44 protein-coding genes (1 of these 44 running past the window's edge) are annotated in these 57671 nt (G+C 52.5%); 18 read left to right on the forward strand and 26 right to left on the reverse strand.

The genetic code is table 11. The features are described from left to right. Nucleotides 1-243: 243 nt before the first annotated feature. Both GJJ30_RS18480 and GJJ30_RS18485 read left to right on the forward strand, forming a co-directional pair. Nucleotides 244-1869, forward strand: coding sequence for a sensor histidine kinase (locus GJJ30_RS18480; RefSeq protein ID WP_154176670.1), 1626 nt, complete (start codon nucleotides 244-246; stop codon nucleotides 1867-1869). Next, nucleotides 1860-2615, forward strand: coding sequence for a LytR/AlgR family response regulator transcription factor (locus tag GJJ30_RS18485; protein WP_229313236.1), 756 nt, complete (start codon nucleotides 1860-1862; stop codon nucleotides 2613-2615). Before GJJ30_RS18480 ends, GJJ30_RS18485 begins: the two co-directional genes overlap by 10 nt. Nucleotides 2616-2698: 83 nt before the next feature. On the opposite strand, the gene GJJ30_RS18490 is transcribed toward GJJ30_RS18485, so the two are convergent. The 3 genes from GJJ30_RS18490 to GJJ30_RS18500 all read right to left on the reverse strand — a co-directional run bounded on the left by GJJ30_RS18490 (nucleotide 2699) and on the right by GJJ30_RS18500 (nucleotide 8466). Continuing rightward, on the reverse strand, nucleotides 2699-4036 hold the full coding sequence (locus tag GJJ30_RS18490; RefSeq protein ID WP_154176671.1) for a TolC family protein: 1338 nt from the start codon (nucleotides 4034-4036) through the stop codon (nucleotides 2699-2701). A 114-nt stretch (nucleotides 4037-4150) separates the two neighbouring features. Further along, on the reverse strand, nucleotides 4151-7219 hold the full coding sequence (locus GJJ30_RS18495) for an efflux RND transporter permease subunit (RefSeq protein ID WP_154176672.1): 3069 nt from the start codon (nucleotides 7217-7219) through the stop codon (nucleotides 4151-4153). Between the two features lie 155 nt (nucleotides 7220-7374). After that, the gene (locus tag GJJ30_RS18500) at nucleotides 7375-8466 is read right to left on the reverse strand and encodes an efflux RND transporter periplasmic adaptor subunit (protein WP_154176673.1); all 1092 of its coding nucleotides are present in this window, start codon (nucleotides 8464-8466) and stop codon (nucleotides 7375-7377) included. A 201-nt stretch (nucleotides 8467-8667) separates the two neighbouring features. Here GJJ30_RS18500 and GJJ30_RS18505 point away from each other — a divergent pair, with 201 nt between their 5' ends. After that, complete coding sequence (locus GJJ30_RS18505) at nucleotides 8668-8997, forward strand: ArsR/SmtB family transcription factor (RefSeq protein ID WP_154176674.1); 330 nt, start codon at nucleotides 8668-8670, stop codon at nucleotides 8995-8997. 48 nt (nucleotides 8998-9045) lie between these two features. On the opposite strand, the gene GJJ30_RS18510 is transcribed toward GJJ30_RS18505, so the two are convergent. From GJJ30_RS18510 to GJJ30_RS18555, 10 genes are all read right to left on the reverse strand, one after another. Continuing rightward, the gene (locus GJJ30_RS18510) at nucleotides 9046-9555 is read right to left on the reverse strand and encodes a hypothetical protein (RefSeq protein WP_154176675.1); all 510 of its coding nucleotides are present in this window, start codon (nucleotides 9553-9555) and stop codon (nucleotides 9046-9048) included. Between the two features lie 107 nt (nucleotides 9556-9662). After that, on the reverse strand, nucleotides 9663-10526 hold the full coding sequence (locus GJJ30_RS18515) for a chromate resistance protein ChrB domain-containing protein (protein WP_154176676.1): 864 nt from the start codon (nucleotides 10524-10526) through the stop codon (nucleotides 9663-9665). Nucleotides 10527-10553: 27 nt separating this feature from the next. Continuing rightward, on the reverse strand, nucleotides 10554-10823 hold the full coding sequence (locus GJJ30_RS18520; RefSeq protein WP_154176677.1) for a hypothetical protein: 270 nt from the start codon (nucleotides 10821-10823) through the stop codon (nucleotides 10554-10556). Nucleotides 10824-10854: 31 nt separating this feature from the next. Further along, on the reverse strand, nucleotides 10855-12093 hold the full coding sequence (locus GJJ30_RS18525) for a peroxiredoxin family protein (RefSeq protein ID WP_154176678.1): 1239 nt from the start codon (nucleotides 12091-12093) through the stop codon (nucleotides 10855-10857). A 43-nt stretch (nucleotides 12094-12136) separates the two neighbouring features. After that, nucleotides 12137-13018 carry a sulfite exporter TauE/SafE family protein gene (locus GJJ30_RS18530; protein ID WP_154176679.1) on the reverse strand — a complete coding sequence of 294 codons (882 nt, stop codon included), beginning with the start codon at nucleotides 13016-13018 and terminating at the stop codon, nucleotides 12137-12139. Nucleotides 13019-13219: 201 nt separating this feature from the next. Beyond that, a complete protein-coding gene (locus GJJ30_RS18535; protein ID WP_438821606.1) occupies nucleotides 13220-14392 on the reverse strand; it encodes a formylglycine-generating enzyme family protein in 1173 nt (390 codons plus the stop codon). Next, entirely contained in the window at nucleotides 14358-15920 is a 1563-nt protein-coding gene (locus tag GJJ30_RS18540; RefSeq protein ID WP_154176680.1) for a sulfatase family protein, read from the reverse strand. The genes GJJ30_RS18535 and GJJ30_RS18540 overlap by 35 nt, the downstream gene beginning before the upstream one ends. A gap of 146 nt (nucleotides 15921-16066) precedes the next feature. After that, complete coding sequence (locus GJJ30_RS18545) at nucleotides 16067-17614, reverse strand: sulfatase (protein ID WP_154176681.1); 1548 nt, start codon at nucleotides 17612-17614, stop codon at nucleotides 16067-16069. A 436-nt stretch (nucleotides 17615-18050) separates the two neighbouring features. Then, nucleotides 18051-19472 carry a RagB/SusD family nutrient uptake outer membrane protein gene (locus GJJ30_RS18550; RefSeq protein WP_154176682.1) on the reverse strand — a complete coding sequence of 474 codons (1422 nt, stop codon included), beginning with the start codon at nucleotides 19470-19472 and terminating at the stop codon, nucleotides 18051-18053. A gap of 141 nt (nucleotides 19473-19613) precedes the next feature. Then, nucleotides 19614-22697 carry a SusC/RagA family TonB-linked outer membrane protein gene (locus tag GJJ30_RS18555; RefSeq protein ID WP_154176683.1) on the reverse strand — a complete coding sequence of 1028 codons (3084 nt, stop codon included), beginning with the start codon at nucleotides 22695-22697 and terminating at the stop codon, nucleotides 19614-19616. A gap of 478 nt (nucleotides 22698-23175) precedes the next feature. Here GJJ30_RS18555 and GJJ30_RS18560 point away from each other — a divergent pair, with 478 nt between their 5' ends. Next, on the forward strand, nucleotides 23176-24603 hold the full coding sequence (locus tag GJJ30_RS18560) for a phytoene desaturase family protein (protein ID WP_310588330.1): 1428 nt from the start codon (nucleotides 23176-23178) through the stop codon (nucleotides 24601-24603). Between the two features lie 17 nt (nucleotides 24604-24620). On the opposite strand, the gene GJJ30_RS18565 is transcribed toward GJJ30_RS18560, so the two are convergent. Next, complete coding sequence (locus tag GJJ30_RS18565) at nucleotides 24621-26198, reverse strand: M81 family metallopeptidase (RefSeq protein ID WP_154176684.1); 1578 nt, start codon at nucleotides 26196-26198, stop codon at nucleotides 24621-24623. A 169-nt stretch (nucleotides 26199-26367) separates the two neighbouring features. Here GJJ30_RS18565 and GJJ30_RS18570 point away from each other — a divergent pair, with 169 nt between their 5' ends. Then, a complete protein-coding gene (locus tag GJJ30_RS18570) occupies nucleotides 26368-28035 on the forward strand; it encodes a M28 family metallopeptidase (RefSeq protein ID WP_154176685.1) in 1668 nt (555 codons plus the stop codon). A gap of 168 nt (nucleotides 28036-28203) precedes the next feature. Here the strand turns inward: GJJ30_RS18570 and GJJ30_RS18575 are convergent, their stop codons facing one another. The 4 genes from GJJ30_RS18575 to GJJ30_RS18590 all read right to left on the reverse strand — a co-directional run bounded on the left by GJJ30_RS18575 (nucleotide 28204) and on the right by GJJ30_RS18590 (nucleotide 32140). After that, nucleotides 28204-28743, reverse strand: a complete 540-nt coding sequence (locus GJJ30_RS18575) for an AAA family ATPase (RefSeq protein ID WP_154176686.1) — start codon at nucleotides 28741-28743, stop codon at nucleotides 28204-28206. Nucleotides 28744-28746: 3 nt separating this feature from the next. Then, on the reverse strand, nucleotides 28747-30306 hold the full coding sequence (locus GJJ30_RS18580) for an ABC transporter permease/substrate-binding protein (RefSeq protein ID WP_310588331.1): 1560 nt from the start codon (nucleotides 30304-30306) through the stop codon (nucleotides 28747-28749). Nucleotides 30307-30318: 12 nt separating this feature from the next. After that, a complete protein-coding gene (locus tag GJJ30_RS18585) occupies nucleotides 30319-31272 on the reverse strand; it encodes an ABC transporter ATP-binding protein (protein ID WP_154176687.1) in 954 nt (317 codons plus the stop codon). A gap of 307 nt (nucleotides 31273-31579) precedes the next feature. Beyond that, nucleotides 31580-32140, reverse strand: a complete 561-nt coding sequence (locus GJJ30_RS18590) for a sugar O-acetyltransferase (protein ID WP_154176688.1) — start codon at nucleotides 32138-32140, stop codon at nucleotides 31580-31582. A gap of 227 nt (nucleotides 32141-32367) precedes the next feature. Here GJJ30_RS18590 and GJJ30_RS18595 point away from each other — a divergent pair, with 227 nt between their 5' ends. The 7 genes from GJJ30_RS18595 to GJJ30_RS18625 all read left to right on the forward strand — a co-directional run bounded on the left by GJJ30_RS18595 (nucleotide 32368) and on the right by GJJ30_RS18625 (nucleotide 43740). Beyond that, nucleotides 32368-34266, forward strand: a complete 1899-nt coding sequence (locus GJJ30_RS18595) for a sensor histidine kinase (protein WP_170299228.1) — start codon at nucleotides 32368-32370, stop codon at nucleotides 34264-34266. Nucleotides 34267-34556: 290 nt separating this feature from the next. Next, nucleotides 34557-35462, forward strand: coding sequence for a ThuA domain-containing protein (locus tag GJJ30_RS18600; RefSeq protein ID WP_154176690.1), 906 nt, complete (start codon nucleotides 34557-34559; stop codon nucleotides 35460-35462). Between the two features lie 55 nt (nucleotides 35463-35517). Further along, nucleotides 35518-38688 (forward strand): PVC-type heme-binding CxxCH protein, encoded by a 3171-nt coding sequence (locus GJJ30_RS18605; RefSeq protein ID WP_154176691.1) that lies wholly within the window; start codon nucleotides 35518-35520, stop codon nucleotides 38686-38688. Nucleotides 38689-38989: 301 nt separating this feature from the next. Further along, on the forward strand, nucleotides 38990-39649 hold the full coding sequence (plsY, locus tag GJJ30_RS18610; RefSeq protein ID WP_154176692.1) for a glycerol-3-phosphate 1-O-acyltransferase PlsY: 660 nt from the start codon (nucleotides 38990-38992) through the stop codon (nucleotides 39647-39649). Between the two features lie 103 nt (nucleotides 39650-39752). Continuing rightward, nucleotides 39753-41132, forward strand: coding sequence for a dipeptidase (locus GJJ30_RS18615; protein ID WP_154176693.1), 1380 nt, complete (start codon nucleotides 39753-39755; stop codon nucleotides 41130-41132). Between the two features lie 57 nt (nucleotides 41133-41189). Next, the gene (locus tag GJJ30_RS18620; RefSeq protein ID WP_154176694.1) at nucleotides 41190-42086 is read left to right on the forward strand and encodes a DUF1207 domain-containing protein; all 897 of its coding nucleotides are present in this window, start codon (nucleotides 41190-41192) and stop codon (nucleotides 42084-42086) included. 94 nt (nucleotides 42087-42180) lie between these two features. After that, nucleotides 42181-43740, forward strand: coding sequence for an ABC transporter permease/substrate-binding protein (locus tag GJJ30_RS18625; protein ID WP_154176695.1), 1560 nt, complete (start codon nucleotides 42181-42183; stop codon nucleotides 43738-43740). Between the two features lie 22 nt (nucleotides 43741-43762). Here the strand turns inward: GJJ30_RS18625 and GJJ30_RS18630 are convergent, their stop codons facing one another. After that, complete coding sequence (locus GJJ30_RS18630; protein ID WP_154176696.1) at nucleotides 43763-44866, reverse strand: hypothetical protein; 1104 nt, start codon at nucleotides 44864-44866, stop codon at nucleotides 43763-43765. 327 nt (nucleotides 44867-45193) lie between these two features. Between GJJ30_RS18630 and GJJ30_RS18635 the strand changes: the two genes are divergently transcribed. The 5 genes from GJJ30_RS18635 (at nucleotide 45194) to GJJ30_RS18655 (ending at nucleotide 50436) form a co-directional block, all read left to right on the forward strand. Further along, nucleotides 45194-47917 (forward strand): hypothetical protein, encoded by a 2724-nt coding sequence (locus tag GJJ30_RS18635; protein WP_154176697.1) that lies wholly within the window; start codon nucleotides 45194-45196, stop codon nucleotides 47915-47917. 91 nt (nucleotides 47918-48008) lie between these two features. Next, nucleotides 48009-49292 (forward strand): hypothetical protein, encoded by a 1284-nt coding sequence (locus GJJ30_RS18640; protein ID WP_154176698.1) that lies wholly within the window; start codon nucleotides 48009-48011, stop codon nucleotides 49290-49292. 183 nt (nucleotides 49293-49475) lie between these two features. After that, on the forward strand, nucleotides 49476-49907 hold the full coding sequence (locus GJJ30_RS18645; RefSeq protein WP_154176699.1) for a beta-eliminating lyase-related protein: 432 nt from the start codon (nucleotides 49476-49478) through the stop codon (nucleotides 49905-49907). Nucleotides 49908-49935: 28 nt separating this feature from the next. Continuing rightward, the gene (locus tag GJJ30_RS32530) at nucleotides 49936-50061 is read left to right on the forward strand and encodes a hypothetical protein (RefSeq protein WP_154176700.1); all 126 of its coding nucleotides are present in this window, start codon (nucleotides 49936-49938) and stop codon (nucleotides 50059-50061) included. Nucleotides 50062-50289: 228 nt separating this feature from the next. Beyond that, the gene (locus GJJ30_RS18655) at nucleotides 50290-50436 is read left to right on the forward strand and encodes a hypothetical protein (protein ID WP_154176701.1); all 147 of its coding nucleotides are present in this window, start codon (nucleotides 50290-50292) and stop codon (nucleotides 50434-50436) included. On the opposite strand, the gene GJJ30_RS18660 is transcribed toward GJJ30_RS18655, so the two are convergent. Continuing rightward, nucleotides 50433-51323 (reverse strand): DMT family transporter, encoded by an 891-nt coding sequence (locus GJJ30_RS18660; protein ID WP_154176702.1) that lies wholly within the window; start codon nucleotides 51321-51323, stop codon nucleotides 50433-50435. The two genes, GJJ30_RS18655 and GJJ30_RS18660, sit on opposite strands and share 4 nt — an antisense overlap. 123 nt (nucleotides 51324-51446) lie before the next feature. Between GJJ30_RS18660 and GJJ30_RS18665 the strand changes: the two genes are divergently transcribed. Further along, complete coding sequence (locus GJJ30_RS18665; RefSeq protein ID WP_154176703.1) at nucleotides 51447-51863, forward strand: DUF4345 domain-containing protein; 417 nt, start codon at nucleotides 51447-51449, stop codon at nucleotides 51861-51863. Between the two features lie 82 nt (nucleotides 51864-51945). On the opposite strand, the gene GJJ30_RS18670 is transcribed toward GJJ30_RS18665, so the two are convergent. From GJJ30_RS18670 to GJJ30_RS18695, 6 genes are all read right to left on the reverse strand, one after another. Then, on the reverse strand, nucleotides 51946-53016 hold the full coding sequence (locus GJJ30_RS18670) for a fatty acid desaturase family protein (RefSeq protein ID WP_154176704.1): 1071 nt from the start codon (nucleotides 53014-53016) through the stop codon (nucleotides 51946-51948). Nucleotides 53017-53099: 83 nt separating this feature from the next. Then, nucleotides 53100-55571, reverse strand: a complete 2472-nt coding sequence (locus GJJ30_RS18675; RefSeq protein ID WP_154176705.1) for a TonB-dependent receptor — start codon at nucleotides 55569-55571, stop codon at nucleotides 53100-53102. A gap of 187 nt (nucleotides 55572-55758) precedes the next feature. Beyond that, on the reverse strand, nucleotides 55759-56661 hold the full coding sequence (locus tag GJJ30_RS18680) for an alpha/beta hydrolase (RefSeq protein WP_154176706.1): 903 nt from the start codon (nucleotides 56659-56661) through the stop codon (nucleotides 55759-55761). 45 nt (nucleotides 56662-56706) lie between these two features. After that, on the reverse strand, nucleotides 56707-57102 hold the full coding sequence (locus GJJ30_RS18685) for a type II toxin-antitoxin system VapC family toxin (RefSeq protein ID WP_154176707.1): 396 nt from the start codon (nucleotides 57100-57102) through the stop codon (nucleotides 56707-56709). Next, entirely contained in the window at nucleotides 57102-57320 is a 219-nt protein-coding gene (locus tag GJJ30_RS18690; RefSeq protein ID WP_154176708.1) for a DUF2281 domain-containing protein, read from the reverse strand. Before GJJ30_RS18690 ends, GJJ30_RS18685 begins: the two co-directional genes overlap by 1 nt. Nucleotides 57321-57392: 72 nt before the next feature. Continuing rightward, on the reverse strand, nucleotides 57393-57671 hold the end of the coding sequence (locus tag GJJ30_RS18695; protein ID WP_154176709.1) for a S9 family peptidase. 1779 nt of this gene lie beyond the right edge of the window; 279 of the gene's 2058 nt are visible here — the last part of the coding sequence; its start codon lies beyond the right edge, outside the window; its stop codon occupies nucleotides 57393-57395.

Below are 57671 nucleotides of genomic sequence, written 5' to 3' on the forward strand. Positions count from 1 at the left end.
GGTGCCGGGCTGTAATCGTTGTGCCAAAGCCCGGCACCGGCCGCCCGGCCTTTAGGGGGTTGGGGGCGATCCGAGAACAGTTGTAATTTCATTTTTAGACAGGCTTCAAGAGATGAGACAAAAGAGCAAAGACAAGCCTGTATAATGCTGTTGGGCTGAATTCACACCCGGACGGGCCAAATTCACATTGCGCCGGATTCCCATTCAAAAAGGGCTGTTATTTGTTGCCATAATTCCGACAACATGAAAAAGACAGTCTTAATAAGTCTGGCGGGGTTGCTAACCCTCGCTTCGGCGCAGGCGCAAATCAACTGGGGCGACTATTCGCAGAGCTTTCCGAGTGAGGTCGGCGACAATCCTGCAGCAGTGGGGTTAATTCTGGCCATCCGGAAAGAGAATAATTCGTTTTGGGACATTCGGAAAAATAGCGCCCATTTTGATTCACTTGACAAGGACCCGGCTTTTCGGCAGATCCGGCCCCGGGAAATCCTGGCCCGCACTACGTTTGATACCGCCCGCGCCCAGTTTTTTCTGCACGGTGTGAACCCGCAAAATGCGCAGCGGTTTCAGTTTCGGGTTACCGAATACCCCGGCAACCGGGTTTTGGTGCCCTGGCACGCTGTCGACCGATTTTCCGATTCAAGCCTGGTCCACGACTCCGGCATGCCGAAGATGGCTTACCTGGGCGGCTACCGAACCGGTCTGGGAAAGCTGCTGATTATGGACGTACGGACCACCGAAAGTAATCAGATTGTGGCCACTTCGCTGATTGCCTGGGAGTCGGTCAAACCGGTCATAACCAACATCTATACATCCGAAACGATTGATGAATTCTTTCAAAAGCTGCAATTTCCCTGGTTGCCCAGCCAACAATCCCCCGGTCGATTTTCGCCCGTGTTCACCGTCCCTTCTACGAATACCAACCTGATCTTTTTACTGGAAAACGGGCGGTTTATTAAAAACCAGATTCAGTACGAACTGGTCCGGGACGGCAGCGTTTACACGCCCTGGCGTAACAATGAGTATGACAATAACTTTGTCTGGATCAAAGATTCTCCACCCGGCCAGTATACAGTCAGAATCCGGTATTCTGCTCAGCCAGGGCACGTTACTGAGTACCGTTTTGACATCGAACCCGCCTGGTACCAAACAAACCGGTTCCGCTTCCTGGCCGGTCTGCTTGCCGCTGCTTTACTGGGATTCTGCCTTTTTCTGTTCCTGTTTGTTCGCCAAAGACGGAAAACCCGCCAGGAACAAGCGGGCCGGGCCAAATTACAGCTCGAATTAAAGGCGATTTACGCCCAGCTAAATCCGCATTTTGTCTTCAATGCCCTCAGCTCGATTCAGAGTCTCATCAACACCGACGATAGCAAAGGCGCCAACACCTATCTGTCCGACTTCGCCCGGCTCGTGCGGGAGTCGCTCCATCACAGTCAGAAGGACGAATTGTCACTCCACGAGGAAATTCAGACCTTAGACACCTATCTGAAGCTGGAGCAACTGCGGTTCGGCTTTCAGTATGCCATCCGGGTCGATTCGTCGATCAATGTCTACGAAACGAACATTCCGGTGCTGCTTTTACAGCCTCTGGTTGAAAATGCGGTCAAACACGGAGTTGCTTCGTTGCAGAACAAGGGAGATATTGCCGTTGAATTCAAGCGGTCGAACCAGGCTCTGATCGTTACCATAACCGATAACGGCAGCGGTTTTACGGAGGATCCATCAGCCAGCGGTTTGGGATTGCGGCTCACCCGCGACCGGATCGACCTTTTGAATAAACTTCATTCCGATTGGCGACTTACGTTGGCAATTCGGAATGCCAGCCCGGCGGGGACGCACGTTTCGCTCACTTTCGAGTCATGGTTTTGATGAAAGCACTGCTGATTGACGATGAGCAACCGAATCTGGAGAACCTGCAGGCGCTCCTGAAAGCGTACTGTCCGCAGGTGAACATTTGTGGTACGGCCCTGAACGCCGGGACGGCTAAAAACCTGTTGCAGGCTCATCAACCCGATCTGGTTTTTCTGGACATTCAAATGCCCCAGCAAAATGGGTTCGATCTGTTGCGCAGTCTCCCCGCCTACAATTTTGAAGTCATTTTTGTAACGGCGTATGACCAATATGCCATCCAGGCCCTGCGCTTTGCTGCGGTTGATTATTTGCTGAAGCCCATTGCAATCGATGAATTACAGGCGGCCGTAGAAAGAGCCCACCAACAGCGTCAGTTAAAAGAACAGAATCAGCTTTTGCAAAACCTGCTGCACCTGCTGAAAGCCGGTCCGCAGCAGGAAGAACCCCGCATTGCCCTGGCAACGGCGAAGGAAACCCGTTTTGTAAAAACCAGCGAAATCATCCGCTGCGAATCGTCAAACAACTATACAACTTTTCACCTGTCCGGTGGCGAAACCCTGCTGGTTTGCAAACCCATTTTTGGGTACGACGATTTATTAAAGGGCTACGGTTTTATTCGCTGCCATCAATCCCATCTGGTCAATAAAAACTTCATCAAGAGCTGGAAAAAGGAATTCGGCGACTTTCTGGTCTTGACAGATGGCTCTGAAGTTCCCATTTCCCGGGCCAAGAAGGAAGAGCTTAAAAAGGCGTTGCGTTTGTAAAAACTCCCACGTCCCCCGCAATGAAGATAGACAAGAGAACTGAGACTGAATTAAATAAAAGTCTCAGTTCTCTTGTCTAAATTTCAAATTCGCCCCAGCACTTTGTCCAGTTCGACCGAAGCGGTCAGGAAGTCATAAATGGCCTGCAAATAATTGGATTTGGCCTGCGTTAGCGAAAGCTCGGCGTCGGAAAGGTCCAGCCGCGACGCGATGCCCTGCTTCCAGCGGTCGCGGGTGATGCGGTAACCGAGTTCGGCGACCGAGACGGTTTGCTGCTGGGTGGCAATGCGCTGCCGGGCTTCGTCCCGCCTGGAAAGGCTGATTTTCACCTGCGCACGCACCACTTCTTTCAGGTTCGTCAGTTGCGTTTCACTTTGCTGTCGCGTAATAACCGCCTGCTGAATTCGGGAAGTCGTACGAAACCCATTGAAAATCGGCACGTTCAGTTGCAAGCCAATGTACGAACTGAGCGGCCAACTGTAGTTGTCAAGCCGCAAATTATTGGCCTGCGCCTGCGATTGCAGCAAACCAATGGCCGATAGCTTGGGCGCCCGTTCGGCGGTTTGCAGCGTAATTTGCTCCCGGTTCAGCTTTTCCGTCAACTCCAGCCGATGGACCTCGGGGCGGTTCTGAACGGCTTCGAAAAATGCGTCGGTTTCCGGGGCAGGAACGGCGTTCTGGTCATACCGCAACGAGTCCTGCAAATCGATCGCTTCCTGCTCGTCCAGCCCCATCGTCCGTTTCAAAACCGTCCTGGTGATTTCCACCTGGTTGTTCAGTTGGTTGATCGTCGGACGCAGGTTTTCGACCGACACAAACGCCCGCAAGGTATCGACCCGCGACGCCCGGCCCTGCGCCAGCAGCGATCGCGCATCTTTCAGCGCCTGCACGTTCCGCGCCAGACTCTGCTCCTGCAACCGGAGTTGCTCCTGCGTAATCAGCACATCCAGATACGCTTTTTTGACGTCGGTGACCACGTTGGCCCGCACTTCGTTCCGTTCTTCCACCGACGCTTTTTCGTAAAGCTGCGCGGCCCGAATACCCGAACCAATACCGGCCTGAAACAGCGGCTGCGAAACCGCTACCCCACCCAGAAACGCGTTGGAACCACCCACGCGGAAAGTCGCCAGGTCGTTTTCACCCAAACCAACAAAACTACCCGGCAGGAAGGAGACTTGTTTCAGCGGGAAATATAAATATTGTGCCGAAGCCGAAACCGTCGGCAAGGCATAACTCCGGGCTTCCCGGACTTTCTGGACCGATTTAGCGGTTTCCAGCGTCGCGACCTGCAAGTCCCGGTTTTTCTCCAGCGCCAGTTTCACGGCGTTCTCCATCGTCAGCGGCTGAACCTGCGCAAAAGCCGGTTTTCCGGAGATCAGGAGAAAGAGAAGAAGGATTATTTTATAAATGAGCGGTTTCATGAGAATTGTTTTGTTTACCCCTAAATCCCCTAAAGGGGACTTTATTAATTCGAATTAGGCGCGTCCAAGTCCCCTTCAGGGGATTTAGGGACAAATGAGAATAATAAATGAGGTTCAAACCAGTTCCAGCACCTCTTCTTGTTTCGGTTTTGGAACGCGGGAGAAATACGAATACACGGCCGGAATGACGTAGAGCGTCAGCAAACCGGCGAAGAGCAAACCGCCGACGATCACCGTTCCGAGGGAGTTACGGCTGTTTTCGGTGAGCGCAATCGGAATAGCGCCGAAAATCATGGCCAAACTCGTCATCAGAATCGGGCGGAAACGCGAGGCTGCGGCTGCTTTGGCGGCTTCCAGCGGACTCAGGCCCTGCTCCTTGCCGTGGTTGGCAAACTCGACAATCAGAATCCCGTTTTTGGTGATCAACCCGATCAGCGTAATAATCCCGATCTGGCTGAAAATATTCAGCGTTTGCCCGAACAGCCAGAGACTAAGCAGTGCGCCGGTCATCGCCATTGGCACCGTCAGCAGAATGATGAACGGATCGACCAGACTTTCGAACTGAGCCGCCAGAATGAGGTAAATCAGCACCAGCGCGAAAATAAAGGCAAACAACAAACTCGACGAGCTTTCCGAAAAATCGCGCGATTCACCGGCCAATGACGTTTTGATGCTGGGCGGCAGCACTTTCCGGGCAATCCGGTTCATCTCGGCTACGCCGTCGCCGATGGTTTTGCCGGGTGCCAAACCGCCCGAAACCGTGGCCGAAATCGATTGGTCGTAGCGGTAAATAGCTGCCGGACTGATGCTTTCCTTGAACGAAACCAGGTTATCGAGCGACACCATCTCGCCGGTTCGGGTCCGAACATAAAGGGCTTTCAGGTCATACGGCGTGTCACGTTCCTGCCGTTGCAGTTGCCCGATCACTTCATATTGCCGGTCGTTGTAAATGAAATAACCGTAGCGTTGCCCGCTGAGCGCCAGTTGCAGACTCCGGGCGATTTCGACGGTGGAAATCCCCAGTTCGGCGGCTTTATCGCGGTCGATTTTCAGGACGAGTTCCGGTTTATTCACTTTCAAATCCGAATCGACAAACCGCAGGACTTCACTTTTTCGGGCCTCGGCCATGAATTTGGGCAGAACATCCGTCAGCGTCGCCAGATTCTGGGCCTGCAACACATACTGAACGGGTTGCGCCTGTCCAAACCGGCTCCCAATCGTCGGTGGCTGCACCGGAAAAACCAACACGCCCCGGAATTGCTGCGCGTTGCGGGCGTAAATCTGGAAAACGTCGGCCTGTGTGGTGGTCCGCTCCTCGGCTTTTTTCAAGAATGTGTTCTGAATCGCGATATTGACCGGCGCGGGTGGTCCGAACGTCAGCGCCAGAATCGAATACGTCTGGAACAAACCGGGCGTCGAATCGACCGAAAATTTGGCAATCTCGTTCATGTATTTCTCGGTGTATTCGTACGACGAGCCTTCGGGCGCAATAACCGCCAGACTGATCTGCGAGCGGTCTTCCAGCGGGGCCAGTTCCGACGGGAGTTGTTTGCCAATGACGTAAATCAGGCCAAAGGTGCCCGCCAGCGCGATGAAAGCCGTCCAGCGATACCGCAGAAACCAGCCGAGCGATTTTTCGTACGCCTGGTTCAGGCCGATAAAATACGGTTCGGTTTTCCGGTACAGCCAGTTCGGTTTTTCCTGGCGTTTCAGCAGGTAGGCGCTCATCATCGGTGACAACGTCAGGGCGACGAAGGCCGACACCAGCACCGAACCCGCGACGACGATGGCAAATTCCTGAAAGAGTTTTCCGGTAATGCCGGGCAAAAACAGGATCGGGAGAAAAACCGCAGCCAGCGTAATCGTGGTTGAAATAACGGCGAAATAGATTTCCGACGAGCCTCTGAAAGCCGCCTGCAACGTGCTCATACCTTCCTCGACTTTGGCGTAAATATTTTCCAGCACCACAATGGCGTCATCGACCACCAGCCCTATCGCCAGTACTAACGCTAACAACGTCAGGATGTTAATCGAATATCCGGCCGCGTACATAATGAAAAAAGCCGAAATAATGGAAACCGGGATGGCAACAACCGGGATGATGGTGGAACGCCAGTCGCGGAGGAAGATGAATAGAATCAGGATGACCAGTCCGAACGCAATGAACAACGTTTCTTCCACTTCCGAAATCGACGCCCGGATCGGTTCCGTGAAGTCTTTTCCGATGGTTAGTTCGTAGTCCGATGGGATCTCTTTCCGCAGTTCTTTCAGCCGCCGGTAAAACTCGTCGGCGATGGCAACGGCGTTGGCACCCCGCTGCGGTTCCACAAACGCCCCAATGACCGGCGAATTCCCTTTCAGGCTGTTCAGAATGGCGGTTCGCTCGTTTTCGGCGCCCAGTTCGGCGTACCCAATGTCCTTAAACCGGATGATGGTGTTGCCTTCCTGGCGGATGATCATGTTGTTGAAATCTGTTTCCTGCGTGAGTCGGCCGAGCGTCCGAACGGTCAGTTCGTTTTGGTCTCCTTCGACCCGGCCCGAGGGCAAATCGACGTTTTCCTTGCGCAGCGCCTGTTCAACGTCCGAAGGAGTTAGCTGGTAAGCCGCCAGTTTAGCCGGATCGATGCGCAGCCGCATGGCGTATTTTTTCTCCCCGGCAATCCCGACGCGTTTCACGCCCGGAATGGTTTGCATCCGTTCTTTGATCACCGTCGAGGCAATGTTGCTCACTTCCAGGATGTTCCGGGTTTTGCTTTCGATGGCCATGAAGATGACAATATCACCCGCATTGGCTTTTTCCACAATCGGTGGATCGACGTCGGCGGGCAGCAACCGCCGGGCTTTGGTGACTTTGTCGCGCACGTCGTTGGCGGCCGCTTCCAGATCCGCATTGAGGTTAAACTCGACGGTAATGACGCTGGCGGCTTCGCGCGAAACCGACGAAATGGTGCGGATGCCGTTCGCTTCGCCGATGGATTCTTCGAGCGGTTTGGTGATCTGGTAGGCAATCACGTCGGGGCTCGCGCCCGGATAGGTGGTCGTAACGGTGACAATCGGCGAATCCGTCACCGGATATTCCCGGATGCCGAGGTACGAAAACCCGACAATTCCGAACAGAATAATCAATACGGAGAGTACACCGGCCAGCACGGGCCGCTGAATACTAATTCCTGATAAACTCATGGTTGTATTGAGATACGTTGGCCCCTAAATCCCCGGAAGGGGACTTTTTAACTCGTATCAAGTTGATTTCAAGTCCCCTTCCGGGGATTTAGGGGTAAACAGGCAGAAGGTAGTTAACTACAGAATTTATAACGCTAATCAGTATACGTATTCCATCAATTGACACTCGCAGCTCTAACGGCAACGCCCGGTTCCAGGCGCAACAGGTTGGTGGTCAAAACCGTATCGCCCTGCGATAACCCGCTCAGAATCTGAACGGTGCCTTTGGTGCGGCTGCCGGTTTTCAGTTCGCGTTGTTCCGCTTTTCCGTTTTTGAGCGCAAACAGCGAATAGCCTTTGGCGTTCGGAATCAGGGCTTGCGTTGGAATCAGAATGCCGTCGTTGGTGGTGCGGAGCGTAAACGCAATTTTGGCCGACGAGCCCGGAATCAGTTTCCCACTGCGGTTTTCACTGATGGCTTTGACGAGCAGACTCCGCGTGTTCAGATCGGTTTTGGGCTCCGTAGCCAGCACTTTTCCCCGGAAAGGCTGGTTGCTGTTTTCGGTCGTAAACTGGATGATTTGCCCGATCCGAACGGCCGAAGCGTATTTTTCGGGAATCGTGAACGACACTTCCACCTGGCTCACATCATCTAGCGAAGTTAAAACCGTTGACGGCGTCACGTAGGCACCCACATCGACCTTGTTCAGACCCAGTTTCCCGGAAAATGGTGCGCGAATTTCGGTTTTCCCCAGATCGACGTCCACCATGGCCAGTTCGGCCTGCAGCACGTTCAGGTTGGTCGCAATCTGGTCGTATTCCTGCTGGTTGACCGATTCGGTCGCCAGCAGTTCACGAAACCGCTTTTCATCCAGTTTGGCCAGTTTTTCCTGAAGGGCGATTTTTTTCTTTTTTGCCACTAAATCGGCATCGTCCAATTTAAAGAGCAAGGTTCCCTGAGTAACGTAGCTGCCTTCGCGAGCGTAAATCCGGGTCAGTTTGCGGGCCACTTCGCTCACCAGATCCACTTCCTGATTGGCGGCAATGGTGCCGGTGGTTTGAAGCTCGTCGGCAATCGTTTCCGGTTTCACCACAAACGCATCCGCCAAAATGCGCGAATCGTTTTCGGCGACGGCCGCAGCGGTTAGTTTTTTAACGGGAGCCGCTTTATTGGAAAATAGTTTGGGCGTGAAGACGAAAAACGCGACCGTCAGCACGAAAATCCCGATCATTAACGAGGTTGCCCGGCTTGATTGTTGAGATTCCATGATTTATTTCTATTGTTTTAATGTTCTATACTTATCGAACATAAATGTTTTATGGTTGTCGAACAAGACATACCTTTGTTGGGTTCCTTGGGTAGAAAAAAATAATTGAATTTTTTTGTGGAGAATAATCGTTGTATTGGCAATTGATGTAACTACTTCATTCTAAAAAGTGGTTACACCCTGACATTTGAAGTAACGGAAATGAAACAATATCAGCATCCTAGCCCCGATCAGATTACGCTGACGGGGGTTTTGCACGCACTCAGCGATCCGGTTCGGCTGAATTACGTGCAGTGTTTAGCCCGGGAGTTGCGCGAATGTCCCTGCGGGGCCATTCCGACGCCGGTGGCCAAATCGACCATGTCGCACCATTTGCGGGTGCTGCGCGAAGCCGGTATCGTGCGCGTGCGGACGGAAGGAACTCAAAGTCTGACATCGCTGCGGCTGGAGGAACTGGAAGTTAAATTTCCGGGCGTTTTGCAGACGGTTTTGAAAGCCGCCAACGAAAGCCCGGTGATTGAGAACAGTTGAGGAAGTTGCAGGAATATTGGAGTAACGAAGCCGAATTCGGCGGATCGATCAGAATGCCAGCCCGAACTGAAAGCCCAGCGTAACACTGGCGGGATGATCGTTCCCAAACCGCACCGGAATCGGCACGGCCACAAAATACCCGCTGTTCCTGTTCTTTTTGACGATTTTGTTCAACACGGGGGTAAAACCGTAGCGGCCCGCCGTTTCAAAAGCCGCCCGGCCCGCAAACGTAAAACCGTGTCCGAGATTGACCAGCACACCGGGGTGAAACAACAGATTCGACACCTTGCTGGCTCCATTTTCGGCCTGGACCAGCGGCACAACTTCGACGGAAAAGCCAATTTTCGGGCTTTTCCAGATGTTGATGCCGGTCGGTAAGCCTACGATGTAGTAGTTTTTAAAATTCGTGACGGTTCCCTCGCTGCTGAACGTCACAATCGGATGCAGAATGCCGACGTATCCGGCGACACGGGGATAAACCGGAGGAGTTTCCTGAGCGGATGCGGTTTTTAAAAAAGCGGCCAATACCAGCCCAAGCAGGGCCATTCTTCTGAACATAAACACAACAATCAACACATTTTGGTGAACTAATCGGATGTTCGTCGCTGGCGCAACCATCCTCACCGCAATGCTATGAAGCCCGGAGTTCGCAAAATAGAACAGAATTATCCTTTGGAATCGGCTTTACGTTTTGCCAGATTTTTTCGGAATTCCGACGGTTTTTTACCCGTATGTTGCCGGAAAATCCGGGTAAAGTGACTCTGATCCGAAAAACCGGTCAGGTACGCAATTTCCGACAGTGTATTTTGGGAAGATTCGAGCAATTGAATCGCCTTCTCGATCCGGGCCTTTCGGATGTATTCGCCGAAGGAGAGATCATCAAAATACCGGGAAAACTCCCGCGACAAATAGGTCGGATTGATGTTCAGATCTTCCGAGACGGTTTTCAGACTCAGGTTCAGGTTCGTATCGACGTGATTCTGAATGAGATCCCGCAGTTCAATTGTCCAGATCGGCGCTTTGGCTTTCTTTCTGCCTTTCTGGGATAAATACGTTCGATGAATCTGTAGAAGCAGGTTTTCCACCGGACTTTGCACGTGCTTGGCCTGCGGCAGATACTTCGCCCAGCTATAGAGCGAATCATAGATCAGCATTCCTTTTTCCACCAATTCGTGGTCGTCGCGGATCATGAAAGCCATGCCCGCCGAAATGGCCCACAAACCCGCCGACTGACTAGCCACGGAATGATCGTCGGTGTCGGCGCCCCGAATAATCGGCGCCATGATGTGCAGCGCCGGGTCTTTCAGCTCGTACTTTTCGAGAAAGTAGTCGAATGTACACCGGTTTTCATAATGGGTAAATTCGACGCCAGGAACGTCAAACGGAATTGCCTGTAGCACTTCTGCCTGCACTTTCACCTGAGAATCAGGCACAAAAATAATTTCGGCATCGCGGTCAATAAATCGCTTAATCAGCCAGGGGCAGGCAATTCGGTCAATCTTAGGACGCTCGCGGGTAATCCATTTCATAGCCTGAAGATACGGGATTGAAAGCCATCAGTCCAGAATCGAATCCAGCGAAATCCGATCCGTATACGGTTTCAATTCGTCCGTATCCGAAAAACCGCGTACCAGCGTCACATCCAGCCGACGCTGACAAACCCACATTTCGACGAAGAAGGAATTGACGGCGTACAGATGAAGCCAAAAACCGGGCAACCGCTTTGTGTCCAGCAGGATACCGGTCTGCCAGACGACATTCAATTGGTCTTGAAAGGAAAGATTTCGGAAGTACGTCAATCCTTTTTTCTCCTGTTCACTTTTCATGAAAAACCACAGCCAGTAGTGGTGAAGTCACTTATTTCTCCACGGATTTAATTGACGCTTTTGCCGGGCCAGATTTCAGCAACTGATCAAGATCGGCGTTGAATTCCTTCACAAATTCTTCGTAATACGCGCCGGTTGCCGGGCCGGTATAGCCGGTATGTATTTTGGAGACTTCGCCCTGGCGATTGATGTAGATGGTAGTCGGAAAGGAGAGCACTTCACTCAAAGCGGGCAAGGCGGCCGAGGCTAGTTTTTTATCGGCCAGTCCCGCAAACAGAATGTCATAGTCCACGCCAAAGCGGTTTTTCAGCGTTTGCAAACGGGTTTTGGCAAAAACCGGGTCGTCTTTGCGTTCAAAGGCAAGCCCGATAATTTCGACGCCCCGCTGCCGATTGGCCTGATACCAGGGCGCCAGAAAGGCGGTTTCGTCAACGCAATTCGGGCACCAGCTGCCCAGAATGGTTACAATCACCACTTTACCCCTGTATTTTGGGTCTTTCAGTGAAACCGGTTTTCCGGTAAACGCATCCGGAAACGTAAAATCGAATGGAACGCCTTCTTTGATTTTTGTCAGTGTGTAGGCGTCTGGTAATGCCGCCTGGGCGTTGCGGGTTCCCTGCACCGGTTGTGCATTGCGGGCGTTGATCAATTCGGCGGTCAGCTCGTTGCCGTTCACCGTTCCCTTGATGAGCGAAGGGCTGGAACCGCTGAAAGCCGACAAGGCAAATTCGTTGCCCTGAACGGTCCCTTCGTAGTACCGAAAGTCGCCGGTTGTGGTCAGGAACGTACCCGTTACTTTATTGCCGATCTGCTCGAATACACCCACCGTTTTGTTGTCTTTTCCGATCGTAACGTCCCATTTCCCTTTCAGACTGACGGCGGCCGCAGCGGGTTTTTCAACAAAACGATACCGCTTCCCGAATTCGGCCCGAAACGGAATACCTGGATCTACAACTTTGGTATTCAGACGCTTAAAGACACCCGACAGGGTTTGGTTCGGCTCAATTCCAGCGGACAGCAGGGCATCGTAAATATCAACCGGAATAAAAAGGGAATCGCCTTTCTGGGTAACGCCTTTCAGCTCAAACCGCTCCGAACCGTTCAGCAGCCAGGCCGTCGGCCCTTTTAGTTCAAAGTTGAACGGTGCTTCCTGGCCATTGGCGACGGCAAACGTGCCCCGCCAGAAACCGTCTTTAGGCTTTGTTTGTGACTGGGCGCTGAAGCCCGCCAGCAGCAAACCGGTCAGGGTGAAAATGGCAATACGTTTCATCTTGTTCAGGTTATTTTTATAGTTTGGTGAATGAATCAGTTGCTTAGAACAAGCCCCAGATGTTGCGCAGGCTTAGTCCGATAATCACGAATCCGACGATAATCATCAGAACTTTCGGATTGATTTTTCCACAGACAAAAGCCGCGAACGGCGACGCCAGCACCCCGCCGAGCAGCAGGCCCGCCGTAACCGGCCAGTCGCCCGTTCCAATCATCAGGATGAAGGTTCCGGCTCCGGCGGCAGCGATAAAAAACTCCGCCAGATTCACCGAACCGATCGTATAGCGCGGATTGCGCCCCTGCCCGATCAGCGAAGAGGTAACCACCGGGCCCCAGCCACCCCCGCCAACGGCGTCGATAAAACCGCCCAGCAACGCCAGCGGTCCGACGTAACGCGTTTTCTGTTTGGCTTTCTTTTTCATCAATGCTTTCCGGATGATGACTAATCCCATGAAAACCAGGTAGAACGAGATGTACGGTTTAATCGCGTTGCCGTCGAACGAACTCAGGATATAAGCGCCGATGATGGCCCCGGCAACGCCCGGAAGAACCAGTATTTTGAAGAGCTTTTTATTGACGTTCCCGAATTTCCAGTGCGATAAACCGGACGCGCCCGTTGTAAAGACTTCCGCAATGTGCACGCTGGCACTGGCCGCAGCCGGACTCACGCCCATGCTCAGCAACAACGACGTGGAACTAATGCCGTACGCCATTCCCAACGCGCCGTCGATGGTTTGGGCCAGAAAACCGGCCGCTACAAACAGCCAGAAAGTCGGTGTAAGTAGTTCATCGACAACCGGTTGCACGCGAATGTCGAGAAATTCCCAGGCGGCTGCGCCAATAAGCAGAACGAGCAGGGCAATGCCTAAAATCAAGAGCCGGGGATTGGCAAGCTGGGGCCGACTTTGGGTTTGAGTATCAATCATAATCTGAATTAAAATATATATCCTATGTATTAAATAGATAATTATCTGAAAAACAGAGCCAGAGGTGCTTCTCTGGCTTGATTCTACAAACGTCCGTTAAAAAAATCTATTTACAAATAAGGCGGTTGTCTTTTTTCGGAATTCTCGAAAAAAGCCTACAAATAATCAAAATAGCATTATATCGAAGCCGAACTCCATTCCTTATTGATTTCTGACACACCGAAAACCCAGGTTATCACTCCCGCTACTGACTTCGCCCTTGCCGCGACTCCCTGCTTTGTACCGGATGCAATACTGGTCGCTGCACAGAAACGAACCGCCCCGCTGCACGTATTTCACCGCACCGGGTTCGTCCGGGTCGTAGCTGTCGGTCGGGCCTTTGGGGTTTTCTTTCGGGCTATTCCGGTAGTAATCAGGGCGATACAGATCCTGGCACCATTCCCAGACGTTGCCGTCCATGTCGTATAAACCGTACGGATTGGCGGGAAACGAGCGAACCGGCGCAATTCCCGCAAAACCGTCTTCCTTTGCGTTTTGGTTCGGGAAATTGCCCTGATAAATGTTGGCAATCCACTTGCCACCCGGTTTCAGTTCTTCACCCCAGTAGTATTTCCGGTTGCCTTTGCCGCCCTGCGCGGCAAATTCCCATTCGGCTTCGGTCGGCAGGCGTTTTCCGGCCCACTTGGCATAGGCTGCGGCATCTTCATACGAGACGTGCACAACCGGCTCATTTTCATGCCCCTGAATGGTGCTTTGCGGACCCGCCGGGTGTTTCCAGCTCGCTCCGGCGACATACTGCCACCAGGCCAGCGGGTTTTCCAGTGAAATCTGCTGATTGGGGGGCGTAAAAACCGCCGAGCCCGGCACCAGTTTATCCGCCGGAACGCCCGGGTAATCTTTCGGATTCAAGGGCCGTTCGGCCACGGTTACATACTTGGTAGCTTCCACAAACCGGGCGAATTCGGCATTCGTCACCTCGTGTTTGTCCATCCAGAAACCGTCGACTTTGACGGTATGCAGCGGGCGGGAATCGGGAAATTCATCGGAACCCATCTGAAACGTACCGCCCGGAATCAACACCATATCCTCCGTGCCGGTTTCACCCGAAGCCGTTACCAGTGCCGCCTGCCGGATAGCCCCCGAGCGCGACGGCATGCCTTTCGCGACGCAATGCGCCCCGCTATCGGTTTCGGCGGTTTGCTCGCTGGTCGATTTCGTTTCGGAATTGCAGCTGATCGCCAAAAAGGTAATTACTACTACCATCAATTGCCCCCAACCCCCTAAAGGAGACTTTTTACGACTCAGTAAAGTCCCCTTTAGGGGGTTGGGGGCGAACCACTTACTGCCCGCTTTCCACAATTTTGAGTGCTTCATCGTCCTTGTACTTCCGAATTTGGTCTTTGAGTTTCGTTTTCAGATCGGCGGTCACCGCTTCATATCCTTTAACGCCGTAAATGTTGTGAAGTTCCTGCGGATCTTTTTTCAGATCATACAGCTCCCAAAAATCTTTTGGACCATAAAACCGCACTAGTTTATATTGACCACCGCGCAATCCGAAGTGCGGATAAACGTGGTGCGGCACCGGATATTCGTAATAATGATAATACGCTTCCTGGCGCCAGGGCACTTTTTTACCCGTCAGCAGCGGCAGAAACGATTCGCCCTGAATGTCTTTCGGAATGGCGGTCCCGGTCAGGTTCAGCAAAGTCGGCGCCCAGTCGATATTGGAAATCAGCTCATTAATCTGCGTTCCCGGTTTAATTACACCCGGATACCGAATCACAAACGGCGTTTTCAGCGATTGTTCGTAAATAAACCGCTTATCAAACCAGCCGTGTTCGCCCAGATAAAAACCCTGATCGGACGCATAAACGACCACCGTATTTTTCGCCAGACCGGATTTATCCAGGTAATTAAGCAGTTCGCCAATGTTGCGGTCCAGCGCGTTCGCCGTGGCTAAATAGTCCTTTAAATACCGCTGGTATTTCCACTCGACCAGCGCTTTACCCGTCAGCTTTTTCTCATCAAATTCCTTGCTGATTTTGTTCTCGTAATACTCATAAAACACTTTTTTCTCTTCGGGCGAAAAGCGTTTATAAACCGCATTTTTGACGTAATCGGCGTGTACTTTCAAATCCTCTTTCAGGCGCATCGTTTTATCGATGGTCATGTCCTGATCTTTGGCGGCTTCCCGACCTTCGTAGTTGTCGTAAAATGTTGCAGGGAGCGGAAAATTCACCTTGTCGTACGCGCCCAGATCGCGCAAATCGGGTAGCCATTCGCGGTGCGTGGCTTTGTGGCCCACCACCATAAAGAACGGTTTTGACTTGTCCCGCTGATTGAGCCAATCCAGCGAAAGTTTCGTAATCACGTTGGACACATAACCTGGATACCGAACCGTATCGCGTTTGGAATTGATAAAATCCGGACTGTAATAATGCCCTTGACCCGGCAAGACGTTCAGGTAATCAAAGCCGTTCGGCAGCGTACCGAGGTGCATTTTACCAACCCAGGCGGTTTGGTAACCATTCTTTTTCAATTCTTCCGGGAAAACCGACTGATTGACGGCAAACTTGCCCTCGTTGGCTTTGTAACCGTTCAGGTGGCTGAATTTACCGGTCAGCAAAGTCGCCCGGCTGGGTCCGCAAATCGAATTGGTGACGACGTTGTTGTGCAGAATGGCTCCCTCCCGCGCAATCCGGTCGATGTTCGGCGTTTTGGTCAGCTTGCTGCCGTACGCGCTGATGGCCTGATAAGCGTGGTCGTCGGAGAAAATAAAGATAATGTTGGGCCGGTTGGCCTGCTGAACTTCGGTTTCTTTCGGAGCATAACCCGGAACGACAATCAAAGCTGCCAGGGCCGAGAAGAGGCCTAATATGCAAATTCCAAGGCGTATATTCATGTCAATTACTCGTTGATTGATCGTTAATTGAGCGGTTTTCGGTATCTGGTACCACGGACTGCCAGTCCGTGTGAGATAATTCCGCCCATTAGGTAAAATAAACTCACACGGACTGCCAGTCCGTGGTACCAGATACCGAAAACCGTTTATTGCAATGCTTCGTCCGGCCAGGCTACCGGTTTACCGGTTTTTTTGAACGTCGGCATCTGCGCATTCCAGACCTTCAATTGCTTAGTAAGCAGCGAAGCTAGCTGTTTTACTTTGTCCGGCTGCTCAGGAGCCCGGTTTTTTTGTTCGCCAATATCATCCTTCAGGTTGTAAAGTTCCAGTTCCGAAGTTCGGTGATCGTAGATGAGTTTCCAGTCGCCCTGCCGGATGGCGCTCGCCCAGTGCAGCCGCGGCCCTTCGGCCGCAATCCAGCGATTCGGGTGGTGCCAGACGAGCGTTCGCGCGTTGTCGGTCAAGCCCGGATTTTTCAGCAGCGGTACGAACGATTTTCCGTCGATGGTCTGAACGGTAGACGTTTTTTTTACCCCGGCCAGCTCCAGAATGGTTGGAAAAAAGTCTTCCACAATCAGGTATTGATCCGTCACTCCGCCCGGTGTGACCACGCCCGGCCAGCGCACCAGCATTGGCTCCCGAATGCCACCCTCGTAGACCGAACCTTTGCCCGCCCGCAGCGGCAGGTTGTGCGTGTGTTCGGGACCACCCCGCTGCGGTTTGGTGCTCAGCCCGCCGTTGTCCGACATAAAAATGACCACGGTATTGTTCGCGATCTGGCGGTCGTCCAGGTAGTTGAGCAGATCGCCCAGGCTTTTGTCCATGCCTTCCACGAGCGACGCGTATTTTGCTTCGATGCTGTCCAGACCGGCTTTCAGGTATTTATCCAAAAACCGCTTGTCGGCCATAATCGGCGTGTGGACGGCGTAGTGACCGAAATACAAAAAGAACGGCTGCTTTTTCTGAACCGGCACGTCCAGCGCTTTGATGGCTTCCAGCGTCAGGGCTTCGCTCAGAAAAACGTCCTTGCCATGGTAGGCTTCCAGCCCCGGAACCGCATTGCGACCCGGTTTGCCGTTCGTTGGATGGTCGTAATTTTCGGTGCCCAGATAGCTGCCCGGATGCCCGATTTCATTGCCCGCGATATTCACCCGAAAACCCAGATTTTTGGGGTCCGAGCCCGGAGTTCCCGCCGAACCGAAATGCGCTTTCCCGGTATGAATCGTGTAATAACCGCTCTGGCTCAGCAGCGTCGGCAGGGGCGTTGCGTGAAACGTGTGCTCGATTCCCGCGACCGGACTCAGGCCGTTGATGTTCCAGTCCACGGAGTTCATCGTGGTGTCCGCAAAATCCGTGTTTTTATTCTTGTTCGGTGAAGTCCAGTGCGTAATCCGGCTGTGGGCGGCATTCACTCCGCTCAGCAAGCTCGTGCGGGTGGGCGTACAAACCGGCATCGCGTAGGCATTCGTAAATTTCAGCCCTTCCTTCGCCAGGCGTTCCATGTTGGGCGTCCGATACCGCCGGTTCAGGTCCGTCACCTGTTTCCAGAACGGCACCGACGTATCCTGCCAGCCCATGTCGTCCACCAGAAACACCACGATGTTCGGCGGGGCCGGTTTTTGGGCAACCGAACTACTGATTGCAGCCCATAGAAAGCCCATCAGCATCTGGATTCTCAAAGAAAACTTGTACATACTCTGATAGAATTTATACCACCACATAGAATTTTACAACCACCTTTTACAGCCCGTCCGCCAGGCCAGCCCGAAGGGCTGAACGTTGGATAACCCCGGATGCAATCCGGGGCAGCAACGGATCCATCTGATACCAACCCGGCGGGATTGACTTATATCGATACGGATTACCTGGCTTCTACTGCCCGTCGGCCACACTACTCCCCGTCGGCCACACTACTGCTCGGCCACACTACTCTCCGTCGGCCACACTACTGCCCGTCGGCCACACTACTGCCCGTCGGCCACACTACTGCCCGTCGGCCACACTACTGCCCGTCGGCCACACTACTGCCCGTCGGCCACACTACTGCCCGTCGGCCACACTACTGCCCCGGGTTGCACCCGGGGTTATCCATAGTGAAGTCCTCCGGACTTTTAGGTCGTTTTTATGGCTTTATTTATACCCGTCGTTCTGCTTCAGACTCGGATTGCGGTCGATTTCGCTTTGCGGCAACGGAAACAATACCTGGTAATCAAAAGCAACTTTGCCCCGCGCTTTGGCATATTCGATGAATTTGCCGTGCCGGATCAGGTCCTGCCGACGAAGTTCTTCCGAGAAAAATTCCCAGCCGCGTTCTTTCAGCAAGTGCGCCCGCAAGGCATCTTTGGATGCAAAATCGCCGGTTTTCAAAGCCGTCACGCCCGCCCGCGACCGCACCTGATTGATCAGGTCGATAGCTTCCTGCGTCGGGCCGTTCAGTTCGTTCAACGCTTCGGCGCGGGTCAGCAGGATGTCCGCGTAGCGATACACCGGAAAATCGTTGCCCATTACCTCGCCGGTCGCGCTCAGATCTTCTTTGAACTTGAAACTCCGCACATCGTCGGTGCCGAGCTTGATGATTTTCCCGTTGATATCCTCGTATTCCGTGATGATGGCCTGCCGCCGTTGATCCGCCGGATCGAAGGTATTATAAAAACCGGACAAGGTTTTCAACTGCGTGGCATAATTGGTTTTCGGAGCGGTTTTGAATTTGTAATTCGGGGGAGCTGCGTGGGGCAGGTAGTTGTCGCCCAGACCGGGTTGAGCTAGGCTCGGCCGGATGTAAATGAACTCGGTATTTTTCTCGTTGGCAATGTCGAACAAATCGGTCCGGTTGGCTCCGCTGAACAGTTTATATACCCCCAGATCGACCACTTTCTGGGCGGTTTCGGCAGTTTCCTTCCATTTTTTATTGTTCAGGTAAAACCGGGTCAGCAACGATAAGGCGGCACCCTTGGTTGCCCGGCCGTATTGGGTGGCAACCGTCGGCAGGACGTCGGCCACGGCTTTGAATTCCGTTTCCACGAAGGCAATAAATTCTTCCCTTGTTGGGCGGCTGGGCCGGTCGTCGCTGCTGGTGGTGCTGCTCGTAATCAGCGGAACCGGGCCGAAAAGGTCGTACAAGGTCTGGTAGGCGCTGGCCCGCAAAAACCGGGCTTCGGCCAGAATTTGGGCCTTCCGGGTTTCGTTCATTGAAATGGCTGGCGTCTGATCCAGAATCAGATTCGTCCGGTAGATTGTCCGGTAATGCGTGGTCCAGGCGGTTTCGAAAAACTCGTGCGACGCGTTCCAGGTAAAGTCTTCCAGCGGCTGGGCCAGGCTTCGCAAACCGCCTTCCCGGTCGATCAGCAGATCGGTATTGACCTCGGCCATCAACAGGTAATTCCGAAAACCCCGGCGTTGTTCCACCGAATAGGCCGAATTGAGCAAACCTTCGGCGTCGTCGGCTTTCTGGAAAAAATTGTTAGGCCCGAAAGCGGAATACACTTCTTCTTCGAGCGGATTGGCGCAGCCCGTCAATAGGCCAATGATTGCTAAATAGAATATCTTTTTCATGTTGATTCGATCGTTCGTTTTGTCGGATTTGCCCCTAAATCCCGAGACGTCGGCCCGGCCTAAAAGGGACTTAAAACACCAGGATTCAAAAGTCCCCTTTAGGCCGGGCCGACGTCTCGGGATTTAGGGGCAACCCGTCGATTAAAAAGTCAGATTTAGTCCCACCGTATACGTCCGCGTCAGCGGGTACGCGTTGTAATCCGCCCGAACGTTGGACGTGCCAAACGCGCTCACTTCGGGATCAGAACCGGTGTAGTTCGTGATCGTAAACAGGTTCTGGCCGGTAACGTACACCTGGGCACTACGGATAAACTTCAGCTTTTCCAGCGGCACGTTATACGCTAACTGAATGTTTTTCAGTCGGATAAACGAGGCATCTTCGACGGCCCGGCTGTTGATGTTGGTCGCGTAGGCCACTTTGGGGGCAATTCCGGAGGAGTTGGCGTTGGTCGGATTCGTGGGCGTCCAGCGGTCGGTGTACGACTCCGCCAGACGGTTGCGCCGGAACGAAATCGGATTTTCGGATTCCGTGCGGTTCAGGTTGAAAACGCTGCTGCCCTGCACACCCTGCAAAAAGAACGAAAGCGTCAGCGGACCATAGGCAAAGTCGTTGTTGATCCCGAACGTATAATTCGGGAACGGCGAACCCAGAATGGTGCGGTCGGCGGTTGTGATCTGGCCGTCGCCGTTGACGTCGCGGTAACGGTATTCGCCGGGGTTCGCCAGCGGCTGCGGAGACGATTTGATGTTGTCGCCCAGTTGATACACGCCGTCGATCACATACCCGAAAAACGAGTTCAGCGGTTGGCCTTTCTGAATGATGCTGAAGTCCTTCGAAAAACCGGCTTCGCCCTGCAAAATGTACGGCAGCCCAGCCAGATCGGTCACTTCGTTGCGAATCAGCGAGAAATTGACCGACGACCGCCAGGTCAACGGTTTCTGAATGTTGACGGTATTCAGCGTAATTTCCAGCCCCTGATTTTTCATGCCGCCTACGTTTTTAAAGGTTGTCGAAAAACCGGAAGTGCGCGGAATCGGAAGCTGGAGCAATAAATCCTGGGTATTTTTGTGAAAATAGTCGATCGAGCCGGTCAGGCGGTTTCCGAATAAACCAAAATCCAGTCCTAGATCCAGTTGCGCGGTGGTTTCCCACTTCAGATCGGGGTTCGGCAACTGCGTGGTCGACACACCGACGTACGAAACGCCGTCGAAAATGGCATTCCCCTGCGGCCCCAGCAACACCAGCGATTTGTAACTTCCGATGTCCTGATTCCCGGTCAAACCGTAGCTGCCACGCAGTTTCAGGTCCGACAAAACCGCCACACTTTTCAGGAAATTTTCTTCCTTAACCCGCCAGCCAAGCGCGACCGAGGGGAAAAAGCCAAACTTGTTGTTCTGCCCAAACCGCGACGAACCGTCGGCCCGGAACGAAGCCGTCAGCAAATATTTATCGAGCAGGTTGTAATTGACCCGGCCCAGATACGATTGCAACTGGTTCTGGTTGCGGCCCGAACCCACATCGAAGGTCGAGCGGGCACCAGCCGCTAAATTATTGACGGACAAGGCATCCGACGAGAAATTCTGCGAACCCGCGCCCACGTAGTCGTTCTGAAACTCCTGATAGGTATAACCGCCGAGTACTTCCAGTTTATGGTTTTCGTTGAAGGTTTTGCTGTAACGCGCCGTCAGTTCGACCAGGTAGTTGCTGGCGTTGCTCACCTGGACGTCGGCAATTCCGTTCGTGGCCTGTCCGCGCCGGGTCTGGCGCGAAATGTAACTGTCGCGACGTGCGCTCTGACGGTCGGTTCCGGCGTTGATTTTCACCGATAATTCCGGCAAAATGAAGTATTCGGCGAAGAGGTTGCCGAACGTGCGGTTGGTCTGGGCCACATCGGTTACTTCGTTGGCCAGCGCCACCGGATTTTCGAGGTTCACGATGAGCGTCTGGGCGTAATTGCCGTTAGCGTCCCGAATGGGCAGCGTCGGGTCCTGAAAAATGGCGGTATTGACCACCCCGGCGCTTTCGTTGATGCTGACGCCGTTCGGCACAAAATCGTCTTTTACCAGACTGGTATTCAGGTTCAGGCCAAATTTGAATTTGTCGTCGTTGTAGATCAGGTTCGCCCGACCGATGTATTTTTTGATGCCGGAACTGATAATGACGCCTTTCTGGTCGTAAAAATTCACCGACGCGTAGTAGTTGAACTTGTCCTGCCCGCCCGAAAATGCCAGTTGGTGGTTGCGGGTATAACCGGATCGGTAAATTTCCTTCTGCCAGTTGGTTCCGTCACCAATGGCGGCAATTTGCTCCGAGGTAAACTCCGGTGCCAGCCCCTGGTCTTTTTTCAGATCGTTCAGCAAACCGATGTACTGCTGGGCGTTCAGCATCGGGATGGTTTTGGTCACTTCCTGAAACGAGGTGCTGCCGTTGTAGTTGACTTTCAGTTTCCCTTTCGAGCCTTTTTTCGTGGTCACCAGAATGACGCCGTTGGCCCCGCGTGACCCGTAAATCGCTGTCGCTGAGGCATCTTTCAGGATTTCGATGCTTTCAATATCTGCCGGATTTAGCGCGTTCAGCGGATTGCGAACGGCGCCGTCGGTAATGACCGGCGAGTTGGGCACCACCGGCGAATTGTCGATCGGCAAACCGTCGATCACGTACAGCGGTTCGTTGTTGGCGTTGATGGAGTTAGCACCCCGAATGCGGATCGTGACGCCCCCGCCCGGTTCGGCGCTGGCCTGCGTGACCTGAACCCCGGCTGCCCGGCCCGCAATCAACTGATCGACCGAGGTTTGCACGCCTTTGTTGAACTCCTTCGCATCGAGCGAGCTGACGGCACCGGTCAGGTCACTTTTTTTCTGGGTTCCGTAACCGACCACCACGACCTCGTTCAACTGCCGCGTGTCCACCAGTAACTTAATATTGAGCTGGGTTTTGCTGTTCACCGGTACTTCTTGACGCAGGAATCCGACTCCTGAAAACACCAGAACGGCCTCGCTCCCGGCCTGAAGCTGGTAATTTCCGTCGCTGTCGGTCACGGTTCCCTGCGTGGTATTTTTAATGAGGACATTGATGCCCGGTATGCCGGAACGCTCGTCTTCCGAAGTCACTTTCCCCCGGATCGTTTGCTGGGCATGCGTTCCTAAACTGGTTAGAAGCAGAAAAACCGGCAACAGAAACTTAAGCGTAATCCGCTCGTAGTCAATTTGGTATAAAATTTTCATAGCAGAAAATAAGTTAGTTTTGATTTAAACTCATATTTAATCCACAGATTAACAAGATTAGTAAACACAATAGAGGTTTACTCTCCGGTCCAGGGGAAGAGAGACGGCATTCTATAAAAAATGGAGCAAATGAGGTAGCTTACGAACCGCAACAACAGCAGGCAGAAGTTGCTGCTGGAAGAGACGGCAAATCAGGAATTACAGACCCAACGGCCCGTAGAGAAAGCATACGTAAGTAGGTAGAATTTTTCATGACATCCATTCCAGTAAAGAAACAGAATTTAAATCTTCTTATTCCAGCAATTAAGTGGAGTAACAAAGGAATGGTTAATTTGGGCATAAATCAAAATAATAGTGACAAAGCATTAAAAAGTTAAACAGAAAGACAATAAAGTACAATGAACTTAAAAAGTGCAGCCGAAGTAGCCAGAATAAAGTTATATCGCAGACAGGAACGTCCGCGAACTATTATTTTACCGTGAATAGAACTGAATTTGACGCTATTGTCGTTGGCTCCGGTCCCAATGGACTGGCAGCCGCCATCACCCTGCAACGGGCCGGGCTTTCGGTGTTGGTGCTGGAAGGGAAGACGGAGATTGGGGGCGGTTTGCGTTCAGCGGAGTTGACCTTGCCCGGTTTTATGCACGACACCTGTTCGGCTATTCATCCTCTGGCGGTCAATTCGCCGTTTTTCCGGACGTTGCCACTCAGCGCTCACGGTCTGGAATACATTGAACCGCCCGTTGCCGCTGGCCATCCGTTCGACGACGGTACGGCGGCACTGCTAACCCGGTCGGTGGCGGAAACCGCTCATTCGCTGGGTGCGGATGAAAAAGCGTATCTGAACCTTTTCAAACCGTTAATTGATCAGTGGCCCCGCATCGACGCCGACGTTTTAGGTCCGCTGACCTTTCCGAGCCATCCAATCGATTTTGCCCTTTTCGGGCTTAAAGCCCTGCCCCCGTCGACCTGGCTCGCGCACAGGTTTCAGACCAAACAGGCCAAAGGGTTGCTGGCAGGCATGGCGGCCCATTCGATCCAGCCGCTGACCAATTTCGCGACCTCGGCCATTGCCGTTGTGCTGATGACGGCGGCTCACGTCCGCGGCTGGCCGTTGCCCAAAGGTGGTTCTTACCAGATTGCCAGTGCGTTAGCGTCGTACTTCCGGTCGCTGGGGGGTAAAATAGAAACCGGTTTTTACGTTTCAGACCTCGCCCAGCTTCCTTCTTCCCGGGTGGTTTTGTTTGACATTACTCCCCGACAGCTTTTGCAAATTGCCGGACACCGGTTTTCATCGATTTATCAGTGGCAACTGAACCGGTACCGCTACGGTATGGGCGTTTTCAAAGTGGATTGGGCGCTGGACGGCCCGATTCCGTTTACCGCCGAAGGATGTCGCCGGGCGGGAACGGTTCACCTCGGAAACACGCTGGAAGAAATCGCTGATTCGGAACGACAGGCCACCAACGGTCGCCATCCCGAAAAACCGTATGTTCTGCTGGCGCAACAAAGTCTGTTCGATTCGTCGCGGGCACCGGCGGGCAAACACACGGCCTGGGCGTATTGCCACGTTCCGAACGGTTCGACGGTCGACCGAACAGCCGCCATCGAGCAACAGATTGAGCGGTTTGCTCCCGGTTTTCGCGATCGGATTCTGGCCCGACACACGATGAATACCGCTCAGATTCAGGAGCATAACCCCAACTACATCGGCGGAGATATCAACGGCGGTATCATCGACATCGGCCAGCTTTTTACGCGGCCCGCCCTGCGCTGGTCGCCCTACCGGACTTCCGCTAAAGGGCTATACATCTGCTCATCGTCGACACCACCGGGGGGCGGTGTTCACGGCATGTGCGGTTTTCATGCCGCCCAACGCGCTTTGAAAGATGTTTTTGGCCGGTGATTCAACGCACGAAATGATTACTTCGATTCGCCGGAAAGGGGCACCAGTTTGGCCGATAAGTCCGGCGTTTTCATGTCCGGGTTAAAAGGGAAAATGGGCCGGTTAATCCGTTTATAGGTCAGCCGAAACAGATCCTGATCGACTCCACCGGGTGTCAGGGCCATGATCCAGTCGGCCTGCATGGCGTATAATTCGGGCTCGAGATAGCCGATTTTTACCACGACGATATCGGATTTTCGGGGATTCAGGTTCAGACGGGTAAAATCGATTTCCTTGTGGTACGGTTTCCGTTTCTGCGTTACAATGACGCGGACACTACCTACCTTCACAACTACCTCTACTTCAGCGTCTTTGTCGCCGTAAACGATCGATTCGACCGTGCCTTTCAGCGGAACCGGCGGAGCAAACCGGGCGTCGACAATCGCCCCCGCCGTGCCGTCCACTTTGCCGCCGACACCCGCTGCAATGGCTTTTTTCACCAGACCCGGATCGGGAATGGACGCATAAATCAACGACGGACCATCCGCCCGCTGGAACTCCGGGCGCGCCAGAATCTGCGTGATCGTCCAGGTCACGTCACCGGCCCCGCCCGCCGTTGGATTATCGCCGGTATCGCTGATAAAAAAGGGACGTTTCTGACTGGGAATAGCTTTCGCCAGCACCTCATCGAGCGTGCCGGTCGGGGCCACGAAATCGAACTGTTTCCGGACGTTCCAGAAAGCCTGGGCCAGCTTCTCGGCCGACTGGGTTACTTTCGCTTTATCGTCGCCAACCACCATGACAACGGCGTGATTACGAGGCTCATCCGCCCACGCGTAGCTAATCCACATGCCCGCGTCGACAATCCCCGCGTTGTGGTCGGCAATGGGCGCCACCTGCTGATAAAGGCTCTTTCCCGGTTCGATGCGCGTGCTGGTTTTTTCGCCCGGCAACAGAATCGGAACAGCAATCCAGGCTTTGTAAGCGGGTTTCCCTTTGCCACTTTTAATCCGCTCGATCAGATTGACCACGGCCCGTTCCTTGGTTTGCATGGCATCCTCGTGCGGAGCCAGCCGGTAACAGGTGATCAAATCCGTATTCTGCGCCAGTCGCCAGGACACGCAACCGTGCAAGTCCATCGAAGTGGAAATGAGCGTTTTATAGCCAATCACCTTCCGGATTCGGGCGATAAAATCACCTTCCGGATCGTCGAGTCCTTTGACGCTCATGGCGCCGTGAATATCAAAATACAGCCCATCGTAGGGAGCGTATTTTTTGAGCGAATCCAGCGTTTTGTTGACCAGCGATTCGTAGGCTTCCCGGGTTACGGCCCCGCCGGGCAGCGATTTTCCCACGATTGTCGGAACCCACATCGCCTGTTTACGCAGGGGCGAAACCGGCAACATAAACGGATAGGCATTGAAGACTTCGGGGCCATAGCGGGCGTGAAAGGCTTCTTCCTGTGTAACCGCCGGGGAAAATGTACTCGATTCAATTCCCAAACCCGCAATGGCAATTCGGGGCAATTTTGCTCCATTCGGGTTGGCGGTCGATTGGGCCAATCCACTACCAAGAACCGAAAACCAGGCCGTTAGGGCCAATAGAAGATGTTTCATACCCACAAGTTAATCCATTCACCAGAGCAGGCCAATAGTTTTAGCTTTTTCATGCGGCAGAATCCCGGCCGTCGGTGCCGAAGCCGCTTCTAGCATCAGAAAGCGGGCGTTCAATCATGCCGCTTTTCTTTTTTTAGTAACTTAGTTGTTTGAATAATTGCGACTGACCATGAAAACCGTCTTAACCTTAAACTTTTTACTGCTCAGCATGGCCATTGCCTCCGCGCAGGACAAGTCCGGCATTCCGGTCGAAGCCCGCACGGCGGCTCAATCCGTCAAACCGGAAGCCATTCGCGCCCACATGCGGTTTCTGGCTGACGATGCGATGGAGGGCCGGAAACCGGGAACGCGCGGGTATCGGCTGGCGGCCAATTACGTCATTTCGCAGTTTGAAGCGCTGGGTTTGCAGCCTGCGGGCGAGCAACAAACGTATTTGCAGAAGGTGCCGCTGCGCCAGTGGCGCGTGAATGAAGAAAACAGTTCGCTGACACTCATTGACAAAAAAGGCGAAAAACCGCTCGTTCTCGGAAAGAACTACAACCTGAGTCCGGTTTACGGCAGTGAAAAAAGTGAGGTCACGGCGCCCGTTGTTTTCGTCGGTTTTGGCGTCACGGCGCCCGATCTGAATTACGACGATTACAAGAATGTCGACGTCAAAGGCAAAATTGTGGCGTATTTCAACGGCGCTCCGGCGGCTTTTCCGTCCAACCAGCGGGCCTACCACGGTTCGGCCAAGCTGGAAAATGCGGCTGCCCACGGCGCGGTCGGGGTGATTTCGTTCAGCCTGCCGACCGACGTTCGAAACCGCATGGAAGCCTCGGCCACGCGGGCGCGGCAGGGTACCTACCGCTGGCTCGACAAGGACGGCAAACCGCAGCGGGTTTATCCGGAACTGAAAGCCGTGGTTTCCCTGGGCGATTCAACGGCGCGGGCGGTTTTTGCCGAATCCGGGCATTCGCTGGCGGACGTGATCGCTGCGGCCAACAAGAGCATTCCGCAAACGTTTCCGCTCAATTTCTCGGTGCGGGTCAAAACCGAAACGCGTTCCGGTGGCGACATTGCCGGGTATAATGTCGTCGGTTTGTTGCCCGGTTCGGACCCGGTTTTGAAAAATGAGTACGTCGTTTACGTTTCCCACCTCGATCACCTCGGCGTGGGGCGGCCCGTCAAAGGCGACTCGATTTTTAACGGTGCCCACGACAATGCGTCGGGCGTTGCCATCAACCTCGAAGCGGCCCGGATGTATACCTCGCTGCCCCAGCATCCGAAGCGATCCATTCTGTTTGTGGCCGTAACGGCGGAGGAAATGGGTCTGCTCGGTTCCGATTATTTCGCCAGCAATCCGACGGTTCCGCAGGAGAACATCGTCGCCAATCTGTGCCTGGATATGCCTTTTTTCTTCCATCAACTGGTGGACATTGTGCCCTACGGCTCCGAGCATTCGAGCATGGCGAAAGAGGTCAATACGGTGGCGAATTACCTGGGTGTGAAGGTTGCCAAAGACCCGATTCCGGAGCAGGTGGTGTTTATGCGCAGCGACCATTTCAGCTTTGTCCGGCACGGTATTCCGGCCATTTACATCAAAAGCGGCACGCAAACCGGCAATCCGGAACTCGACGGGTTGAAGCTGAACCTCGACTGGCGGGCCACGATCTACCACTCACCCCAGGATGAAATCAACCAGCCGTTCGATTTCAACGCGGCCGCCAGACACGCCCAGCTCCAGTTCCTGATCGGATACCTGACCGCCCAGAATCCGAACCGCCCCACCTGGAATCCGGGCGATTTCTTCGGGAATAAGTTTGGGAGAAAACCGCAGACGGATAGCGGAAAGTAGCGATCAAAAGACGGTTTTGCTGAACTTTAAAATTCTCTCATTCGAATCTGCCCCAACCGAGAGACGTCGGCCCGGTGGCGCAGGCTGCCAGTACAACAGCGCGACTGCCTGCGCCGGTCGGAATATGACCGTCTTCTGGTGTTTGCGCAGGAACACGCGGGCCAATGATCAGGATTTGGTAATTACTTCCAAAACCCGCTCCATTCGTTCCGTAACGGTTGTATCACCTTCAATGGTCAACACCGGGCAGGTTACTTTCCGGAGCCAGTTCAGGTGCGAGCTTAACGTGCGTCCCTGAGCCGTATCGTTGTCGTAACCGGCGGCCCATTCAATGAATTCTTCGTAGGTTTTTCGCCGTTCGCCGTCCGTCAGAATGACGTCACCGAAGCGTTCAAACTCCCTTTTGCGCAATCGCTCGATGCGGATCTCCGGCGGAATCCGGAGGAACACCACCAGATCGAAGCGGTTTTCCCAGCCATCACCCCAATTGCTGACGGAGCCACCTAAAATACAATCGGGATGACCGGCCAGTGCTGCTTTACACAGGCGGTTTCGTTCGTCAGGATGGCGTCGGTTCTGGTAAGGTGGTTCCGTTTTGATCCAGAAAAAATCGTCGCTGTCAAAATAGGGGATAGCCAGTTTTTGGGCTAACTGACGGCCAAAGGTGGTCGATCCCGCACCGGAAGCGCCCATAATGTGAATGCGCATGCTTTATTGATCCAGGTATCGTTTCAGTTCCGAGTTGGTTCGGATGCCCAGTTGTCCGGCCTGCGATTCGCGCATCATCAGCGCGTAGGTGTTGTTGAAACCCAGCGGTTTTTGCCAGCTGAGTTGATACTGCCGCCGAAATTCGGTACTGACATAGTCATAAACTGCTTTTGTGTCCACTTGCAGCGAATCGGAAACGGCCAGGGGCGGCTGCAAAATCACGAGTAAACCGGTGCCGGTGTATTCGGGATACAGGTCGATGCTCCCGGCATTCAGCGCGTCGAAGCAGATTTTGGTGCCGCCCAGACCGGTTTTGGTAACCACCGCTAAGGCCGTCCGGTTTTCCACCAGTTGCCGCAGAATTTCGACCAGAATGTATTGTTCCGTAAAAATCATGGCGCCCACCACCAGCTTGCCCTGCCGCTTGCCGACGTACGGTTTCTGCAGCAAACCAGTCTGGTTCAGAAACTCCCGGGCGACGGCTTCGGGCGACTTGTGCAAATAATCGACCTGGTAATTCAGCTCGGTCATCGACGAATCCGACAGTTGTCCGGCGAGCAGATCCAGCGTCGGCTGAAGCTCCGGGTATTTTTTCAAACTGGCTTCGCGAACCACAAACGCGGCCTGATAAGGTGGAAAGGCGTGTTTATCGTCGGCCAGCGTCCGGAGGTTAAAGGCTTTAATGCGCCCGTCGGTTGAATAGCCGCTGATGATGTCAACGAGATCAGTATGAACCGCTTCGTACATCAGATTCTGGTCGATCAGCCGCGCGGCCAGGTGCAGGTCATACGTGCGGATCAGGGCCGGATAGCCGTCGGCGCGGCCGTAAAACTCGTGGGCAAAACCGGCGTGCAAACGGGGCTGACCGCCCGCCGGATACCAGTAAAACGACGATAAAACCGGGGCCAGCAGGAAAAATACAATCATCACCCGATACCGCCACAAGCCGCGCAGGTTCTGCAAACGCGCCAGTCCGGCATCGAACAGAATGGCCAGCAGGGCCGACGGAATCGTTCCGGCCAGAATCATATTCGTGTTGTTGAGCGCAATACCGCCGAAAATAAACTCGCCCAGACCGCCAGCTGCCAGGTAAGCCGCCAGCGTGGCCACGCCCACATTGATCACGGTGGCCGTGCGGATTCCGGCGAAAATAACTGGCAGCGCCAGCGGCAATTCGAGCCGGAACAGTATCTGCCAGCGGGTCAGGCCCATGCCCCGGGCGGCTTCTTTCAGCGCCGGACTCACTTCCCGAATGCCGACGTACGTGTTTTGAACAATGGGCAGCAGCGCATACAGAAACAGGGCCACAATGGCCGGTCCCGGCCCAATGCCCAGCAGCGGAATCATGAACCCCAGCAGCGCAATGCTCGGAATGGTTTGCAGCACGCCCACCGATCCGAGCGTAAAACCGACCAGCCGGGGCCGGAAGGAGATCAGGATGCCCAGCGGAATGCCAATCACCAGCGCGACGCACAACGACAGAAACGTCAGCCCGATGTGCGTCAGGGTTTGTTCGGCCAGTTTATCGGCGTGTTCAACGATGAATTTGAAAAACTCCTGCACGGCAGCTGCGGTTTAGACGGTTTGTTTCTGGAGTAATTGCCCCAACGCGGGCCAGATCGTTGCCGATTGGACGGCGACAAAATGCTGACCGGTTTTAAAAGCGATGGCTTCGGGGCCGGACAGTTCATTCAGCGCATCGGCGAGCTGAGTCTGGGCCGGAAATAGCCGGGCTTCCGGTGGCGGAGCGGTTTCGTTGGGCAGATACGGCGCTAAATCCTGCAGCGAAAAGACGTGCAACTGCAGCGACAGCCATTGGTCGGCGAAAAAATTGCGCACGAAGTCATTGACTGGCTGCAAAAGCAGTTCTTTGGGTGTACCGATCTGCTGAATGCGTCCGCCGTCCATCAGGGCCACGCGGTCGCCGAGTTCAAACGCTTCCCGAATGTCGTGCGTCACCAGAACGATGGTTTTCTGGCGGAGTTCTTCCAGATTTTTGAATTCCCGTCGAATGGCGCTCCGTGTCACGGGATCGAGCGCGCCCAGCGGTTCGTCCATCAGCAGAATCGACGGTTGCGCGGCCAGCGCCCGGGCGAGTCCGACCCGCTGCCGTTGCCCTCCGCTCAGCTGATTGGGATAAACATTCAGATACGTTTCGGGCAAGCGGAGCATGGCCAGCAGTTCGCGGATGCGGTTTTGAATCCGCCGTTCGTCCCACTCCAGCAGCCGGGGCACCAGCGCGATGTTTTCGCCGATGGTATAATGCGGAAATAAACCGGTTTCCTGAATCACGTAGCCGATTTCCCGGCGCAGTTCGTGCAGCTTTCGCTCGCGGCTGTCACGGCCGTTGATCTGAATCGTTCCGGACGTCGGCTCGATCAGCCGGTTGATCATTTTCAGGGTGGTGGTTTTGCCGGAACCGCTGGTCCCCAGCAGCACCAGCGTTTCCCGTTGCCCCACCTCAAAAGAGACGTCATCGACGGCCAGGTGAGTTGGATACTGCTTGGTTAGCTGACGAACCGCAATCATAGGTATATAAATAGTTGAACGGTTTTTAGTATATGGTTTATAGTTTTAATTACCCATTGATTAAGACCTAACTAAGTGCCATCGGCACGATATGTTTGTAGCCATTATGGTCGCTCAATTTCTCCGCGTGCCTTTAGGTACGCAACGATTGTCACAGGTTGCGTACCTAAAGGCACGCGAGTCCTGGATCCTAAATGGATAATTTTCTACAAACGTTTGACCGCTAAGCGGCCAATAATCTCATGGTTAATCGATTATGTATTAAATGTTTCGTTAACTCGAAATCCATTTTTTACAAATCCCGGTTTTATTCCGTGATTTCCCGAATCACGCGGCAGGGATTTCCGGCGGCAAAGACATTGGCGGGAATATCGCGCGTTACGACGCTGCCCGCTCCGATGGTGGTGTTGTCGCCGATGGTCACACCCGGGCACACGACAACGTTGCCGGCCAGCCAAACGTTGTTGCCAATCGTGATCGGTTTCGCAATATCGGACCCTTTCTGAATCCGGTGACTGGCCAGCAGCGGATGACTCGCAGCATACAGACTCACGTTGGGGCCGATCAGGACATTGTTGCCAATCGTAACCGGGCAGTAATCCAGGATGGTGCAGTTGTAGTTGATAAAAACCGTATCGCCCAGGTGAATGTAATCGCCATAATCGCAGTAAAAAGGCGGTTGCACATCCGGATTTTTGCCCACCGATCCAAGCAAAGTGCCCAGAATTTCCTCCCGAAGCGGTTGTTCGCTGTTCAGCGTCTGGTTATACCGCATGAATAGCTCCCGGGCGCGGGCGCGCATGGCCAGCAACTCGGGGTCGTTGGCCCAGTACCACTCGCCGGCCAGCATTTTTTCGCGTTCGGTCATACGTTGGTTTAGGTAGAAATACCGTCACAAATCAAGCCAATATCATACGATTTTCCGCACAAATTATCCTGTCCCTGAAAAAGATAGCGAGCGGTTCTTTCTCCTCCGGGTAAAAAGTGCAACGAATGCCCCCAGGCAAAAACCGATCGCTCAATTTAACCCGCCAAAATGGACTTTTTATCCTTTTTCAGAACGGGTTTCTTTATCTTGAAGAAACTAATGTCAGTATGGTTTCCGCTACTTCCGTTAGCAAAGCTTTCCTGCTCCTTCTGGTGGGCCTGCTCCTGGTAAGTCCACTTCTGGCCCAGCGGCTGGTTTATCCGTTTGGCTCGACGCAACAGGTTGACCTGCCTGCCGCGCAAACCCCATCGCAGCAAACCACCGAACACCGGTTTGTTGTGATAAACCCCGGTTCGCAACCCGCGCCCGTAGTGATCGAGGTTGGGGACTTTGCCGACTCGATCCGGCTGTATCAGGAACGGGGTAATGCGCTGATCTTACTTGATTATACGGGTCAATTGACCGCGACCCGCCCCCCGCCGGATCGAGTGATGCCTTACCTGCGCGACAAAAATCTGGTTTTGTTTACCCTGGAACCGGGGCAATCGGCGGCATACCGACTCCAGATTTTGAACAGGACGCGGGTATACGCCCGATCGTTTCCGGTCCGGCTATTCACCCCGGCGGCTTATAAGGCCAAAGAAGCGCTCTGGCTCTACGAATCCAAATACCGAAATCGCTCGGGTGAAACGTTTTTCTGGGGCATTATCCTGATGATGTTTCTCTTCACCAGCGCCCAATTCTTCCTGCTGCGTGAGCGGATGTATCTGTATTATGCCCTCTATCTATTGCTGGTGTTAGTCCGGTTGCTGATGCTCGACGGGTTCATCGTCGTTGACACCTGGCCGGTTTTTCGGGAGATCGGCTTTACCGGACGTGCCTCATTAACCATGTTTTTCTGGTCTTTATCGGCCTATACGCTTTTTGTGCGATCTTACGTGCAACTGGACACCCGTGCACCCCATCTAAACCGGATTTTTTACTGGATGGGCTGGATTTTGTTCGGCCTGGGCGCTTTCGACCTCTTCATTACCATCAAGCGACTGCTGAGTCCATTCCTGATTGTTACCTACAGTTTCCTCGAAGTCAGCCTGATGGTTTTCGGTCTGTTTACGCTCTGGGTCTTGTGGCGTTTTTACGACGCGACGATTAAATACCTATTTTGGGGAATGGTTTTTTTCCTCACCGGCGGGCTGATCAGTTTTATCAATCAGCAGGTGTTTTATGACGTGCCCGGTCAGGATTTCCGGGAAGTTCTGATCTGGGCCACCAGCTACATTGCCGAGTTGCTGGCTTTCTCGATCGGTCTGGCGAAACGGCAACAACTGGCGATGCAGGAAAAATTGCAGACGCAGACGGCACTGGTCGAACAACTGAAGGAAAATCAGCGTAAACAAGATCAATTACTTCAGATCCGAGGCGAAATCGCCCGCGATCTGCACGACGAACTCGGTTCCGAACTAAGCGGGATCAGCATCCTGAGCCAGGTGGCGATTGGGCGGCTGGCGCACCAACCCGCGCTGGCCCAAACCGCCCTGACGACCATCGGCGAAACCGCCCGGCACATTATGGAGCGGATGCGCGACATTGTCTGGAGTTTGACGCTCCATCAAACCAAAACGGACCCTGCCGCGAATCGTCTGCAAAATATTGCCGACAGTCTTTTTGAGCATACCGGCATCCGTCCGGTACTGGAAATTTCCACCCATCACCTCTCGCTCCTGCCACCGGATCAATGGCGGAACCTGTCATTGCTTTACAGGGAAGCCCTGTATAACGTTGTTAAACACGCCCGGGCGACGGAAGTCACCATCCGGCTGGTAGTCGAAGACGCCCATACCCTTTGCCTGACCATCCACGACAATGGCATCGGTTTTTCGCCCAATGCGCTATCGATGGGTACGGGGCTACAGAATCAGCAACACCGGGCGGCTGCGCTGGACGGGACCGTACAAATCGATTCGAAACCGGGCCAGGGCACCCGCGTAATCCTGCGGTTTCCGGTTCCGTCTACCAGCCGGGTAGAAACGCAAATGCCTCACCCTTATGCCGATTCGAGCTTATAAGTACCTCCGGCTGGAATTTCAGAAGCTGGACGATATCGAAACCGCCGAAATCCGGAATAATAACAAGCTGGTGCAAAATCCGGGGTATTGAAAATGGAAAGTGCCCCAACCTCCGCGTGATGCCCCCAACCCCCTGAAGGGGGCTTAGCTCCGCCAGCTTTAAAAGCCCCCTTCAGGGGGTTGGGGGCATCACGCGGGTAAAACCGGTTAAAATTCAAATTTATGGGTATATTCGGCGACCAATCGACTTATCATAAAGAGTTTCCCCGAAACCCAAAACCGTACTTTGCATGAAAACTAAACGCAGAGCTTTTTTGCAACAGACCTCCGGCTTGCTGGGCCTGACCGGCCTGCTGAGTCTGGCCGAAAACGAAGCCCTCGCCGAAAGCCTGAAAGCCCTCCCGGCCAAAGCCAATAAACCGTATGTCGTTTTTGTTACTGGTGACCACGAATACAGCGGGGAGTTGACCCTGCCGCTGATTGCCGCCGAACTGGAAAAAAACTACGGCATGCGGACGAAAGTCCTGAAATCTGTACCCGATTACAACGGCGAAAAAGACATTCCGGGTCTGGAAGTCCTGCGCGAGGCCGATCTGGCGGTTTTTTACCTGCGCTGGCGGCTGCTTCCGCAGGAACAACTCGATTACATCGACGCTTACCTCAAATCCGGCAAACCGGTCGTCGGTTTCCGGACTACCACCCACGCCTTCAACTACCCGGAAGGTGACCCCCGGGTCCGCTGGAATTCCTTCGGTGAATTTGCGTTCGGCAGTCCGCCGGGCTGGGGCGGAGCGGCCAAACACACGCACTACGGCCACAAGAGCACGACCGACGTCACGATTATTCCCGAAGAAGCCAAAAATCCGATTCTGACGGGCGTTGCGCCTTCGTTTCACGTGTCGTCCTGGCTGTACCGCGTCAAGCCCGATTACCCGGCCAAAGGGGCTACGCTCCTGCTAACCGGCAAATCCGTTAATCCCGACAAAGCCGACATCGAAAACCCGGTGGCCTGGACCTGGAAAAACCAGTGGGGCGGCCGCGCTTTCATGACAACGATGGGCCACCCGGAAGATTTTCAGGTCGAGTCGTTCCAGCACCTGGTCATTAACGGCATTCACTGGGCGCTGGGCAAACCGGTTCCGAAAAAATGGAAGGGCAAAATTGACATCAACGTTCCGTACGGCCACCCGAAATGAGGGCGGTTTTTGTACGTCTGCGTGACCAACTACCTATAGCTAAACCCATTAACTAATGAAGAATAAATCCCGCATATTCAGCCTCGTCGGTCTGGTGGGCGTGGCTGGATTGGCCTTTATTGCGTTCACGGCTTTCCAAACCGGCCCACCGACGCTGACGCTCCAGAAAGGTTCGCACATCATGCTGCTCGGCAACAACCTGGGGTCGCGGATGATGAATTACGACAATTTCGAAACCGAACTGCACGTCCGTTACCCGGAAAATTCGCTGCACATCCGCAACATGTGCGACGGGGGCGACACGCCCGGTTTTCGGCCCCACGCCAGCCGGAATTCGCCCTGGGCATTTCCCGGTGCCGAAAAATTCCAGACCGAATACGCCAATCCATCTCAGAGCGAAGGCCATTTTGAAACGCCTGATCAATGGCTCACCCGGCTGAAAACCGACATCATTATTGCGTTTTTTGGCTACAACGAATCGTTTCAGGGACCGGAAAAGCTGGAAAACTACAAGGCCGAACTGGATGCGTTCATCAAATGGACACTGAGCCAGAAATACAACGGGACTTCGGCCCCGCAACTCGCCATCGTGTCGCCCATCGCGTTCGAGGATTTGTCGGGTAAAATGGATGTGCCGAACGGCAGGAAGGAAAACGAGAACCTGGCCATGTACACCAAAGCCATGAAGGAAGTTGCCGACAAAAACAAGGTACTTTTTGTCGATGCCTTTACGCCTTCGCAGCAATGGTACGCCAGCATGGCGGGCGATCTGACCATCGATGGCTCGCAACTGAACGAAGAAGCGTACAAAAAACTGGGCCTGCTGCTGGTCGATCAGATCTTTGGAAAAGCGCCGAAGAAAGCCGAAGCCAACCGGGCGCTGATTCACGACGCCGTGAACGAGAAAAACTGGATGTGGCACAACGACTTCAAGATTCCGAACGGCGTACACGTTTACGGTCGGCGCTACAATCCGTTCGGACCGGACAACTACCCCGCCGAAATTCAGAAAATCCGCGAAATGACCGACATCCGCGATCAGGCGGTTTGGCTGGCGGCATCGAAAGGGCAAAAAACGGACCTCGCGGTTGCGGATAAAAAAACGTCTCCCCTACCGCCCGTCAAAACCAACTTCAATCCGGAGAAAAACGGGAGCCTGACCTATCTCTACGGCAACGACGCGCTCGCCAAACTGAAAGTGCCGCAGGGCTACAAAATTGAACTGTTTGCGTCGGAGCAGGAATTTCCGGATCTGGCCAAACCGATGCAGATGTCGTTCGACAACAAAGGACGTCTGTGGGTGGCCTGTATGCCGAGTTACCCGCACTACAAACCGGGCGACACGAAACCGAACGATAAAATCATTATTCTGGAAGATACAAACGGCGACAACAAGGCCGACAAACAGACGGTTTTTGCCGATCACCTGCACCTGCCGCTCGGTTTTGAGATTGCCAAAGAAGGCGTTTACGTGTCGCAGGGAACCAACCTGAAGCTATTTACCGATACGAACGGCGATGAAAAAGCCGACAAGGTAGAAATCCTGCTGAGCGGTTACGACGACCACGACACCCACCACAACAGTCACGCGTTCACCGTTGATCCGTCGGGAGCTATTTATTCAGGCGAAGGGGTTTTCCTGCATACCAACGTCGAAACCTCGTATGGCCCGGTTCGGGCGACCAACGGCGGTTTTTACCGGTATACGCCCCAGCGCCACAAACTGGAGCGCACCGCCCAGCTTTCGATTCCGAACCCCTGGGGGATTGCCTTCGATGACTGGGGCCAGCCGTTTTTCGCTGAAACCTCCAGCCCGGATGTGCGCTGGATGATGCCGGGTTCGGTGTTGCCGCGCTACGGCCAGGCAACGCACAAGTCGGTGCAATTGATCGAAGAAGCGCACCGCGTTCGTCCGACGTCCGGTCTGGAATTCGTGTCGAGCCGCCATTTTCCCGACGAAATTCAGGGGGATATGCTGATTAATAACACGATCGGTTTTCTGGGAATGAAAGAACACACGCTGGTGGACGACGGAACCGGTTACAAAAGCCGCCACCGGGCGGATCTGATCGTGAGCGAAGACCGCAACTTCCGGCCCGTTGACATGGAGTTTGCGCCCGACGGTTCGCTGTACGTCATCGACTGGCACAACATTCTGATCGGGCACATGCAGCACAACGCCCGCGATCCGCTGCGCGACCACTCCCACGGCCGGGTGTACCGGATTACGTATCCGTCGCGGCCGCTGGTCAAACCGGCGAAAATCGACGGCGCAAGCATTGAAGAACTGCTCGACAACCTGAAACTGCCCGAATACCGCACCCGCTACCGCACCCGGCGCGAACTGCGCGGGCGGGATGTGAATCAGGTTCTGACGAAACTGAACACCTGGGTCGCCAAACTCGACAAAAATGATCCGCGCTATGAACACCACGTTCTGGAAGCGTTGTGGGTAAGCTGGGGCATGGACAAAGTCGATCAGAAACTGCTGCGGCAAATGCTGAAAGCCAGGGATTACCACGCCCGGGCCGCTGCCGTTCAGGTGGTTCGGTACACGGGTCATCAGGTTCCCGATCAGGCCGATCTGCTGATGCAGGCCGTGAAAGACGACAACAGCCGGGTTCGGCTCGACGCCATCGTGGCTTCCTCCTGGATCGGACCGGAAAAAGGGCTGCCGATTCTGGCCGAAGCCGCCAAAAAACCGCTGGACGACTGGATGGTGCATGCCTACGAAACCGCCGTGGCCCACCTGAAAGGCGAGAATGTCAAACCGATGAAGGAAAAAGTGACGGCATCCACGCTGAAAGGTCCGGAACTGGCGCTCTACAACGCGGGCAAGGAAATTTACGGCAAAGAAGGCTATTGCACGACCTGCCACCAGGCCGACGGCAAGGGGCTGGCCGCTTCCGGTTTTCCGCCCCTGAACGGCACGCCCTGGGTAATCGGTAACGAAGAGCGTCTGATCAAAATCGCCCTGAAAGGCTTGCTGGGACCCATTGAAGTGGCGGGTAAAAACTACCCCGGCCAGGTACCGATGACGCCCTTTGCCGGTTTGCTGAACGACAACGAACTGGCGGCCGTCCTGACCTACGTCCGGAATTCCTTCGGGAATCAGGCGTCGGCCATCACCCCGGAGCAAGTGAAGAAAGTGCGGGCCGCGACGGAAAGCAAGAAGGATTTCTATTCGCCGGATCAGTTGCTGAAAGCGCATCCGCTGGAGAAATAATATGTACCCACGGACTGTTAGTCCGTGAGATCCCATACATCTCAGGTCAATACCTCTAGATTGGAGGATTTCACGGACTAACAGTCCGTGGGTATACGATTAAAATATTGTTAAATGAATATTTTTGATGGGTTCTGTGTTATTAAACGGTAACGCAATCATTTTTTTATGTAGATTTGTCGTTCAGAAGTTGTCCCAACCCACCAAGAATCCCTACTTTTAAGTCTCTGCGCACCTTTTTAGGTGAATTTGGTATTTAGTACTCAATGTTACTCGCACCGCCGAAGCGGTAGATTCTTGAATGAACGTGTTATTGATCATTGCAACGACATTATTGGCTTACATGCTGGGTTCCATTCCGACTGCCGTTTGGTATGGAGAAGGTTTCTTTGGATTAGATATTCGTCAATACGGAAGTGGGAACGCGGGCGCGACCAACACGTTTCGCGTGCTGGGCAAACGGGCCGGAACGATCGTGATGCTGATCGACGTGCTGAAAGGTTATACCGCCACGATTTTATCTTCGCTGCTGTGGTATTTCGACGTCATCGGCACCCACGAAATCCTGACGTTTAAACTGGTTTTTGGCCTTGTCGCCGTAATTGGGCACGTTTTCCCGATCTGGGCCGACTTTAAAGGTGGCAAGGGCGTTGCTTCCCTGTTGGGCATGGTTCTGGCCATTCACCCCGAAGTAGCTGCGGTTTGCATCGCTATTTTCCTGGTTGTCGTGATTGCTTCGCAATACGTTTCGCTGGGTTCGATGATGGCCGCCTTAGCCTTTCCGGTGCTGTTGCTGCTGCGGGCTTTTGGTCAGAAAGAACATCCGCTGCTGATCGTATTCGGCGTTCTGGTTTTTCTGTTTGTGGTGTTGACGCACCAGAAAAACATCACCCGACTCCTGAATGGCGAAGAAAACCGGACGCGGCTCATCAAATTTCGGAAGAAAGAGGAAGAAGAATAAGTTTCAAGCCATACCGATTGCATGACGCCCCGAAGTGATTAACTTCGGGGCGTTATTTTTTGGTAGTATTCCCTTTGTCAACCCGACAAAAACCGGTAAACCCATGTTATCAACCTATTTTGCGGAACATAAAGAGCGGTTTCTGAACGAACTCTTCGACCTTTTGCGGATTCCGTCCGTCAGCGCCGATTCCAAATTCAAACCGGACATGAGCCGGGCGGCCGAGTTTGTCAAAGAAAAACTGACGGCGGCCGGTCTGGACAAGGCCGGAATCCACGAAACACCGGGACATCCGGTCGTCTACGCCGAAAAAATCATCGACGATTCCCTGCCGACAGTATTGGTCTACGGTCACTACGACGTCCAACCCGCCGACCCTTACGAACTCTGGAATACGCCCCCGTTTGAGCCCACGATCCGCAACGAGCGCATTTACGCCCGCGGTTCCTGCGACGACAAAGGCCAGTTTTACATGCACGTCAAAGCCCTCGAAGCCATGCTGGCGACCGACGGTTTGCCCTGCAATGTGAAGGTGATGATCGAAGGCGAAGAAGAAATCGGGTCGGATCATTTGGGCAAATTTGTGGCCGAAAACCGCGAGATGCTCAAAGCCGACGTGGTGCTGATTTCCGATACCAGCATTATTGCCAACGATGTACCGTCGATCGAAGCCGGTTTGCGCGGTCTGTCGTACGTCGAGGTGGAGGTGGTCGGTCCCAACCGCGATCTGCATTCGGGCGTGTACGGCGGTGCGGTGCAGAATCCGCTCAACGTGTTGTGTCAGTTGATTGCTTCGCTGCACGACGAGAAAGGCCGCATTACGATTCCCGGTTTTTACGATAAAGTAGAAGAATTAAGTGCCGAAGAACGGGCTGCCCTGGCCGAAGCGCCCTTCGACGAAGAAGAATACGAACGGGATTTGGGCCTGAAGGCGGTTTTCGGCGAAGAAGGCTACACCTCGCCCGAACGGGCTTCCATCCGGCCCACGCTCGACGTGAACGGAATCTGGGGCGGTTACATCGGCGAAGGCGCCAAAACCGTATTGCCCGGCAAGGCGCAGGCCAAAATCAGCATGCGGCTGGTGCCAAATCAGGACCCCGACGAGATTACGGAACTGTTTACGAAACACTTTGTCGCCATCGCTCCGCCGACGGTTTCGGTAAAAGTTACTCCACACCACGGCGGTCAGCCCTACGTAACGCCCACGGATTCGGTCGAATTTGAAGCCGCCCGACGCGCGTTCCGCGAATCCTGGGGCAAAGACGCCATTCCGACCCGGGGCGGGGGCAGCATTCCCATCGTGGCGCTGTTTGAGAAGGAATTGGGCATTAAATCCATCCTGATGGGTTTTGGACTGGACATCGACGCCCTGCATTCGCCGAACGAAAGCTACGGCCTGTTCAATTTTTACAAGGGAATCGAAACCATTCCGTATTTCTACAAGCACTACGCCGATTTGAAAAAAACGGTCGTTGATGCCTGAAAATAACCGCTAACGAATTCTCCCTCCGGCACAAAACCGGAGGCTTTTTATTGCGCGATGAAGAATTTTCTACTGCCTTTTTTTGCCCTGATCGGGTCAATGGGCGCGTGGGCGCAGGGAACGCCCGACACGCTGGTAATTCGCACCGCGATGATTACCGAGCCGGAGTTTCCGCGTCGTGAATTTCTGCCGAAAGGCCACCTCTTCGAGCCCATTTTACTTGATCCCCTCGAAGCCCAAACCAGCGTCAGCGTGTTGCCAGGCTACTGGACGGAAGGTAAAAAGTACGACGGCAGCATCGTTCCGTTTACTTTTGGACTCCGAAAACCGATCATTCGCTGGTATAAATCGGCCGAGCGCAGTACCGAACTCTCGTTCGACGTCGCTTCGTTTACGCAGTTTGAAGTCTACCACGACGATAAACTGAACAAGCAAAAGCGGCAGTTGATGAATACCGATTACCGCATCAGTTTTCTCTACAACATCAGGGTCCGGAACCACAGCTGGCGGTTGCGGTTGTATCACCTGTCGTCGCACCTCGGCGACGATTACCTGTTCCGCAATCAGATCAATTATTACCTGCCCAATCCGGTCAATTACGAACTGGTCGATGTGACGTATAGCCACGAGAAGAACGGTTTGCGGAAATACGCGGGCATCGGCATTGGTTTGCGGAAACCGGAAGAACGCAAGCGACTGAGCGCCGAAGCCGGTTTTTATTACCGAAAACCGTCGCAGGCGTTTGCGCGGTTCGTCGGTGGAATCGACCTGAAACTCTGGCAGCAAACCGATTTCCGGCCCGGTATCAAAGCCGGTTTGGGACTGGAACTGGGCCGCACGGCCAATAACCTGACGTTCCTGATCGAAACCTACACCGGTTTTCGGCCCTACAGCGTCTACGAAAACCAGAAAACCCGCTGGTTGGGCATTGGCGTGTATTTCAATCCCATTTAGAGATGCCCCTAAATCCCCCGAAGGGGACTTGGAATCAGCCTAATCTGGTTGCAAAAGTCCCCTTCGGGGGATTTAGGGGCAATTACCTGCAATCATGCTGGAATTCTTCGACTTTGTGGTGCAACAGCGGGAGAAACTGGTCGAACAAACCCTGACGCACATCGGCCTGACGTTTCTGTCGCTTTGTCTGGCGTTGCTGATCGGTTTGCCGGTGGGAATCGCCATCACATATCGCCCGAAACTGGCGACTCTGGTGCTCGGAACAGCGGGAATTCTGCAAACCATTCCAAGCGTTGCCCTGCTCGGTTCGCTCATCCCGATTCTGGGCATTGGCGTCGGGCCTGCCATTTTTGCGTTATTCCTGTACGCGCTGCTCCCGATTGTTCGAAATGCTTACGTCGGCATTCAGGAAGTCAATCCGATGCTGAAAGAAGCGGCTCAGGGCATGGGCATGAACGCGTGGCAGACGTTAATTCGGCTGGAATTGCCGCTGGCGCTACCGGTTATTTTTGCCGGTATTCGGACGGCTACGGTCATTAACGTGGGTGTGGCCACGCTGGCGGCTTACATCGCGGCTGGTGGTCTGGGTGAGTTTATTTTTGGCGGAATTGCGCTCAATAACACCCCAATGATTCTGGCGGGAGCCATTCCGGCAGCTTTGCTGGCCCTCCTGCTCGACTTTTTACTGGCCCGATTGCAGCAGTTGCAGGGACTGAGGTTACGCCGGGTTGCTGCTATTTTCCTATTCATAACGCCCGTGTTATCAGCATTTTACTGGCTGCCCGGAGGCCGTCAGGCGAAATTGACGGCCGGATTTGCGCACGAATTTTACGGGCGGGCCGACGGTTATCCGGGGCTGGTTCGGGCTTACGGTTTGCAGCTAACACCCCGGCTCATCGACCAGAATCTGATGTACGAAGCGGTTTTTCGCGAACAGGTCGATCTTATCAGCGGGTATTCGACGGACGGGCGAATCAAGGCCTTTGACTTGCGGGTTCTGGAGGACAATAAACACGCGTTTCCGCCTTACGAAGCCGCGCTGGTGGTTCGGCAAGGCGTTCTGAATCAGTATCCTGAAGTACCCAAAACGTTGCAGCTGCTGGAAGGAAAACTGTCGGATTCGGTGATGACGGAGTTGAATTACCACGCCGATTTCCTGCACGAGTCGCCGGAAGCCGTGGCCCGGCGGTTTCTGCAAAAAACCGGGTTGCTGATTCCGTCGGTATCGCCCAAACGGCAGGGAAAGATCGTGATTGGCAGCAAGATTTTTACGGAACAATACATTCTGGCCGAGCTGCTGCGGCAGTTGCTCGAAAACCGCACGGCGCTGGAAGTGGTCACCAAAACCGGTCTGGGCGGTACCAAAATCTGTTTCGACGCGCTCAATGCCGGGAGCATCGACCTCTATCCCGAATACACCGGTACCGGTTTGCTCGTCATTCTGCAGCCGCCCCCGGCTCAGGCCGATTCACTGAAATCCGATCCCAAAGCGGTTTTTCAATACGTCAGCCGTGAATTTCAAAACCGCTACAAATTAAACTGGTTACCACCGCTGGGGTTCAACAATACGTATGCGCTGATGATGCGCCGGAAGCAGGCCGAACAGTTGGGTATTCGGTCGATCTCGGATTTGAAGCGGTTTTTGGATCGCTAGCGGTTTTTAAAAACCCGACTTTCTAAATCCGGTATGACTTCAGCCATTGTTTCAAAACCGCATCGTCCTGAAAGGCCTTCAGGTCATTTTTGAGGTTTTTGATGCTTCGTTTCAACTCCTGCACATCGGTTTTGAAGCTTGATTCCAGTGCGCCGGGCGAAGAAACGTAGTAAAGCGGTTTTCCACTCAGCGACGAAAGTTGCGATTGCAGGTTATAAAGTTGTTCTTCCAGTTCCCGCGCCTGCTGTTTCAGAATCTTGTTGTAATACGTCAACTGCTCTTCGGCCAGCGTTTCGAGATGGTTCTGATCGATGCGGTTATATTCCAGTTGCAGCCGCAACAACGCCAGCAGATCGCTCTTTTCGTAGGCTTCCGTAATCCGCTTCATCACTTCGGTTTTGCGTACCTTTTCATCTTCGTCCGGTTCGCGGTCCGGGTGAAACGCTTTCACCAGATCCATGTAAACCGTCCGCACGGCTTTCGTGATGCTGCGTTCTTCCGTCGCTTTTTTGGCTTCCCGCTCCAGTTGCTTTTTCGTTTTCGGCCGTTGCGCACGCCGTTCTTCGGTTTGCCGCCGGTTTTCTTCGTAAGAAGCCTGTTGTTCTTCCAGCTTTTGCCGCAGCTGTTCGGCTAGTTTTTCCGGCGAACTCAGGTCCGCATCCGCATCGAATTCAACCCCAAACATTGCGCCATACATCTGTTTCAGGGTATCCGACGCCAGGTCATCGGCTTCGGCATTGGTGGCGTCGTAACCGTCGGAATCGTATTTGTCGTAGATCGGTTTCAGTTCGTCCAGACCGTGTTCGGAAATGAGATCGAACGCCAGATTCAGAATAATGTAGGCCAGTTTTTTGCGTTCGTTGGCTTTGAAAGGGCCGGAGTCGTGGGCGCGGTCGAAGACGCGAACCAGGTTGGCGCGTTGCTGGTCGTATTCCGTCTGCAACGGCACCAGGTCCTTCTGAATTTGCTGCTGAATGCGGGTTGCGGTTTCGCGGTAAGTGACCAGGTCTTTCTCCAGCGTCTCGATTTTCCGGGTCAGGCGGTTAAATTCCTTCTGCGATTTGGATAACGAATCCGCGTCTTTGGCACTTCCGATTCGGATGATCTGTTGGTGTTGCAGCGCCATTGGGGATCAGATTGGATATTTGCAAAAGTAAGAAAAAGGAAAAGGACAGTTAGGCCAAATTTTTGTTTTCCAGGATTATAGGTTTAATGTGTGATAGACTTGGATCGGTAAAGGCATACGATTACCTCCGATCGCAAATCGTATGTGAAGATCATCACTTCCGGTCAATCTTTGCTAAATAATTTGCATGTCGTTACAATTCACCTTCTCATTTTGTAAAAAAAACATAAATTGACAGTCTAATCAATTTAGTAGCTAGCATTGGAAGATGCTATTGTAATCTTCGGTACCGTTTGCCATTAGTCCCACCAAAAAGTTAAGACGACGATGTTCGATTTGAATAAAGACATTGACAAGTACAAGGGTATCCCTCCGTATGCAAGCGAACACTATGGTGTATATCAACCGTTGTTAGGCTGGACATCAAAATTATCCACACAATGGGTTCGAAATGGTGGTACGATAGTCGATTCGCGAATTAAACAAATTTTAGATGGCAGAATCACGCCTGGGCCACTGGAGGTAAAAAATGCTTCTGACCCTCGCGAATGGATGGTTACCCCTCTGGGGATTGGGCAAAGCACCTCCCCTTATAAAGTATTTATAACCAAAGATTTAGATAGCGTATTATTAAAGCTTGTATTAATTCCGCTACAAACCTATGTGAACTCTAATGGGAAATTGCCACTAGGAGATAAGTGGGCTCAAGTTGTTGGGAAAGACATTATCATGCACCCTCAAAATGGGCTTTTGCTCCAAGCTAATAACATTCATCGATCCCGGCTCTATCAAGAAATGATAGCTCAGTCCGCTGGGCAGCCCATTACCGACCAAATGCGAATCAGTGTTTCGGCAAAGCATCTCAAACTCATGCAGTATGAGTCTCAGATTGCTACTTTTCTGCTTTTTTGCCTAGAAAGTCAGGAAAATTTGAGCCCGAGTGAGCTAAATCAACTTTTTTCGGTGCAGGTTGCTCCACCTCTGAGTGATTTATTTCGTTCAACTGATCCTTTATCAACGATTGACCCAAATGATAAAAGTGGCTCTTTATCTCCGGTCGGTTTTGTACATCTGTTCCGTCAATATTTTTTTGATCTGGGAACGTTTCTGGGAGAACCGGTTGAGCATGTATGGCTGGCACCGGGAACATCCATCGAGCTTATTGAAGTAAGTACCCGCAAAACCATCGTGGAGCGTACACAGGAGCAATTTCAGGAAATGACTACCCGTACGGAACAAAGTACTGAGGTTAAAGATGAACTCAGCGACGCTGTTAAAACCGAGAACAGTCGTAGCACCAAACTCGGCATAACCACAACGCAAAGTATCACCTATCCGGTTTATCAGGGTACTGCAACAGCCAGCTTTGGCACAGAAACGACCCGTAAGGACGCCCGTGAAACCAGTCACAAACAAAATCGTGAACAAGCCGAAAAACTCTCCTCAGAAATTAAGCAAAGTTTTAAATCGGTCTTTAAAACGACTACCGAAATTACGGATACGCGAAGCCGACGTTACTTACTTCAGAATCAAACTGGCAATCTGATCAATTATGAATTACGGCGTAAGATGCGTCGGGTTGGGGTTCAGATGCAAGATTTGGGTACACGGTTGTGCTGGCAGGTATTTATCGATGATGCTGGAGCTAAGCTGGGACTTGCCGAACTGGTTCACTTTGCGGAATCGCCGGATTTGGCCGATCTAAAGCAACCCGAAATAGGTCCACCTCCGGCTAATATTGTAAAAAAAGTAACCTTGCCAATTCCATTCTCTCCGATTCTCAACTATAGCAACTGGAAGGCGAACTATGAATATTGGCATCAGGATCTTTCAGGAAACTACGCTGGCAAGCATATTGGCTTGATCAAAGGTGATGATAATGATGATGACAGTAACATCATTATGGGACCATTCAATTTCAAGTTCGATCCGCCCCAAAGTAATTATGAACTCACTGATGACATCCGTATTCTGGGTCCCCAGAACAACAAACAATGCATTGTTAAAGAAGTAAAACGCAAAACGGACGGTTCATTTGATCTAATCCTGCAGTTCGTAAATTTTGGGAGTGAAAACAGCCTTAATCTGGATGTAGAACTCGTTTTCAAGCCCCAATCTACTGCTTTTACGGATTACGTAGCCAACAAGAAAGTAGCTCAGGCCAAATATGACGCAGAAAAGAGTCAGTTAATCAGAAAAAGCTTTTTAGAGAATGTGCGTGAGCGGATTAAAGATGCGAGGAGTATCAAAGAACGCCCATCCTGGGATTTGAGGGAAGAAGAACGGACTATTATCTATCGAAATCTGATTCAAAAATTGATGCTTGACAGTTGGGCCATTGCAACGAATAATCCTAAGGATGAAGCTAACTCCCGACTTAGCCATGTCCGTTCAGAAATCATTCGCGCCATATTCGATGTAGACGGTATGCTTTATTTTGTCGCCCCAGAATGGTGGATGCCCCGTCGACATGCTAGCCAGTTCAATCCGGGCGTCAACGTGGGTGACGCCACTATTAATCTCACCGATAATGACGTCGTTAAATGGGACGATATTGAGACGCGACCCGACAACTATAAAATTACGGAGGATTCGCCTACGGCCAAATTGGGCAGCTCTTTAGGCTGGTTACTACAACTTGACGGCGATAATCTCAGAAATGCCTTTTTAAATGCGCCCTGGGTTAAAGCCGTTATTCCGATTCGGCCCGGCCGGGAAAAAGCCGCTCTGAATTGGCTCAGAACCATTGAAGGACATGAAAATGACGGATGGGATAGCCCTTATCTGGGTAACGCTGACGAAGATGCCGAGTTTATTGGCAAAACCGTCGGAGAAGTTTTGGAAATTGTAGCGGACCGAATGGAGAAGGAAAATGGCTCTATCAAGAGCGTGCTGGAAACTGATAAGGTTTTTGAGACGGGTTTCAATTACCTCGCCGGCGGTTTTGACGCTGGCTTACCAGCAAATCAGGTGTTTAGTCAATGGATTTCCATTCTTCCAACAGACCAGATTGTTGCGGCTGACTATAAACCCACCGATCTGGAAATATGAAAAGCCTTTATAGAATTTTATAGCTTTCAATAGTTTTCGTTAAGTGTAAAATGGGCAATAATAATTCAGAACTTAATCATTCGTCGCTAAAATGGATAAAAGTAATGATAAATCCTTAGAGTTTGATGCCTATTTTATTGATGAATTCGGCCTGATTAATGACTCGACTAATGTAAATGAGCCGGAAAGAATTGGGCTACATAAAAATATTTTTACCGGACTTATCAAATCCGGCACAGCAATTATAGAAGAGGGCCAGTCGGGAAAGATTGAGCTGCCCAATATGGCTGATCCTGTCAGCAATCCTATGTTGAAAGGAAAATCTACTTATACGCGCAACCCCATTGAGAAGCATGGATTAAAGCACACTTTTCACTATTATTTCGGAAAAGAAGTACAGGACTATTTTGAAACCTTAAAAAAAAATAAAGCAGCTAAATGGGATTCCAAGCAGGTTATACATTTATCATTACTATTTGCTGTAGGGACCGAATTGAACCGACATGGTTTACGAACTTTCTTCAAAAATACCACTGAATTAACAGGTGTTATTGTTATCCCGGGAATCGAACCAGGATTTTATAATAACAAAGGCAGATGGGGAATCGCTATTAGCGACAGTAAAATCAAAGACTTATTAAACAATTATTTTCAGCAAGATGTGCCTTATGAGATCAATATAATTGCGGCTTACAGTACGGGTATCAATGGGATCAACCAGGCCGTCCTGAATGATATTATCGATCTAAAGCATATAAAAAGAGTAATTTTTTATGATTGTCTCTCTGCTCAGTTTGAATCTGGCTTTGCGGAAAAAACTATTAAGAAATTAAAAAAAAATAACCCCAAAATACATGTTATAATTTACTGGACTTCCATTGAGGGAAACACGATAACACCAGACAAAAATCACCTGATAGTTGTCCAGAACCTAAGGCCAACTGTTTCTACTTTTGAGAATGTAATTAAGCTTCAAGGTCTTAAATGGTATCGCTGCTTAATCTGCAGCCGGATCATCCAGGCGGGTATTCAAGAAAACCTTCTTAATTTATCATCCCAAGCTAAAGATAATTTTCTTGAACTGGAAGCAACATTACCCCCCCGAGGTTCTATGATTAGTGATGAAGCTATCTTTAAACGCTTTCAAGGTTCAACTCTAGCTTCAAATAAGACGGTTTTAGAGAATTGGTACAACAAAAACAAAGCAATAGTTGAAAAATTTTATCGCTTTCTCGATAATTCGTCCGGTAATTTCCCCCCTATTATAAAGCAAATCTGGAACAACGCCATGTTAGGTTATTACGGGAATGTTGCTGAAGAAGTCCATGATTTATTATTGCCCGAATTTGGGTGGGAGTATTTACCTTATTCATGATATTACATGGAGCACATCAACTGATGAAATTTCCTGGAAGTATGCGCAGCGACCGCTGTTTCAACCCCGGTTTTTGCGGCTGATCCGAAACCCGCCCCACGCGACAAAGTCCCTGCCGAGGTCAATTTTACCGGCGACAGCATCCACCTTTCGCCCGCCGAATACGCTCAGTTACTCGCCCAGTTGACCCAGAAAGGCACGGTTCAGGCCGATTTGTATTCCCTGCACGGCTGCGTGGCAGAACTGGGAACCAAATTTGCCCGAATGCGGGGAAAACCGAGTGCTATTTTTATGTCCACCGGCACGTTAGCCAACCACCTGGCTATCCGGACGCTGGCGGGAAAGAACAGCCGCGTGATTGTGCAGAATGAAAGCCATGTGTATTGTGATACCGGCGATAGTAGCCAGACCCTGAGTCAGTTGAATCTGATCCCGTTGGGCGCTAACAAGGCTACTTTTACATTGAAAGAAGTGCAGGAGGTACTGGAAAAAAACGCTATCTGGCGCGTGGCGCGGAAAGTGGGCGTTATTTCGATCGAATCGCCCGTTCGTCAGCGACGCGGGGAGCTTTTTGATCTTCAACAGATGAAAAAACCTGCGAGTTTGCCCGATTAAACTTCACCTCGACGGTGCCCGGTTGTTTATGGAGTCGGCCTACACCGGTATTTCTCCGGCCGACTATGCGGCTCCCTTCGATACGGTGAATGTGTCGCTCTATAAATATTTCAATGCCGCTTCGGGGCAATTCTGGTCGGACCGAAGGAGTTGATCGAGCCAATGTACCATGACCGGCGAAGGTTTGGGTCGGGTTTACCGCAAGCCTGGCCGTTTGCGCTGCATGACGCCGACGGTTCTCAGGAACGGTATCAACAGGCCGTCAAAACGTCGGAGGAACTGATCCAGAAGTTGAGCAAACACTCCGGTTTTGAGGTCGAGCGTGTACCGTCCGGCAGTAATATTTTTTCGCTGGTGGTCAAAGACAGGGATTTGAAAGCCTATGCAGCTCAATTTAAAAAAACGGGGCGTTACGGTTTTGCCGCCCGCAACACCGTCCAATCGGCTCACGATGCAGGGCAACAAAACCGTCGGCCAGTTGTCGGCGCAGCAATTGGAAGGCATCTTTGTGGAATCGCTGATTTGTTAGCCAACTCTCTTCGCAATATAAATCTGGACAATCACCAGAACGGCGACGCCGTATTCAAGCCAGCCAATCGTTTCACCCAGGAGCCAGGCCGAAAAAGTCAGGGTTAAAAACGTTTGTAAAAGCTGCACCTGCGACACCAGCGCAACACCACCCAGCGCCAACCCTTTGTACCAGGGCACAAAGCCAAAAAGCTGGCTCAGTAAGGTCACGTAAATCATGGCGATAACCGCCGAATCGTGGATGACAACCGGCGGTTGATACACCCACGAAACCGCCGTTGCAGGCAGGCTGACGGGCAGCATAACGACCAGCGCCCCGCAAATGACGTCCAGGCCGGAGAGGCTTCGGGTAAGTTTTGCCCCCAGCGTGTAGCCAACTGCCGCCGAGAGAGCCGCTCCGAGCAGAAGCAGATCGGCAGCCTGAAGCCGGACCTGATCGCGAAGCATCACGTACGCCAAAACCGTCAGACAACCGCTGGCCGAAACGATCCAGAAAGCGGTCCGGTGCGACTCGCGGTTAATAACCGCTCCCAGAATGGCCGTGATCAGCGGCAACAGCGCCAGGACAATTCCCGCGTGGGACGAGGATGTTGTATGCAATGCCAGGCTGGTGAGCAACGGAAAACCGAGGGCCACACCCAGCGAAATGCCCGCCAGCGTCCGAAAATGCCGTTTTATCAGATGCAACCGGCCCTGTCGGACCAGCAGGGCAAATGACACCAGACCCGCTCCCGAAACGCGGCCGAAGGTGAGAAGCCAGGGATTGAAACTGGCGAGCGCCAGCTTGGTCATCGGCATGGTGAAACTAAAACAGACGACCCCAACGAATCCCAGCAGCAAACCCAATTGTTTCGACGTCAACCCCCGATCGACTACTCCCGTTTTCATGCGCCCAAGGTACGGAGAATGCGTCGATCCGACCGAACAAAAATCGAAAATCCTGGTCAGCACCAAGATTTTCTACCAAAACCGGGTGCAATTTTGCTTCGTAAACAAACAACTACGAAGAACATGCAAACGCAAAAAATGGTAAATCGGGCGGCCCAAGGCTTTATTCTTTTGTCGGCGCTGGCCCTGCTGTCGGTCAGTGTCATGGCTTTTTTCAATCCGCAATCGGTCATGGATCTGGTGCACGTTCAGCTCCAAAACACGGATGCCTTCAGCTCGATCCGGGGCGTCTACGGCGGGGTTGGCCTTACATTATTCATCAGCCTGATCTACCTGATGATCACCGATGTAAACAAAGGATTGGCCTTTCTGAGCCTGTTGTGGGGATTTTACGCGCTCTCCCGCACCATCACGGTGTTTGTCGAAGGCGCTTTGGGCGATTTCGGCCAGCAGTGGCTCGTCACCGAATCCGTCTTTTTTGTCATCGCCCTTGCGCTGCTACGAGCAAACACCCGGGCAAAGGCGGTTTTCGCTACGTAAAGAAATGAACAATGAATAATGAACAATGAAAAAGCGCTCGCTTGAATTCATTGTTCATTATTCATTGTTCATTTCGTTCCCCTCACCCTGCCACCACCGCAGCTTTCACCGGGCTCCATTTCGGAATGGGCCGGACGCGGCATTTCATTAATTCAATGATTTCCTGTTCATTCTGAAACGCATCGTTGACGTTGACGACGTGTTTGGCCAGCCGGTCATACTGTTTACTTAACAGCAAACCGAACACCTGCCCGTAGTCAAGTCCATCGAAAATGATGGCTTTATTGGCCGCGTACTTGTCGAGGGTTTTGGTAAAAAACTGGGGGTGTTCGCTCCAGTGCATGGCCGGGCGGCAGTGGTGACTAATGTGATAGCCGTCGTTCCAGCACATGCGGTTATACTTGACGTTGATGCAGGTAATGCTGTTTTTGTAGGCATTCGCCGGATCGTCCTTGTCGATAAAGGCGTGCTGCGTCCAGTTGCCGATCATGCCAAACACCCGTGTCAACACAAACGGCAGCAGAAATACCACAATAGTGGCCGGGGCATTGACCCAGAGCAGAATGGCGCACATCACCAGAAAGAGAATCTCCCCGCTCATAGCCTTCGTCGCCATTTTTTGGCGGTTTTTCTTTTTGAGATAGCCAATCAGCGTAATCACGCCCAGAAAGAAGAAATTGGCCAGATAGAGCAGGAACTCCCGGACGCTGTCGCGTTTGTAGGTCATCGTGCTGCTCAGGTCCTCCGGCATGTTGTTTTCGGGGTGGTGCATGCCGATGTGGTGACTCTGGTATGTATCCGGCGACATGCCGAAGAAAAGCGCCAGAAAGGTCGGCATGTAATAGTTCAGGCCGCTGTATTCCCGCTTGAACAGCGGGCGGTGGGCCGCGCAATGAACCATCAGCCCAAACGGCCCTTTATAAATGGCGTACGACGCAAAACAGGCCAGCGCCAGTGTCCACCATATCCAGCCGGTGATGGCCGGAACAAACAGCAAAATGCCCAGCGGAACCAGCGTAAACGTAATTTTCAGTGTCAGGTAAAGAAACGGCAGATCACGGCTGTCCCGGATATACCGCATTAAAAACCGGTCGAAAGTGGTAGCAGGTTGACTAACAAAACCAGGGTCCTGAATCGGCGGAAGTTTTCTCATTGACGGTTTAATTGCTTAAAAGGTCGGGTAAGATAGGCATTTCCCCAAAAGAAGCAAGTCAGTCGCCAATAATACTCAACCGCTTACCCCTGTTTGCCGTCGTCGTTGGAAATTTTCTTTTTCTCGCGATCTTGTCCCGCATTCATTTTTCCAAACCGCCAGTTGACCGACAACCGGATGTTCCGAATCACGTTGTAGTTCGATCCGTCCGAAACGAAGGTCGGCGTGCGGAGGAGGTTCTCAATGGTATTGTAGCGCCGGAAGGGGTTCTCGAAGTTGGCCGTGATCGTCACTTTCTGCTTCTTGAATTCTTTCCGGCCCGAAAAACCGTAGTAGTAAAAACCGGACGACTGCCCCTGCAGCTGAATCCGGCGCGACGTGTAGGAACCGTTGGCCTGCACGCTGATGTCGTGCGGCAACTGCAGGGACGAATTCAGGTTGAACTGATAACTCCAGTTCTCGTTTTTAATCTGCAAGGCACTGCTGTTCAAAATAGTGTAGTTCAGCCCGAACGATCCGCTGATGTTCCATTGTTTCACCGGCCGGGCCGATCCGAACAGGTTCATGCCGTAGGTCGAATTCCGGGCAATGTTCCGGTAGGTGCTGCTCGAAACTCCGCTGGTATCGACGGTCGTAATGCGCTCGATGGCGTTGTTGGTTTGCCGCCCGAAGAGCATCGCATTGACGGTGGTTCCTTTTTTGGTAAACGTGCTGTACGACAACTCGACCGAGTGCGCCAGTTCCGGGTCCAGGTACGGGTTACCGGTTTGAATATTTTTTGGATCGGACGAATTGACGTACGGGTTCAGGAAGAAAATGGAGGGCCGCTGAATCCGCTGGCTGTAGTTGAGTCTCAGCCGCCGTTCTTCCCCAAACCGCTGCGAAATGGTGATATTCGGCAGAAAATTCTGGTAGCGGTCCGTAAATTTCGTGCTGGTCGAAATAAAATTGGCGTTGATGTTCGTCATTTCCATCCGCCCGCCCAGGCTGAAACCCCACATTTTATTGATCCGCATCCGAAACGACGCATACGACGCCCAAACCAGTTGCTGATAATCGAAGGTGTTCGCCCGGCTGGGATCTTCCTGGTAATTCAGCGAACCGTCGGGGGCGTTTTCCAGCCGGTAATCACTGCCGACATTCCGTAGAATGGCCTTCGTTCCGACCTCCAGCAACCGCCGTTTCACCGTTGAAAAGGGGTATGTAAAATCGGTCTGGAGCGTAAATTCCTTCTGCTGATTGTCGTTGTTGTTGCGCTCGCGGTAGTCGATCACCTCGCTTTCGGGCAGCGGATACTGGTTCAGCGAGTAATTGCTGTGGTTTTTATTCTGGTTGTATTGCGCCAGAAACGTGTATTCCTGCTCCTTGCTCCGCTTGAACGTTTTCGTGTAATTGAAATTGACGTCCATGTTCCGGTTGCGGTTTTGGGTATGATTATACCGCCGGAAATTCTGCGGATCGTCGGACGTCACTTTCGTATCCCGCGTCGAATTCGTATTCCGGCCTTCCCCGCCCAGGCTGAAATCAACCCCGATGCGATTTAAGGTATCCAGGTCGTAATCGATGCTCATTGACCCAAAACCGGAACGCCCCTTGTTTTTATAGGCATTCAACTGCTCGATGGTGCTGATCACCTGACCGTTTTGCAGGTTTTGCCGTACCGATTCCGAGCCACCGTAATAATTATTGACGTTGCCGCCCCCGTAGGCGGTGACGCTCAGTTTGTCGCGTTTGTAATTAAAATTCCCGCCGAGGTTGTTCCGCCGGCTTCCGACCGACGCGTTCACCCCGCCCGTCAGGCCCTGGAGCTGGTTTTTCGTGATAATGTTGATCACCCCGGCGGTTCCTTCCGCGTCGTATTTGGCCGAGGGTGCCGTTACAACTTCCACCGATTTGATCAGTTCCGCCGGAATCATTTGCAGGGCTTCGCTGATGCTGCGCGCCATGATGCTCGACGGTTTGTTGTTAATCAGCACTTTAATGCTGCTGCTCCCTTTCAGGCTCACCGTTCCGTCGGGATCGACCGTCAGCAGCGGCACTTTTTTCAGGACGTCGATGGCCGTTCCGCCGGAATTGGTCGCGTCTTTGTCCGCGTTGTAAACCATTCGGTCGTCCTTGTCTTCGACGAGCGGTTTTTCGGCCGTTACGACAACTTCGTTGAGCGTCCGCGAATCCGTTTGCATCTGCACCACGCCCAGCGCCACTTCGGTTCCTTCCGTGCCCACATTGACGTTATTGATGGTCTTGTTTTCGTACCCGATAAAGCTAATCACGACCCGGTAAGTGCCCGCATCGACCCCGCTGATGGTAAATTTGCCGGATTCGCCGGTGGTGGTTCCGCCGATGATTTTTTCGGTTTTGGGATTCAATAAGGCAACTGTAGCAAATTCGACCGGTTTATGCTGGGTCACGTCCATCACCGTCCCGCTGATTTTCGCTTTTAAGCTGGCTTTGATGTTGGTCTGAATCGCGGGCAATTGCGGCATATTGGCCGGATTTTGCGCCCGAACCGAAACAACTATGCCTAATAATAGCGGGAGTAGGATTTTTTTCATACTTCAGTCAACACCTTCGACCAACGGGAATGGAATTAATAAGCGAACAAGTCAATTAAACCGCTAATTTACTGATCAGTTTCCAAATAGTATACGAATGTTAGTTACTGGAACTTATAATAATAAGACTACCGGTTTTTTGGACTTTGTGCGGTTTTTTATCGGCTAATCATCCGTGCGCAAATTCCTACGGGGTCATCAGACCGGTTTGGACAAGCCAGTGCCGAATCCGCCCGAACCACTCGTCGAAAGCGGGCGTTTTCAGGTAACCGTGTTCGCCTTTGGTATAGATATGGAGGTCGGCCGGGACGCCGTTTTGTTGCAGGGCTTCGTAAAAGAGAATGCTGTTTTTGACCGGAACAACGGTGTCGTCGCTGGCGTGCGTGAGGAAGGTCGGCGGAGTGTTTCTGTCGACCTGTAATTCGTTGGAATACAGCTTGATCTGCTCCGGTTTCGGTGTCGTACCCAGCAGATTTTTTCGCGTGCCGGAATGGGCCATGGGTTCCGTAAAGGTGATAACCGGATAAATCAATACCATAAAATCCGGCCGAACGCTGACGCCTTCCGGATTCCCGATCACCTTTTGGTTAAAGTGCGTTCCGGCCGTCGACGCCAGGTGGCCGCCCGCCGAAAAGCCCATAATTCCGATTTTTTTCGGATCGACGCCCCATTCCGCAGCCCGTTGCCGGACGGTTTTGATGGCCTGCTGCGCATCCTGCAACGGACCGATGGACGGATCGATCATGGTTTTTTCGCTCGGTAAGCGGTATTTCAGCACAAAAGCCGTTACCCCCATTTTGTTGAACGCTTCGGCCACGTCGTACCCTTCGCGCTTCATAACCAACGCGCCATAGCCCCCACCCGGACAAACGATCACCGCCGTTCCGTTGGCGGTTCCCTTCGGCGGCAGGTAGATCGAAAGCGTCGGGTTAATAACGTTGGTTGCTACCTGATCGGACCGTTTGACTTCCCTGACATCCGATGCTTTCGCGTTCGGAACCGGTCCGTTATAAAGCGGTATTTCCTGTTGAGCCAGGCCAATAAGTGCTGAAAAGCCGCAGGAGAGGCTCAGCAGAAGTTTCTTGATCATTCTTTGAAGGGCTTAGGGGAGTTTGGTAACCGGTAAATGGTAAGTTTACCAAATCACATTTACTAAATCACTATAATAGGTGAATTTACTGTCAATAGAGACTAGGTCCAATTCTTCAGCATACGCCGTCGCGATCAAAAGCCGGTCGAACGGATCCCGATGTTCATTTAGCAAAGGCACGAGTTGATAGGCATCCAAATGCGAACGAGCGATTGGCAACAGTTGTATTGCCAATCGCTGCATTTCCTGTATAATTTCAGTAGCGGTTCGTTGAGTTTCCAGTTTACCCAGCTTTGTTTTAATAGCAATTTCGAATAAAGAAACCGCACTGACGTAAACTTCATTGGCAGTGTTGCGAATTAATTGATGCGCCTTAGGAGACAGTTGAGGATCAGCTTCAAGAACCCACAACAAGGCGTGTGTATCCAGCAAAAGCCGCATTACATATACTCCTTTAAATCGTCCAGCGGCTCATTGAAATCGGACGAGAGTTTAAAACTCCCTTTCATTGTTCCGAAGGGGCGCTCCGCTAACGTTGATTCTTCGGCTTCGTTATCATCCAGAAAAGTCACAATAACTTTCTGTTTTTTCTGCGACTTAGGAGGTTCTTCCAGAATTACGCGTCCATTTTCGTAGATGCCAGTTACGGAGGTCAGCATATGGTTTTTCGTTGGGTGCTCTAAATTAACAATCCTTTTCAAATATACCCGCAAGTAAAGCACCGAAAGCTTTCACTGCCAAACCTCCGCCGGGAACGGTTTTTCCAGCAAATACTGGTAAATAAACCGGGCAGTTTCGGCCTGCGCGTGTTTGGCCTTGCCAGTGGTGCCAAAACCGTGTCGTGCTCCGGGATACACCATGAACTCGAAGTGTTTGTTCAGGTTTTCGAGCTTGTCGACCAGCTGAATCGAATTCTGCATGTGCACATTGTCGTCCATCGTTCCGTGGACAATCCGCAGGGTGCCCTTCAACTGATCGGCGTAGGTCAGTACGGAGCTTTCTTTGTAACC

The organism is Larkinella terrae (genome assembly GCF_009668025.1).
Lineage (GTDB): Bacteria > Bacteroidota > Bacteroidia > Cytophagales > Spirosomataceae > Larkinella > Larkinella terrae.

Excerpts from the sequence above, each read along its gene's own strand:
- GJJ30_RS18510 (WP_154176675.1), bottom strand. The coding sequence starts at position 9,555 with ATGTTCAGAAGAATGGCCCTGCTTGGGCTGGTATTGGCCGCTTTTTTA.
- GJJ30_RS18565 (WP_154176684.1), bottom strand. The coding sequence starts at position 26,198 with ATGAAACATCTTCTATTGGCCCTAACGGCCTGGTTTTCGGTTCTTGGT.
- GJJ30_RS18675 (WP_154176705.1), bottom strand. The coding sequence starts at position 55,571 with ATGAAAAAAATCCTACTCCCGCTATTATTAGGCATAGTTGTTTCGGTT.
- GJJ30_RS18525 (WP_154176678.1), bottom strand. The coding sequence starts at position 12,093 with ATGAAACGTATTGCCATTTTCACCCTGACCGGTTTGCTGCTGGCGGGC.
- GJJ30_RS18670 (WP_154176704.1), bottom strand. The coding sequence starts at position 53,016 with ATGAGAAAACTTCCGCCGATTCAGGACCCTGGTTTTGTTAGTCAACCT.
- GJJ30_RS18520 (WP_154176677.1), bottom strand. The coding sequence starts at position 10,823 with ATGAAAAGTGAACAGGAGAAAAAAGGATTGACGTACTTCCGAAATCTT.
- GJJ30_RS18635 (WP_154176697.1), top strand. The coding sequence starts at position 45,194 with ATGTTCGATTTGAATAAAGACATTGACAAGTACAAGGGTATCCCTCCG.
- GJJ30_RS18540 (WP_154176680.1), bottom strand. The coding sequence starts at position 15,920 with ATGAATATACGCCTTGGAATTTGCATATTAGGCCTCTTCTCGGCCCTG.
- GJJ30_RS18535 (WP_438821606.1), bottom strand. The coding sequence starts at position 14,392 with ATGAAGCACTCAAAATTGTGGAAAGCGGGCAGTAAGTGGTTCGCCCCC.
- GJJ30_RS18655 (WP_154176701.1), top strand. The coding sequence starts at position 50,290 with ATGCAGCTCAATTTAAAAAAACGGGGCGTTACGGTTTTGCCGCCCGCA.
- GJJ30_RS18490 (WP_154176671.1), bottom strand. The coding sequence starts at position 4,036 with ATGAAACCGCTCATTTATAAAATAATCCTTCTTCTCTTTCTCCTGATC.
- GJJ30_RS18545 (WP_154176681.1), bottom strand. The coding sequence starts at position 17,614 with ATGTACAAGTTTTCTTTGAGAATCCAGATGCTGATGGGCTTTCTATGG.
- GJJ30_RS18555 (WP_154176683.1), bottom strand. The coding sequence starts at position 22,697 with ATGAAAATTTTATACCAAATTGACTACGAGCGGATTACGCTTAAGTTT.
- GJJ30_RS18600 (WP_154176690.1), top strand. The coding sequence starts at position 34,557 with ATGAAAACTAAACGCAGAGCTTTTTTGCAACAGACCTCCGGCTTGCTG.
- GJJ30_RS18620 (WP_154176694.1), top strand. The coding sequence starts at position 41,190 with ATGAAGAATTTTCTACTGCCTTTTTTTGCCCTGATCGGGTCAATGGGC.
- GJJ30_RS18625 (WP_154176695.1), top strand. The coding sequence starts at position 42,181 with ATGCTGGAATTCTTCGACTTTGTGGTGCAACAGCGGGAGAAACTGGTC.
- GJJ30_RS18550 (WP_154176682.1), bottom strand. The coding sequence starts at position 19,472 with ATGAAAAAGATATTCTATTTAGCAATCATTGGCCTATTGACGGGCTGC.
- GJJ30_RS18660 (WP_154176702.1), bottom strand. The coding sequence starts at position 51,323 with ATGAAAACGGGAGTAGTCGATCGGGGGTTGACGTCGAAACAATTGGGT.
- GJJ30_RS18480 (WP_154176670.1), top strand. The coding sequence starts at position 244 with ATGAAAAAGACAGTCTTAATAAGTCTGGCGGGGTTGCTAACCCTCGCT.
- GJJ30_RS18485 (WP_229313236.1), top strand. The coding sequence starts at position 1,860 with ATGGTTTTGATGAAAGCACTGCTGATTGACGATGAGCAACCGAATCTG.
- GJJ30_RS18515 (WP_154176676.1), bottom strand. The coding sequence starts at position 10,526 with ATGAAATGGATTACCCGCGAGCGTCCTAAGATTGACCGAATTGCCTGC.
- GJJ30_RS18685 (WP_154176707.1), bottom strand. The coding sequence starts at position 57,102 with ATGCGGCTTTTGCTGGATACACACGCCTTGTTGTGGGTTCTTGAAGCT.
- GJJ30_RS18570 (WP_154176685.1), top strand. The coding sequence starts at position 26,368 with ATGAAAACCGTCTTAACCTTAAACTTTTTACTGCTCAGCATGGCCATT.
- GJJ30_RS18590 (WP_154176688.1), bottom strand. The coding sequence starts at position 32,140 with ATGACCGAACGCGAAAAAATGCTGGCCGGCGAGTGGTACTGGGCCAAC.
- GJJ30_RS18530 (WP_154176679.1), bottom strand. The coding sequence starts at position 13,018 with ATGATTGATACTCAAACCCAAAGTCGGCCCCAGCTTGCCAATCCCCGG.
- plsY (WP_154176692.1), top strand. The coding sequence starts at position 38,990 with ATGAACGTGTTATTGATCATTGCAACGACATTATTGGCTTACATGCTG.
- GJJ30_RS18585 (WP_154176687.1), bottom strand. The coding sequence starts at position 31,272 with ATGATTGCGGTTCGTCAGCTAACCAAGCAGTATCCAACTCACCTGGCC.
- GJJ30_RS18595 (WP_170299228.1), top strand. The coding sequence starts at position 32,368 with ATGGTTTCCGCTACTTCCGTTAGCAAAGCTTTCCTGCTCCTTCTGGTG.
- GJJ30_RS18640 (WP_154176698.1), top strand. The coding sequence starts at position 48,009 with ATGGATAAAAGTAATGATAAATCCTTAGAGTTTGATGCCTATTTTATT.
- GJJ30_RS18500 (WP_154176673.1), bottom strand. The coding sequence starts at position 8,466 with ATGGAATCTCAACAATCAAGCCGGGCAACCTCGTTAATGATCGGGATT.
- GJJ30_RS18665 (WP_154176703.1), top strand. The coding sequence starts at position 51,447 with ATGCAAACGCAAAAAATGGTAAATCGGGCGGCCCAAGGCTTTATTCTT.
- GJJ30_RS18615 (WP_154176693.1), top strand. The coding sequence starts at position 39,753 with ATGTTATCAACCTATTTTGCGGAACATAAAGAGCGGTTTCTGAACGAA.
- GJJ30_RS18495 (WP_154176672.1), bottom strand. The coding sequence starts at position 7,219 with ATGAGTTTATCAGGAATTAGTATTCAGCGGCCCGTGCTGGCCGGTGTA.
- GJJ30_RS18575 (WP_154176686.1), bottom strand. The coding sequence starts at position 28,743 with ATGCGCATTCACATTATGGGCGCTTCCGGTGCGGGATCGACCACCTTT.
- GJJ30_RS32530 (WP_154176700.1), top strand. The coding sequence starts at position 49,936 with ATGGAGTCGGCCTACACCGGTATTTCTCCGGCCGACTATGCGGCTCCC.
- GJJ30_RS18605 (WP_154176691.1), top strand. The coding sequence starts at position 35,518 with ATGAAGAATAAATCCCGCATATTCAGCCTCGTCGGTCTGGTGGGCGTG.
- GJJ30_RS18505 (WP_154176674.1), top strand. The coding sequence starts at position 8,668 with ATGAAACAATATCAGCATCCTAGCCCCGATCAGATTACGCTGACGGGG.
- GJJ30_RS18630 (WP_154176696.1), bottom strand. The coding sequence starts at position 44,866 with ATGGCGCTGCAACACCAACAGATCATCCGAATCGGAAGTGCCAAAGAC.
- GJJ30_RS18680 (WP_154176706.1), bottom strand. The coding sequence starts at position 56,661 with ATGATCAAGAAACTTCTGCTGAGCCTCTCCTGCGGCTTTTCAGCACTT.
- GJJ30_RS18690 (WP_154176708.1), bottom strand. The coding sequence starts at position 57,320 with ATGCTGACCTCCGTAACTGGCATCTACGAAAATGGACGCGTAATTCTG.